We start from the raw sequence: 57,091 nt of genomic DNA, 5'->3' as shown, positions 1-57,091 counted from the left end.
TCTTGAGCAGGGGAATTCGACACCTTCTCGCATAACTAAACCATCAAGTTGGAAAATAGCCGCGAGAATGGATGTTTATTTTTTACTCTTTTCGACTTATAAACTCATTCGGAACATCTTCACCTTCAGGGTTATTATTTTTAATTTGGCTAAGACGTCCATTGCGATACTCCCCACCATGTACTTTGTTCTGCCGCTGACCATTATTATCCGTACGATCATGCTGATTATGATTATAGTTCTTGTTATTTGCCATTTCACATTCCACCTTTTTTCTAAGCTGTACAACATAGAGTGTGTACTGAGATCAGATTTATGCAGAAAAGTAATTTTGTTGAGTATAACCAGTATTTGTATTTAATGCATGCAAGTAAGGTTAGCATATGCCCAGTAAGCGCGATAATGCAAGAAGGTAAGACATATGTTGCCGTAGAAATACGGATCTAACTGGGCGTTTTTGCCTAATAAAGTTTGGGAAACCTAATTGACTAATTGAAGGAGAGTTGCATAAGGAGCAGGAGGTAAAGAGACTAGAAATTAAATTAATTAAAGATCCATTGGATAACAAATCGTTAATCTGACTCATCGCCCCATTCCGTAGAAAAATTAACCGTTCCCAGTGGAGGCAAGCTGTCACCGAAATCCGTTACCAATCGTGCAATGGTAGCAGAGCTGATGTACAACTACGGTCAAAAGCCGGGAAGCTTCTTAAGAATTAGAATTAAGCGAGCCGGTATTATGAAAATATACTGACGGAGTTAGAGCGGGAGAAGCCTCCCGCTCTTTTTGTTGCGCTGAAGTGATATCCCGATGTACCTTATCTTATAATCCGTTCAAAAATGATGTCGGTTCGAGAGGCTGGCTTCAGAGCAATTTGCCCCGTTCCAGTTCAGTTACCACTGCGATTTCAAGCAGTTGTTTAACTAACGGGCAGATTAGTTCAATCAAGCCACTATATTTTGAGCACCAGCAACCATAAGATTTGGTATAAAGTATAATGAGTCGAGGGGGGGACGAAATGATGAAAGTGGTCATAGTCGCTTTTGTATTTGTACTGATGTTTGCTGGATGTACTTCTAGTGACACAAGTAAAATTATCTCTGATCCCATAACCACGCCAGCGATGAATACAGTAACCGCTAATGAGTTAAATTCCCGGCACATCATCTATAATCATAACTATGACAATATGGATCGTGGGAATCATGATTTAGAGGGACAGGTTGTGATTGATTTGCAGTATTACAATGAGCATGCGATTAGCCGAGGTGATATCGTATACTTCAAAAACCCTGAAACTAAAAAGAATCTTGGAGAATACAGTATTTCTAGAGTAATCGGGCTACCTGGTGAAAAAGTAAAGATTGAAAATGGACAGATCTTTATTAACGGAAAATGGCTTGATACTTTTTACGGAAGAGCACATCGATTGGGTGATGATCTCGAAAGTTTGAAGAAAGCTTTAGAGCGTGTTGACTTAGAAGAGCACATCCGAAAAAATATTGAAAATAATGTGGATTATTTTCAACAATGGAGTATGAAGGAAATCGAGATCCCCGAAAACAGCGTTTATCTCGTAGGAGATGATTGGGTCCGCAGTAATGATAGCCTATTGTTCGGTCCATTACCCACAGATAACATTGAGGGGAAAATGGTGGGGGTAATTCGTAGTTGAGGGGATGAGTCTTACGCGCTTAAATCCGAATATCTCGATGTAATTTGAGCGGCAAACGCTGTTGACTTCAGTTTTAGATATCTTGCTTGACATCATTTGGTTTTATCTTGTAATCTGTTTCTGGAGATGAAGGAAAGGGGACTCGTATGCCAATGTGGACTTCCTTGTAATGGTTTATTGTAGGTGATCGCGTGATTCGACCTTGGCTATTTGCCATAGGTTTGGAGAATCATGCCATCCTCAACCATTTCAAGGGATACGAGAGACCGTTTATTTCACCCGCTCCCGCGAATACTTGATGTATCCGCTTTTTTTGTTTAAGGCAGCGGAAGCAATTCATCTCCAATCATGAACGACTCTCTTGTCTTCTCATAACAGGAGGTATTTCTAATCATGACGAGATTGCAAGGGAAAATCGCCATTGTCACCGGCGTAAGCCGTCCTGGGGGAATCGGAGCTGCGATTTGCCGGACTTTGGCTCGCGAAGGTGCTGATCTATTCTATACCCATCTATATGATTATGATAAAACATTATATCCGAATGACGCAGACAAGAGTTGGCCAGATTTATTTGCCGACGAACTTCGCCAGTTCGACGTTCAAGCCGCACATATGAATTTGGACTTAGCCGCTTCCGGTTCGGCTGTCAAGTTGCTTCAAGAAGTCCGGACTACGTTCGGGCTTCCGACGATCCTCGTCAATAATGCTACGTATAGCGTCGATGCCGACTTTCGTCAATTAAATGAGGCTCTCATCGATGCTCATTGTGCCGTAAACATTAGGGGTACTTTCATGTTATGTGTCGAATTCGCTCGTATGCTTGAGGAAGAGCAAAGTGCACATTCTGCTGGGTTACTCGGGGGAAGAATCATTAACCTTACCTCCGGTCAAGGAAAAGGCCCCATGCCAGGTAATCTCATCTATGCTGCAACGAAAGGAGCCATCTCCGTATTCACCGAATCATTGGCTGCAGAGTTGGCTCCGCTTCATATCACGGTGAACGCTATCGATCCCGGCCCTACCGATTCGGGCTGGATGTCCGAAGAGGTGAAAAAAGCCCTGCTTCCGAGATTTCCAATGGGGAGGATCGGTCTTCCTGAAGATGCGGCCCGTCTAATCGCTTTTCTAGCAAGTGAAGATTCACAATGGATTACCGGACAGATTATTCATTCCAGAGGCGGTTTCTAAAATAAATTTGTTTCGCCAAGTATTTTAACGATGAGTTACGGCTTTTCATTGCGCTATCGGGAAACGACAGCTTAATTAGAAAAAAGAAGGCAACCGGTCATTGTGATCGGTTGCCTTTTGTTAAACTAACGAGCAGTTTAATGGATACGATACCCTTTCTCTTAATATGACATAAGATGACATATTTATGATCTATAATAGTAGGAAATCAAGAAAGGAGCAACAAGTCATGAGCCGAAGAATAATTTTAGATTTAGCAGTTACGTTAGATGGTTTTATTGAAGGGAAAAATGGGGAAGTAGATTGGAGCATTATGGACTCTGAGATGGGGTTTATTGATTTCTTAAATCAAATCGATACGATTTTGTATGGAAGAAAAAGTTATGATTTATGGGGGCGGTTCACGCCGGATACGGATCAGTCGGATGCTGAGCAAGAATTATGGTCAAACGTTCACAGTAAAGAAAAATATGTGTTCTCCAGGACGCAAACAGGGAGCGATCATAAAGCGACATACATCAATGATCATATCCTTGAAGAAGTAAATGCATTAAAGAATAAGCCGGGTAAAGACATCTGGTTATATGGGGGAGCAAGTCTTATTACAACCTTTATTCAGTTAGGGCTGGTTGATGAATTCAGATTATCAGTTCACCCAGTCATCTTGGGAGAAGGAAAACCGTTGTTTATGGATATCAAGCAAAGGTTGAATTTAAAGCTGGTGAAAACAAGACCGTTCTCCTCTGGGGTTGTGCAGCTCATCTATCATTTGGATGGGAACGAAGTGAACCATATTAACCTGAAGACGCCTTAGTTAAAACATAACTCTGTTTGATCATTTCACGGATTTCTTCTTCTGGTACGGTGCCGTCAAGAATAATAGAATTCCAATGATCTTTATTAAGATGAAAGGCCGGAACTACTGCAGTGTATGCCTGCCGTAAGAACTCCAGCATGTCTGGTTCACACTTAACATTGATCCAAATATGATCCTCTTTTTCAAAAATCCAAGCAAAAACTTTCTTGTTTTCTTTATGTCGAATCACAGTCCAATTCTTATCACGAAACGGACGATCCTCATACGAATGGTCCAAACTCAAGCAGTAATCAATGGCTTCTCGTCTATTTCTCATCCATAACTCCCCCAACATATAAAGTATAAAAATGCCGTGACTTTAACGGCATTTTTTATGCTCTCCTCACCAATATCAAGCGTAGGACTACAGACAACATAACAAATATTGTTGTTGGAGGACAAGCCGTAACTGAAGTGATGATTCATGGGCATCAAACGAATTCAACGCACACATGCCTTAGAAATAAACATTAAATTATCAAGCTAAGCTTTTATAAATTGAAATGGGGAGGATCAAGGGTGTGCCGACTTTAACTTAGCACTTGCATCCATGTTGTACAATCCAACTAGATACGTAAAGGAGGAGATCTTTTTGGGAATTGATAATCTTGCTTCCACGCCGTACCGAAGCGCAAAGCCTGGCGAAATCATTACTTTCGGCACTTACCCGCAGTCTGCTGACGGTGCAGACAGATCGCCGATCCTGTGGAGGGCGCTGCAAAATTCAGGAAGAGAGCTGTTCATGTTGAGCGAGTATATTTTTGGACTGCAGGCGGTATCACGGCGAATGCGTGGATATTAAGTGGCGTGATAGCGTGGATATTACGTGGCATGACTGTGATTTACGCAAGTGGCTGAACGATGAATTCTATAACACCGCATTCAATGCCGCCGAAAAGGAAGTCATAAAGACGACGCACTGTACGGATAACGGAGAAGATAGCCCGGATACGGGGGATATAGTTTTTTTGCTTAGCGTGACCGAGATCAAGGAGTTATCTGATATCCACGGAAAGGAGTTACGGCACGCCGTTGGAACGGATTTTGCCAAATCGAAAAAAAACGATGGATGCAGCTTATATGTATACGATAAAACAAACAAAGATAACTATATCATCAGAAAGGGCGAAGAAGTCGGCTGTTCCTGGTGGTGGCTGCGAACACAAGCCTTCGCGTGTTTTTTTGTCGGTCCTAGTTGCAGCATTCGCAGCTATGCGAACGTCAGTCTAACCCGTGACGGCGTGCGTCCCGCTTTAAAACTTACTCTGAAATAGAAGGGGCGCTCCCTGATGGGTGAGGTTCTAACCCGGACCTTAAAGCACCACCGACAGAACGTGAGGCTGTATATAAGTTGTTTAAATACAGGGGAATGTTCACCTCGAGCCGCGCCGCTTAACGGTGAAACCGGCTTCATAATCCGTTCGGGGAACGAAACTTTGGCCGCTATATGTATACAACTACGAAACGGAAAGCTTGCTCGGGTTTAGGTATTCGATTGCAGTTTCAATCTAGCGACCATTTCGATGAAGAACATTTCATGGAAGTGGTCGTTTGTTTATGTATCGCAACCAACAAACGCCTGTCCTTCGCAGTCGGAGGTCAATGCGCATAATAAGTCGAGTAAATCAATCTATACTGGTCACTTTACTTAATGGATCTCTTTATCATCATTTTTTGTTGCAAATACAACATTGTTATATTAAAATAAACATGCGTTTTATTGCATTTACAACATAAATAAGAACAAGGGAGTCAATGTATGAAGGGAATTCTTCGTGAGATTGGCATGATCGCAAGGGCATTAGATTCCATAAGCAATATAGAATTTAAAGAATATGACCTGACAAAAGGACAGTATTTGTACCTTGTGCGAGTATGCGAAAACCCAGGAATCATTCAAGAGAAGTTAGCTGAAATGATAAAAGTAGATCGAACAACCGCAGCCCGTGCTATAAAAAAGCTTGAACTTCATGGCTTTATTGAAAAGAAAGAAGATCAACATAATAGAAAAATCAAAAAACTCTTTCCAACTGAGAAAGGGGAACGTGTGTATCCTTTTATAAAAAGAGAACATGATTATTCCAATAGGGTTGCACTAGAGGGATTTTCCGAAAGCGAAGCAGAAACCATGTTGAATCTCCTGCAGAGGGTCAGAAAAAACGTAGAAAAAGACTGGGAGTTTGTAAAAAAGGGCAACAAAAGATTGTATTGAATTATTAAAGGGAGGAGAAACCAATTGACACTAAAAATAAGAAAATGCTCGTTAGACGACCTAGCCATACTTCAAGATATTAGTGTTGAAACATTTAATGAGACATTTAAGGATCAAAATTCACCTGAAAATATGAAAGCCTATTTAGAAAGAGCATTTAACTTAAACCAATTGAAAAAAGAGATATGCAATAGTTCTTCGGAGTTCTATTTTATTTATTTTAATAGGGAAATCGCCGGATATTTAAAGGTAAACACCCATGATGCTCAAACTGAAATGATGGGTAGTGATTCGCTTGAAATCGAGAGAATATATATTAAGGGCAAATTTCAAAAACATGGGCTTGGCAAGTTTTTGCTGAATAAAGCCATGGAAATAGCGATGGAACGTAATAAAAAGAACGTCTGGTTAGGCGTGTGGGAACGAAATGAAAATGCTATTGCTTTTTATAAGAACACGGGGTTTGTTCAAACTGGAATCCATTCTTTCTATATGGGGGATGAAGAACAGAAGGACTTTATCATGACCATTGCATGCATGCAACAATGAAATGGCGTTCAGCTATATCGTGGTTGTTTGAATATATTAAATGATAAGGAGGTTGTATGATGGGTACTGAAATTGACAAAATTCATCATGTCGGGCATGTTGTCCAAGATATGGAGGCAGCATTGGAGTTGTACCGTAAGCTAGGCTTCGTATGCACGCCGCCGGCGTATCCGATGATGGCAGAACAAGAAGGGGAGGCACCTAAACCGTTTGGAGCAGCTAATGCTCATACGATTTTGTCGACAATTTTATTGAAATCGAACGATTGTGCAGGAAGGGGGGAGAATTCCCGACGACGCCCATCTTATACCGCTTTCGACTCCTCCGGCCGTAAGATCTCGAATTATAGCTTCGATCAAACGTATGGTTGCGACGATCTCTGGATGTCTCGCCCGTTTCGAGGGAACGCATATTTTGGTCTTCTCCACTTTTGATGCAATCACTTCTGCGGCTCGTCTGGAGCAGGGAAGAGTCGAACACGGAGGTGTCAATACCGTACAACGTCCAGTGGAGACGATGACCGGTACTCAACTGGTTCCTGTACGTTTATTGGAAGTCGATGACGACCAAGTGTCCGAAGGACGGTTGGCATTTGCCGAAAATCCCCCATCGGATGTATTGAAAACAAAGATTCATACGGATCATCCGAATGGGGCAATCGAGTTAGTCGAAACAATCTTGTGCGTCGAGGATGGAGAGCTTGATGCAGGTGTGGAGCGGTATCGACTTTATTTAGGAGTTGAGCCGCAAACAGAAGGGAAGGCAATTGGATTTGATCTTGGTGGTGGAGGCATTACGATCATTTCAAAGTCTCATTTAACCGATTTGCTTCCGGGAGAAGCGCTCCCTTCTTTACCGGGATTTGTTGGATATGTGGTAAAAGTGTATGACCTTTCTGTCACTCGGCTGCATCTTGAATCGAAAGGATTTCCTGTGATCGAGACGGCGGGAGGAGATATTTTTGTACCAAGCGCTTCGCTCCTTGGAATCACTCTCATTTTCAGACAAGGTTGAGAATCTGACTTCCATATGCGCCAGCTCGAACAAATTGTATGAAAGATCAAGGGCTTGCAGCATCGACTAAATACAATTGGTAAGCGCAGAACTTATTGTTCTGCGCTTTTTTTTGTCATCACCATTTGGAAAAATTATTACTTGAAGAAATAATTTTATTGACAGTATAGGATAGGGGGGTATACTATAAATACGAATTCGCCGGTAAATGATGGTCTTAAATTAACTCTCTCTTAGGCGGCCGTCGCGAGGGTTAATTTATTGGATCAATAGAACCTGGTGATATGAAGCTAAAGGAGGTTAAATTCAAAATGTCAAAACAAGGGCAGGTTCTTTCACAAGCAGATCCAAGACGATGGATGGCACTAGCATTGTTATGTCTTGCGAATTTTATGGTGATTATGGATACATCGATTATCGGAGTTGCATTGCCAGCAATCAAAGAAGCGCTTGGATATACTCAGGAAAGTTTACAGTGGGTCTTTAACGCTTATGTGATTTTCTTCGGGGGGCTCTTACTACTAGGGGGCCGATTATCAGACCTCTTTGGACAACGGCGCATGTTCATGTGGGGTTTTATGATTCTCACAGTAGCATCCTTACTCGCTGGTTTTGCATGGAACGAAGAGTCACTAAACATCGGTCGTGCACTGCAAGGATTCGGTTCCGCCTTAATAGCACCTTCAGCTCTAACCATCGTGATGATGTTGTTCAGTGGAAATCCTAAAGAATTGGGGAAAGCACTGGGTTTCTGGGGTGCTTCGGCAGCTGCTGGAGGATCAGCAGGGGTATTTCTGGGTGGTGTTATAACGGAGTGGTTAAGTTGGCAATGGACCTTCTTAATTAATGTACCTGTCGGGATTGTCGCCTTACTTTTATCTCCTGGTCTTTTAGCAAAAGGTATACGTAGAAAAGGAAGCATCGATATAGCAGGATCCATCTCGGTCACAGCATCATTGGTTCTAATCGTTTACGGCATCGTAACGGCAGAACATAACGGCTGGGGCGCACCGATCACCGTGTGGACACTTATCGCTGGGGTTATATTGTTTATCCTTTTCCTCATCATTCAGCTAATCAAAAAGGAACCGCTTGTACCCCTTCGAATCTTTAAGGCGCCTAACCTGGCTGCCGGCAATATTGCGCTTATCATGTTATCTGGTGGTTGGATACCGTTATGGTATTTCCTGAACCTGTATATGCAGCAGGTACTCAAGTTTTCAGCTTTCGCCGGAGGGGTTGGTCTGCTTCCGATGACGATTTTGATTGCTATCTTCATGATCGTTATTACGGGCAAATTGATCGGTAAATTCGGTATAAAAGCAAACATTGTGATTGGATTGATTGCCCTTGGAGGCTCAATGCTCTTGTTCTCAACCAATACGCCTGTGGATGGCAGTTTCCTTATCAATGTACTTCCAGCTTCACTTTTAGGTGCTCTCGGAATGTCTTTAGCCTATATTCCTTCTATGATGGCTGCTATGTCGGGAGCTAAGCCTGAAGAAGCGGGGCTTGCATCTGGACTCGCTAACACAAGCTATCAGATAGGATCAGCTATAAGCCTTGCTATCATGGTAGCGATCGCTGCATCAACTACGGCTTCCATATCAGATTCTGATCCTGTGGCAGCTCTTAATCATGGTTTTCAGCAAGCTTTCCTTTGGTCTGGAATCGTTGCTTTTGCGGGTGCGATATTAGCCTTGATGTTTATCCGTTCGCCTAAACAGACAGATTCATCAAACGTTCCGAAAGCTATGTAATCGTGGTTCAACAAAACTGAAGAGATGGCTAACCAGAGTAATGACTGCTGTTTTTCAACTAAAGCGTAAACAGTGGGACTTATGCAACCTCTTGATAGTTAAAAAACAAAAACGATGACTTTGTGGCATCGTTTTTGTTTATAATTGAAGATTGAATTTATCAACTGTCGGTAGACAAAAACTTATATACTTGCCGATTAGATGGATGCCTGATGTTGATCAACATTGGTCTACTAGACAGGAAACAGGAAACTTCATTCATACCAAGGCGGCGTTTCTTTTTGCCTATCGGCGATTTCCAACGCTTTAGCGATCACGGAAGATTTACCAGCCTATACGGATGATCAGGCCTTTCGGATCGCCCACTTCAAGGTAAGCGGCCTGGCCGTTGACATCGTCATATGGAAACCCGTAGGCCAAACGGTTAATGCTGTGGTCGTGCCAGAATTTAGCGTAATAATTGGCAGGTGCAGCCTGATAGTAATTCGACACGTTATTCCAGTCATTAGTCGTATATACATGGCGATTGATGGCTGCACAGGTTGCCGCATCCGTTAAAGCGCCGTCGCATCGGAAAATATCCTGTGTACTGTATGGAGCGTACCCGCCGAAATAGTTGGCATTAACGCCACCTTGTGCGAAAGAACCGTGAATCGGCGCGACGATGCGATAAGGCGCTTGAATTGTGGCCAGCGATTTGAAGGCGGCCGGAACTTCGGTCTGGAATTTGGCGAAGATTCCGTTTCGGGTCTCGGATTCGAATTCACCCACGGTCTGATCGAAGGAACCAGATTTGTTGATCAGTCGATGCTGGATTGGAAAACCGAATCCGTCGACACGTGTCGTATTGCCGTGATAGCCAGCCGCGTCAATCGTGAATTCGACGAAATCGAAATAGATATCGCGGTTTGGATCGGTCGGATTGTTCAGATCGGGGCCGGCGAATCCATCGTTATAGGTCTTCATGTACATTGGAGTGCCAACGCTAAGGAACATTCGACCCGACGTGATCCGGGGCAAGGTGACCCAGGAAGCATCGCTGACCTTGTGATAAATGTTGGCGTAGTTGATACCGTTCTTGGTTAGATGTCCTGGCGCATCATTCAAGGCGCTGGAGATGGGGATCAGATTGCCACTCAGGTCCAGATAGCTCCACTGATTGTTAACGGGATTGATGCCGAGAACGCCCCAGTATATTTGCTGGTCGGTATAAGCACCATTGGTCCCGTTCATGATCTTCACCGAAACGGCGCCGTTTGGCGGCATGGGGATCGAGGATGGATGAATGTCATAAATGGAGCCGGAAGAAGAGGGAGGTGGAATGGAACCGGCGGTGTAAGTAAAGACACCGGTGTCGTAGGCTGGGGTTCCGTTATTGTAAGTAAAAGAATACGCAATCACGTGGCCGGTGGCAATGCCTGAGATGGCCTGTTCATATCGGGATTTGCTAGCGTTGTAAGCCATTCTGAGATTCTGCTGTTCTCCGCCGTTCACTTTATAATGGACATCGACCCAATTCGTATTGACGGTGGATTTGAACCATACGGTGGCTGCGCTTCCGGATAATTCGACGCCCTGCGTATAGTCTGCAGCTTCGGCTTTCGTACCGAAGATGAAACAAGAGGTCAGCAGCAACGACAGGATCAGCAGGTAAGGCATTCTCTTTCGCATCATCAGAGTTCCTCCTTTAGAATGGGGATAAAATCAACTTCGCAATTGGGTTTGAAACGGCATCCCTCCTTTGTTTTGCGGTTACAAAAGGATTATAATCTCGTTTACCAAAATATAGTAGTATTGGAATTTCGGGATGGGGTTCGCAATTTCGGATGTGGCGCATTCATCGCGAAGTAATGACAATTGAAGGCAAACCAAAAGTCAGCTAATCATATGGATTAGCTGACTTTGTTGTTTCCCAAGCAACGATGTTCCTTGGATGTATATGACGACAGAGAGGATCAATCCATAACCACGAAATCATCATGCAATCTGCGGAGGCGGTAAGCGTTCATAGCGAATTCACGCAATTCCTCAAGAATGCTGTAATTTGCCCATGCGCCTGCAATAGCGCCGATCCCGGGCACCATCTGCAGCATTTTCCGAAAGTCCATGGCGTCGCGATACTCGATCTGAAATGTCTCCCAGTCCATATTCTTGGCGTAATCGGCATCGGAGTGCCATTGTTCCTTTTCCATATGCCAATGCTTGATGGAATGGAGCAACTTCGCACGGTTTTCCGGACCCGAAAACGTCATTTGAAATACCTTGAGAATGAATACCCGCTCGGAGAAGTGTTTAGTGTCATAACCGTAAACATGGGCCAGCTCAAACAAATATTTCATCTTGATCGCAATTAAAGCTGGAAAGTCCACCATGCTAAGCATAATGCCGCCAGCCCCTGTTCCAGCGCCCTCGGCAACCGCGATTTTTTGGTACAGGGCAAACAACTCTTTTGCTTCTTGATCGGCAGCCTCCAGTTCCAGTGTACGCTCCACCCTGCGACTTGGCGTATATTCCGCACCGAACAATGCCGTGCGAACGATTGATCGAATGGTGGTCGTAATGATGCTGTGCACCTTCGGGGGAATCAAATGATTGATCCGATTGCCGATGGTTTTCGATGTTTTTTCCAGCCAACCTGGCGGTTTGAACATTTTATGTTCCCAGTCGGCAATTTCCCTCTGTACTTTATGTTCGTAATTCATGATCAATCGCTCCTCAAAAATACTTGGCTATATTGTAACGAATATCTCCGTGTTTCGAAACAGACTGCAGGAGGTAGCAGACCTCGACTAAAGTCCAGTTTCGCATGGAGGTAAGAATAAGATGTATACGTTCATCTTAAAGGCTATCAAAGGTTATCTCATTTTCTTGATCGTTAGTAGCAGTTTTTTGAATCCATTTTTGAATCCATTGTGCAGTTATTTCCGGGTGGGAAATGGGGAACTGATGTCCTAACGGTAAGTGAGTGATTGGATTGCGGCTCCATTCATTCGGAACAGAATACTCCAAATCTTTATCTCCCCAAAGGATGTTTAGCTTGTTCAAATCAATCCCGTCAGGATTCGCTTGAATCGAATGGGGGTTTGAAATAGCTGACATTACTTCCGAAGTAGATGTTCTAACTCGAGGCGACTGCAAATCTTCCATCACGTAATCTAAATAGGAATCGGGGATCTCCTTCTCATTCAAAAAGCTTCCGTTTGCCAAGAGCCTTCTTTTGAACATCGATTTATTCATCAGTGATAAAAAGAGCTTTGTTACATGGGAAGAGCGATATTTGTAGTGTGCTGGATGTAAAACAGGTTGCAATAAAATTAACTTTTTAATTCGCTCTTGAAGTTGTTTTGCTGCGTGCGCTGCGACCAATCCCCCAAAAGAATGTCCTATTAAGATAACCGGTGATTGAAAGCTAAGGATCAAATCAACAACGGAATTCATGTATCCAACCATCGTTTGGGGATTGTGATGATAAGGTGACCGTCCAAAACCAGGCAGATCTACAAGCCAAATCGGTTGGTGAGGCAAGGAGTTTGCCAATGGAATAAAGCAATCCGCACCAGCAAATGTACCATGGAGCATGATGATCGGTATTCCGTTTCCTTCCCTTACCAGTGCAGTCAAGTTCCCAACTCGGCTATTGCGAAAATTATCGGGATAGGTTGAATTCTTATGGGACAAACGATGGTCCAAGTCAGTAATAACAAAAGGTAAGGTAGCTTGTTGAAGCGATACATTCAAACTGTGTTTATCACCTATTTCTTTACTTGACGTTGTAGGGAAATCAGGCTTTACAATAAATTCCATAGAGGCTTCAGGGATTTTCACTAATTTTTCTACTCCCAAACGAAGTAAACCTTTCATTAATTTTAGCGAAACTATGCCTACAGGAGCTTTTACACGAACTTCTTTTGCGATTGCTGTAACGAGTTCCTTCATATTAGGCGTATTATATTTCTCATCCAGCAAAAAATATGTGTTGTTTACCGGCTGATCCTCCTCAACTAAGGCAGATACCAAAGAGGCAACATGATCCACATGAACCATAGGTAACCAGTATTCTTTTCCTCCAGGGACGAGAGGCATTAGTTTTCTCCTCGTGGCATCGACCAAAATACTTAAACCGCCGAGCTGCTCTGTCTTTCCCGTTACGGAATCTCCGATTACGACGCCGGGGTTAACGACAGACAAAGGTATGCCTAGATCACGCATGGTTTGTCGAATATACATATCCGCTTTGAATTTCATTTGTTCATAGGGTGGGGCTTTCTCTAGATGGAAGCCCGTCTGATCGTCTGAGAAATTCTCCTCGTTATAAGGGCTCATAAATCCGACTATGTGTATGAATTGCTTCAAAGTTTTTTTCTGATGAACCGATTGTGCAATTGCGGCGATTTCCTTGGAGGCTTGAAGAAAGACCCGTTCTGCTGTGCCTTGATCCAGTTCTATATTCATAGGGCCACCTGCATGAATAATGATATCGGTATCCATAACTAGCTGTATGTCATTCCCCTTTAACCCCAGATTTGGCTGGGTAAGGTCGCCCAGGACGGGAACCACATTTTGATGTCCAGAAGACACGAATGAGTTTACCAAGTTGTTGAATTTGTTCATGGAACGAACCAAAACGATGATGCGATGATGTTTTGGAATAAGCTTTATGATCTGCTTTCCGATAAAACCTGTCCCGCCTGTCAAAAAAATATTCATATTTGAAATTTACTCCTTCGATCTAGTACCGTTCAGTACTAATAATGGACAAAAAATTACTTCTTTAGCAAAAATGCTATAGAAGTAAGGATATTACTTAATAACAAGGGGTTGTTTGTGGCTTTGGTGAGGAACAGTCCACCTTCTATTGAGGAGATAATCAGTGCTGCTGTTTGTTTAATGGGTGTTTGTTCCGGTAACTCTTTATTTTGAATGGCTTCCGATAACAGTTTTTCGAGTAAAGTGGTTTGGTGCTCGAAGAAATCCCTAACCATTTCTTGAACTTTGATCAAGTCATTAGAAACTTGAGTAAAGAAGGTAATAAATGGGCATCCTCCTAAGTAATCAGTTCCAGTATTATCCTCAGCTATAGCTTTCAAGAGACTTTCTAGCTTGTCAGTTACGGACAAGTCCGATCGGGCAAGAACGGTGTCGATCCGTTCTTGATAATGAATGATAAACTGGCTCATAATTTGTAGCAACAAATCCTCCTTACTTTTGAAGTGATAATAAATGTTTGTTTTTGAAACTTTACAATGGTCAACGATATCATCCATGCTTGTTAGCTGGTAACCTTTTGTTAGAAACAAATGTGCGGCAACTTGTAGTACGATATCACGATTCGATTTTCTTTTTCTTTGTTTTTCCATACTAGTACTATATAGTACTAGTATGTGAGTGTCAACTAGAAGAACCTGATGCTTCAGTGCTAACAAATCAAAAAAATGTGCAGGGAGAGTATATGTATGAACAATGACATTTTTGAAAGAGACCGCTCAGGTGAGGTTATTTCAATACGTGACCCAGAATTTTATAAAATAGCCGACGCTATTTAGCAAGCGCAGAAACTGATTGCAGAGCTAAATACGGGTTATCACAACAAAGCTAAAGTCAGAGAACTATTTAGACAGTTAACGGGATATAACGTGGATGATACATTTGAGTTGCTGCCACCGTTTTACACAGATTACGGTCAAAATATTAGAGTGGGAAAGAGGTTTTCATTAATCAAGGATGTACATTCATGGATCGGGGAGGTATCACGATTGAAGACAAGGTGTTAATTGCTCCAGAAGTAAATCTTGTTACAATCAATCATCCGATATCTCCGGCTCAAAGAAGATCTACCGTATCAAAACCAATCGTTATTAAACAAGGGGCATGGATAGGAATTGCAGCAACCATTATGCCTGGTGTAACGATCGGTAAACATTCAATTGTTTCAGCCGGAGCTGTTGTTACAAAAGATGTTCCTGATTATACAATTGTTGGTGGCATACCTGCAAAGCTCATCAAAACAATCGAAGAATAAAAACCACTGGTGAGTATTGAAATCAGTGGTTTTAGTTTTATGAATTACCGATGATATAATTAAATTTTTTCCATGATATTTACTCTTGTGAAGAACCCTTTGAGTATGAGGAACGAGATATTTAGTCTTTTTCTAGAGCCTGGCTCGGCGTAAAGGTTGCATTTCAAAGGCAGAAACCCATCAAAGCTGTAAAAACAAGAGAGCGCAAAGGCTTATGAATGCCATGTGCTCTTTTTATTGATTTTATATTACACTACTGTTATATTATACGTGTGAAATATTTATGAAGAGAGGAGCTATCTGGTGAACCTTTCTAACGTAGAATTTATGTTGCTCCAGATCCTTACTGAATTGGATCAAGCTTCAGGATACGATATTAACAAATTAATCGATCAGCGCGGCTATCGGCAGTGGGCGCATATTGGCACCACTTCGGTGTATACGGGACTGAAAAAATTGAACGAAAAAGGATTGGTCATGTCAGAAGATTCCGGTGGAAAATCTGGAAAAGGACCGATGCCGACCCGATTTGCTATTACGGAGAGTGGGACGGCTGCGCTGAAGGACGAAGTCTTATCCAGTCTCTCCAGAACGCGGGAGCGGGATCAACGTTTTGACCTTGGACTAGCGGCATTACCATTCATCGAGAAAGACGAAGCTATTGAAGCTTTGCGAAAAAGGCTGGATCTTCTTAGTGAGGCACTAAAGAACATAAAACAAACCTACGAATCGCAGGGCGGCGCCCGGCTGCCGCTTCACGTGAGATCGTTATTCCAACATCCTCTGAATCTAATCGAGAGCGAACAAACATTCGTGATGAGTCTAATCCATGAATTGTCGGAAGAGAGGAATTAATATGTCCCATATCATTCAGGGTTTTGTTCCGTATGATGGAACACATTGTGAGACCACGGCAGTGGGCAATTTGCTTCAATTTGCAGGCATCCGGCTGTCGGAACCGATGTTATTTGGACTGGGGGAAGGTTTGGGTTTTATTTATTGGGATTCGAAAAATATGGACTTTCCTTTTATCGGAGGGAGGGCGAAAACGGATACTTTGACTGCGCGTATCGCAACTAGGCTTAACTTAACTCTGAACGTTCAAGAAACAACTTCGATTGATAAAGCGAAGAAAAATGTCCAAAGCTTCATTGAACGAGGAATTCCGGTTGGGCTTAAATTAGACTCCTATTACTTGGATTACTTTACAAGTAAAGTTCACTTTGCGGGCCATTATGCAGTGATCTATGGGATGGATGACGAATACGCATATATGGCCGACACGCGACAGCAAGGCGGACTTTTGACGACACGTTTAGATCATCTGGCCATGGCCAGAAACGCCAAAGGTCCCATGAGTTCCAGGAATCGTTCCTTCACGGTCAAATCCTTCGGCGATCTTCCGCCGATGAAACCCGCTGTTCGTTCGGCATTGGCCCAAAATGCACATGACTATTTGAATCCGCCCATCCGCAACGCAGGCAATAAAGGCATCATAAAAATGAGCAGCGAAATCTTGAAATGGCCGTCCCGCAGTAAAAACTTTGAACAAGATCTGTGCCTGACCGCGTTATTGATGGAAAAGGGCGGAACCGGGGGTGCGCTTTTTCGAAACCTTTATCGGGATTTTCTGAAAGAAAGCGCGGACTTGTTGGGCGATCCCAAAGTAGAGAAAGCATACTTGCAGTTCGCGCAACTCGCTCCCATGTGGACCGGCGTTTCATCCATGATCGACCATGCCGGGAAAACAAGGAGCATCGAAAGCTTGAAACAAGCCTCAATCCATTTGCTTGAGATAGCGGAAAAAGAACGTAGATCGATGGAGTTATTGTTATAACTATGGATCCATGGCTTGGGTTGAAGTGTGGTTGCCGCACATGAGAACATATATCTTGAACAGGCCGCAATAATGCGGCTTTTTTGTATACACGATGTTTAAGCCTACCAAATGATTTTCAATTAGGTTTACCAAATGAATATCATTGTTTTCATAGGAACAAAATACTACAATTGGATTAGCGTCAACACAACAAAATTGGCATTATGATGAAATTTTTCAACTTGTCCAAATTAACAGCTAAGAGGGTAGCAGAGAGGGAAGCTGCAATGAACAACAATGAATTAAAGAGGGGACTCGAAGCTCGTCATATTCAGATGATTGCTTTGGGCGGCACAATCGGTGTCGGGTTATTTATGGGCTCGGCAAGCACGATCAAATGGACAGGTCCATCGGTGATGCTTGCGTATGCAATTGTCGGGATATTTATATTTTTCATTATGCGCGCGATGGGGGAAATGCAGTACGTAGAGCCGAGCACGGGGGCCTTTGCGACCTTTGGGCATAAGTACATTCATCCTTTGGCAGGGTATATGACGGCTTGGAGCAACTGGTTCCAATGGGTTATTGTCGGGATGGCAGAGATCATTGCCGTAGGGACCTATATGAAGTATTGGTTTCCGGATTTGCCCGGTTGGATACCAGGGATCGTCGCAATGGTGATACTCGGTGCAGCCAATCTATTCTCTGTGAAATCATTTGGTGAATTTGAGTTTTGGTTTTCGATGATTAAAATCGTAACCATCGTCTTGATGATTGTTGCTGGGTTTGGACTGATTTTGTTCGGAATTGGTAACGGTGGAAATGCGATCGGATTTTCTAACCTGTGGCAGCATGGGGGCTTTTTCACAGGTGGGTGGTCAGGCTTTTTCTTTGCCCTCTCGCTGGTGATCGGGGCTTATCAAGGGGTCGAACTGATCGGGATCACAGCAGGTGAAGCCAAGAACCCGCAAAAAACGTTAATGAGCGCGACGCAAAGTATCATATGGCGGATATTGATCTTCTATATTGGCGCGATATTTGTGATTGTAACGGTCTATCCTTGGAATCAATTGCAAGCCATCGGCAGCCCGTTCGTTGCGACTTTTGCGAAAATCGGCATTACTGCAGCGGCGGGGCTCATCAACTTTGTTGTCATCACCTCTGCCATGTCAGGTTGTAATAGCGGAATTTATAGCGCAGGACGCATGCTTTATACATTGGGAGTCAATGGACAGGCACCAAAAATATTTACGAAACTGTCCCATAACGGGGTGCCTCTGCTGGGAACGATTGGCGTACTCGTGGGATTGGGTATTGGCGTATTTTTAAGCTATATCGCACCGGAAAATCTGTTTGTGCACGTATACAGTGCCAGCGTACTTCCCGGTATGGTGCCATGGTTTGTTATTCTGATCAGTCAAATCAAATTCAGAAAAATCAAAGGGGATGCATTGGAGCATCATCCGTTCAAAATGCCCCTCGCCCCAATGACAAACTATGTGACCATCGCCTTTTTGTTTATGGTACTGGTCGGTATGTGGCTGAACGATGAGACTCGGGTTTCCCTGATTATCGGCATTGTTTTCTTAGGTATTATTGTGGTTAGTTATTATGCTTTAGGAGTTGTCAAGTCTGCTCCAATAAGTGCACAAACCGATCAAGATAATAGCGGCAAATGAATGGGCTAACATCCATTAAAAGTAACCAATAAGCATCCCTTTCTCTCTATAAGAAGAAGGGGATGTTTATTTTTAAGGTCGAATCGATCGTTTGAGATGGATACGATTCCTTGTGCTCGTGAGATAATAGGGGATAGCCGGCAACTGACCAAGCTCAATAATAATTAGGTTTGAACAGTTGCTGCTTATGGGCAGTATAAATTAAATCTTTCTTTTATACCTGCAACGACTTCTTCAGGGATCTCTCTGATCTTGATGTCTCCACCTAGAAAAAGCAGCCAATTGGTTATTTCGGTTAATTCTTCTGAATGATGAACATTGATAAAAGTCTTTAAGGTGGCTGTGGTTTGGTAAGGATTCGTATATGAAACTGAAAACTTTAAAGGATGGTATTTTTTGAACTGGGCAATCGCTTTTGGACCGAGATCAAGGACAAGGTTGATTTCTTCTTCCTGCTTACTTAGTTGTTCTAATATCTTTTTCTTACTTACTCTTTTTTTCGTAGGGTATGGTTCTACATGGGTGAGATTGTCGACAGGTACAATCCGCCTCTTTTCTTCCTCCAAGTCAAAACCTTCAATTAGCCATAAGCTTTTTTCACGATAAAGATGCAAGAGATACATGGGATAAGACTTGATTACCTTCTCTTCTTTGATGGATAGCCATAAATATCTGTCCAAAAGCAGGATCTGAATGAGCTTTTCTAACATCGGATGGGGCAGGTCAGACAGATCAAGAAGGTCGGGGTTATGAGGGTTGGTTCCTTCAAAAAGCAATATCTGATTTAACAGAACAAGGTCATCTTGCTGGTTTTCCGAGATGAGCCCTAGTAATTTTTCAGCTAAAGATTGACGACTCTTGAGATAAGGAAGTTGTTGATTTCTTGTAGCCATAAAGGCTATAAACAGAGCTTTAATTTCATTATCGGTAAAGCGGACTGTGGGCAGGACAGAGTTGTTCATGACAAAATAACCCCCATCCCTCCCAACTTCAGCGACAAGTGGCATCCCCATCGCTTCAATTTCTCTGATATCTCGAATCGCTGTCGAGCGAGAGATATTAAATTCCTGCATGATTTCAGATATAGTAAAATGGGCACGATTATTGATATAGCGCATGATGACATTAATTCGTTCAACTTTTTTCATAGGGCCTCCCCTAAACGGTATCATTTTTTGACATGGTTTAAGGATATTATAAACCCATCAAGTGAAAAGACAAATCATTTGATAAATTTAAAAAAGAGGAAGGTTTTAAATATGACAAATTATACGCTTGAGGAAAAAGACAGCTTTATCGTTTTAGGAATTGGAACTGAGCTGCAGAGCGATTACACAGACTATGCTGGCATAAACCAAGAGAAAGCAGATTTTTGGGAGGCAGTGAAACAAGATGGAAGGCTTGTCACTCTGAAGAACATCGCCGCAAATGACTACATTTTTGCCGTGAACGAAGCGGTGAACAACAAGATGATGTACTATGCTGGCGTCATGACAGAGGAATCGCTACCCGAAGCAACCAGGGTTATTCAGTTTCCTAAGGGGGAATACCTTGTTGTTAAAGGGGAAGGGAAGACGGCTGAAGAGTTGAGTAATACACTTACAGGCATTGCCTTCGGACAAGTCTTGCCAGAAGCACAGAATATTGCCTACGTTGGTGGGCCGAATGCAACGGTTGAGATGGGTCAACGGAACGGGTTAGTATTTGGTGAAGTATGGATTCCCGTTGTTAGGAAATAAGTGAACGCTTCCGATGCAAGCTTTGCTCGAAGTAGGTTCTAAGAAGTAACGCTCACAAAACTTTTAGGAGGGATGCAAATGTTCTATATTGTTGATTTTAAAAATGTATCTACGGTTGGGTTAGAATCTTCACCCGCAGCAGACGCGCTTGCTGGTTTACGAGCGAATGAAGCCCGATACTTTATGAACAAATACAAGCATGAATTTACGGTTGAACCAGCAAGCGAAAGCCAGGAGATCCTCGAATATGTGAACCGTATTTTGAAAGAAGAACGTGATATTGAGTTTGCAGCCAAACCTTTGGAAACGTCGCGTTTTCAAGTGGAAAATATTAAGTTTACCTACGTCTTTTATGAGGATGGTCTTGCGCTCAATGTCATGTATACGGTTGATGACCCTAAGAAGCGGGCCGTTGGTTTTAAGCTTTCTGAGGGGATGGAGGTACCACCGGAGTTAGAAGGAAAGTTTAAATTTGCCAGGCAGAAGTCTAAATTAGCTGGAACGATCCGGGGCTCGTTTTTCGTCATTAAGGGAGAATATTAAAGTCTTCATCAGTAGTAACTCGAAAAGTAAACACAACTCGCGGAACACGCCTTGCGGCGTGTTTTTTGCTTTTTGCAGCATTTTATCCAATCGCTCATGACGTGCATAGTCCGACCTCGCATTGGCTAGTTAAGCAACCCTACAGTTGCTTATACTGGATATATGAATTGGGACAAAGACGCTATATTCAAAGCACTAGGAGACTCGACTCGGCGGCTTATTTTAGACGAACTATCCGAACGCAACGAGCTTACGTTGTATGAACTAACGGTACGTCTCATTATGAAGCACGACCTGTCCATTTCGCGACAAGCGATAGCCAAACAACTTTCTACATTAGAAGATGCAGGACTCGTAAAATCAAAACGAAAGGGAAAATATCGAGTAGTTATATTCAACAACGAGCCACTTAAAAATTTGCTGAAAGGATGGATAGAATAATGAAAATCATTGTTACCAGTATATTCGTAAAAGATCAAGACAAGGCACTGGAGTTTTATACAGAAAAGCTGGGGTTTCTAAAAAAGGAGGACGTTCCTGTCGGAGAATTTAGGTGGATAACGCTTGTTTCTACCGATGAGCAAGACGGTACCGAGCTTTTACTCGAACCGAATGACCATCCTGCAGCCAAGGAATATCAAAAGAAAATATTTGCCGATGGCATCCCAGCAACAATGTTTGGTGTTGCAGATATTCATAAAGAGTATAAACGATTAGTGGAAAAAGGCGTAAAGTTTACTATGGAGCCGACAAAAATGGGCGAACTCACTATAGCTGTATTCGACGATACATGTGGCAACCTTATTCAGATTGTGCAAAAGTAACACGTAGGACAAGAACATACACACATAAGAAGTCGCGGAATCCGCGGCTTTTTTTGTTTTATACCCAAAACAATATATAAAACCTTATCAGCTTCAGCCCATACACGACATCGAACTCCTTCATACGTTATATGTAACCTGCCTAATTGGTTGATGAAAAGTATGATCATTTATTAATAAGGAGTTGGATAGATCGTGAAATCAGAAATTAAGCTTACTGGGCGAGTGATTTTTAAGGGTGACCCTGGTTATGAAGCCGCTCGTAAGAATTGGGATCCGCATACGGACAGATGCCCTAAAGTTTTTGTTTTCGCTCAAAAAACACAGGATGTAGCCAATGCCATAAGATGGGCACGTAAAAATAATGTCCCTATTCGTCCGAGAAGCGGAAGGCATGCTCTAGAGACCAACCTTTCACAGGTTAATGGAGGCATTGTCATCGACGTTAGCCAAATGAAGAACATTAAGTTGAATAAAAAAAGCGGCACTGTTGTAATTGAGACAGGTAATCGGGTAGGAAGAATTGTAGATAAGTTGGCGCGGCAAGGTTATATGGCTCCATTTGGTGACAGTCCAACGGTTGGTATCGGCGGAATCACACCCGGCGGGGGAATTGGGCCGCTGCAAAGAACGACAGGCCTCATCTGCGATAACCTGGTCGAACTCGAAATGGTTGATGCTAAAGGGAGAGTCATACGGGCGAACAAAAAACAAAACTCCGACCTCCTGTGGGCTACCCGCGGTGGCGGTGGCGGTAACTTCGGCATATATACCAAATATAAATTAAAAGCACTGCGCGCTCCAGCCCAAGCTACCGTATTTCGCATCACCTGGCCATGGGAGCAGTTCGAAAAAGTCGTAAAAAAATGGCAAGTATGGGCACCTAACGCCAGCACCAAGTTGGGCAGCGAATTAAGCATCGGTCCCAAAAAAGGCGGGAATGTCAGTATGTTGGGGGTGTACCTGGGATCAAAAAGCGAGGCTATCCGCCAGTTAGAACCTATTCTTAGCGTGGGGACGCCTACTCAAAAAACCATCCGGTTGCTACCATATTTAGAAGCCACGAAGTTTTTGCTGGCTCCCGATCCGATTCTTACCCAAAGGTTTAGCAACCAGTTCTCCAGCGGCTTCGGCAGACGCCCATTCCCGGATAAAGCCTTTAAAGTCATGCGTGAGTTTTTAGAAAAAGCAGAGGGAGGGACTCCAGCCGGTTTCTACTTCCTTAACTGGGGTGGGGCTGTAAGTCGGATCGCACCTAAAGCTACAGCATTCTATTGGCGAAAAGCTAAATTTTATGTCGAATGGAATAGTTCATGGGTTAAACCATCTCATGCGGCTAGAAATATTGCCTTAGCCAGGAACACCAGGAAGAAACTGCAGCCTTATATTGTAGGGTCCTATATTAACGTTCCAGACCAAGGCATAAAATGTTCAGGGCCGGTTTATTATGGAAAGAACTATGCCAGATTGAGAAAAGTAAAAGCGAAATACGATCCGAAAAATGTATTTAACAATCCGCAGAGCATTCCACCGGCTTAAAGAAACAGAGCAGCTATGGTTTGGATTCAGATGGTGTAAAAATCGTAGGGGAGGTAAATAAGCAGCAAGACGCTGATCATCGTTTATGACCAGAAGGACCGTCCTGTGTGGGATGGTCCTTTTTTTGAGTTCATTTTTATTTCGTAATTATTACGATTTTCATTGACAAAGGCAAATCCCCACCGTATAATTCTTAATCGTAATGATTACTATTAAATGGAGGGGTTAAGTATGAAACTTAAACTTGGGATGGGCGTTATTTTAGTAGCATTGGGGTTATTGCTTGCAGGGTGTCAAAGCGCTGATCCTAATGAGAATCGTCCTATCAATGAGACTGAGGCAGACAGCGGTACTCATGAAAGCAGCAACAATCATAGTCATGATGATGAGGACGATCATGACCACAAACACAATCATGATCATGATGAGGAAACAGAAGCGATCTACAAGGGGGTCTTTGATGACAGCCAAATCCAGCATCGTACCCTGTCAGATTGGGAAGGAGACTGGCAATCGGTTTATCCATACTTGCTGGATGGAACACTGGATGAGGTGTTTACGCACAAAGCGGAGGATACCGGAAAAATGACGGCGGCAGCGTACAAGGAATATTATGAAGTCGGCTACAAGACCGATACGGAACGTATTGTCATCGAAGGTGACACCGTCACGTTTTTCACGAGCGGTCAGGAGCAGTCGGTCGAATACCAAGCCGATGGATATGAAATACTGACTTACGAAGCAGGTAACCGCGGGGTCCGTTACATATTTAAATCGGTTGAAGATATCGAGGGACTGCCTCGCTACATTCAATTCAGCGACCATCGCATCACGCCAAGCAAGTCTGATCATTTCCATTTATATTGGGGAGACGACCGCGAGGCTTTACTTCAAGAGGTGACGAATTGGCCTACCTATTATCCGTCCGCAATGGATGGCCATAGCATTGCCCATGAAATGATGGCACATTAACGGCTTCGAAGCTCGATATCGGCGTTCTGGAGTACATCAATTTTGCCCTTGATCACAAAAAGACCGCCAGGATGGCGGTCTTTCAGCTGTTCATGAAGTTTATGATTGGAGGTATAGCGCGTAAACAAAAAAAACCAAGGTGTAATTAACCAGGTTCTTTGATATTGCATATAAACAGACACGATGCTATAATCAGATCACGTCTGACAAAGTTTAATTAGACATAAATATCTTATCTTACATTTTAATTGTACCATGTCAAAAAAACCTTGTCAAATATTTTTTTCTCAATTTAATGGTTAGGAGAGATGTTGAATGAGTTCGTTGGTTCTCGGTTTTCAGGAAATGGAAAAAACGCAGCTTTGGCTCGTTGGCGGAAAAGGGTTACATTTAGGGGAATTATCAAAAATTGAAGGGATACAGGTTCCCGAAGGATTTTGTGTTACAACCGTAGGATATCAAAGAGCCATCGAACAAAATGAAACGTATCATGATTTGCTGGGTCAACTAACCATGTTAAAAACAGACGATCGAGATCAAATTGGTGAAATCAGCAGGAAGATTCGTCAAACCATTATGGAAGCAGAAATTCCATCCGATGTCGTGACAGCAGTTACTCACTATCTCTCCCAGTTTGGCGAGGAACATGCGTATGCTGTGCGTTCCAGTGCGACTGCTGAAGATTTGCCACACGCCTCTTTTGCCGGTCAACAAGACACCTATTTAAACATCATTGGCGTCGATGCCATCTTGCAGCATATCAGCAAATGCTGGGCTTCCCTATTTACGGATCGCGCTGTGATCTACCGGATGCAAAATGGATTTGACCACCGTCAAGTTTATTTATCCGTTGTCGTTCAAAGGATGGTTTTCCCACAGGCTTCAGGGATTTTATTTACCGCCGATCCGATGACCTCGAGCCGAAAGCTGCTATCCATCGATGCCAGTTTTGGACTTGGAGAAGCACTGGTCTCTGGCTTGGTATCTGCCGATTGTTATCAAGTACAGGAAGGGGAGATCGTCGATAAGAGGATAGCAGCCAAAACATTGGCGATCTATGGACGAAAAGAAGGGGGAACAGAGACACAGCAGATCGATCCCGATCAGCAAAAGACTCAAACACTTACAGATCAACAAATTTTACAACTGGCACGCATCGGGAGACAGATCGAAGCTCATTTTGGTTGCCCGCAAGATATTGAATGGTGTTTGGCCCACGATACTTTTTATATTGTCCAGAGTCGGCCCATCACGACTTTATACCCCATCCCTGAAGCGAGCGATCAAGAAAATCACGTCTATATCTCTGTTGGTCATCAACAAATGATGACGGATCCCATAAAACCACTGGGATTGTCTTTTTTTCTGTTGACGACTGCTGCACCCATGCGTAAAGCTGGTGGAAGGTTATTTGTTGATGTCACACATAATCTGGCTTCACCTGACAGTAGAGAATTTTTATTAAATGGCATGGGACAACACGATCCGCTCTTAAAAGACGCACTTATGACCATAATAGATCGAGATTTCATAAAATCATTACCAAACGATAAAAAAGAATCGAGTCCCAGTAAAAGCAATAAAGGTATGCCGCCTGCCGGTGCTCAACCACAATTCGAAAACGACCCGACAATCGTTTCTGATTTGATTAGGCGTAGTCAAACATCGATCGAAGAGTTAAAGCATAACATCCAAACGAAGACTGGATCGGATTTGTTTGATTTTATCCTGGAAGATATTCAGCAATTAAAGAAGATCTTATTTGACCCACAAAGTTCGGCTGTGTTTATGGCTGCCATGAATGCTTCATCATGGATCAATGAAAAAATGAACGAGTGGTTAGGTGAAAAAAACGCAGCGGATACGCTTTCTCAATCTGTACCCCATAATATTACTTCGGAAATGGGTTTGGCGCTGCTCGATGTCGCAGATGCAATCCGTCCTTATCCGGAAGTCATTGATTATTTACAACATGTAAAAGACGACAACTTTTTGGATGAACTGGTAAAGATGGAAGGCGGGAAGGAAACCCAAGACGCGATCTATACTTATCTCAGCAAATACGGCATGCGCTGTGCCGGAGAAATCGATATCACCAGAACTCGTTGGAGCGAAAAACCAATTACGCTTGTCCCGTTGATCCTGGGTAACATCAAAAATTTTGAACCTAATGAAAGCGGTCGGAAATTTGAGCAGGGGCAACAGGAGGCTTTGAAAAAAGAAAAAGAACTATTAGAACGATTGAAGCAATTGCCAGATGGTGAACAAAAAGCCAAAGAAACCAAACGAATGATCGACCTTATCCGGAATTTCATCGGCTATCGGGAATATCCAAAATACGGCATGGTGAATCGCTACTTCGTTTATAAGCAGGCTTTATTGAAAGAAGCCGAACAACTCGTACAAGTGGGCCTTATTCATGAAAGAGAAGATATATATTATCTCACGTTTGAAGAACTTCACGAAGTCGTACGCACCAATAAACTGGATGACCCGGGTTGCATGGTCGAGCAGCAAGCGAAGCTTGCGACCAGACAGATCATCAGCAAACGAAAAGACGAGTACAAATTGTATGAAAAATTAACTCCCCCACGTGTTATCACGTCGGATGGTGAAATTATTGCAGGTAAGTACAAACGAGAAAATCTTCCAGCCGAAGCGATTGTAGGTCTAGCTGTTTCTTCCGGAGTCATAGAGGGGCGAGCACGTGTCATCTTTAACATGGAAGATGCGGATCTGGATGATGGAGATATATTAGTCACCTCCTTTACTGATCCCAGCTGGACACCTTTGTTTGTATCCATAAAAGGCCTGGTCACCGAAGTGGGTGGACTGATGACCCATGGAGCCGTTATCGCGCGTGAATATGGCTTACCCGCCGTTGTCGGGGTGGAAAATGCCACCAAGCTGATAAAAGATGGGCAACGAATTCGCGTGCATGGAACAGAAGGGTATATCGAAATATTGTAATGACTGAATAGGTGAAGTAAGAGGCGATTTATTCCCAGTAGAATTACTAGGAGTAAATCGCCCCTTAAACTTTTTTCAACATCCGAATTGCTTATCCTTTATGCCCCGGGAAACCTCAATTTTTCTTCCTCACTAATATCCCAAACGATTGTTGAACGTCCAGTAAGCTGGAGTATTCTGCCCATATGGAAATCGAGAAACAAGATGACTAAATAGATTTTGAAAGTCGCATAAATTGCGGCTTTTTTTTGCTTTAAGTATATAAGTTCGTCAAATTTATCGTCAAATCGGATCAAAACACAAATCTAGATTATTGTATTTGGATTGACCATATCAACGTATGTTATCATAGTAAAGCAATGAGTAATTTTAAAACTGAACGAATACTTGGAAATACTTGGAGGGAGTACTCATTAATAACGTCGACCTGAATGAAGCAATGTCCATGTTAAAGAAGACGAGCCGTACTTTTTATATACCCATAAGTTATTTGGAATTAGGAATACGGGAGGCAGTTGCATCTGCCTATCTATGTATGCGAGCAATAGACGAAATCGAAGATCATCATGAACTCACTGACGAATTGAAAGTTGAATTACTTTTTGGGATTTCTGAAATATTTAAGTCCCAGGATGTTATGGAAGTTATGGAAGCAACACGAAGATTACTATCACCTTATCGGGCGGTATTACCTGAAGTTACGATGCAGCTAGATAAATGGGTGCTTCTTTGTCCGTCTTCCGGAGTCGCCATCGTAAATCATTACATCGCAAAGATGTCGTTACATATGTCTGATTGGGTTCAGAACGGGTGGAATATTCATACAGAAGAGGATCTGGACAGATATACCTATAGCGTAGCTGGTATGGTTGGAGAGATGTTATCAGAACTTTGGTTATGGCATGACGGGACGCAATCTGATCTAATGAAGGCGATTGCCTTCGGAAGAGGATTACAAGCGGTAAATATACTCCGAAATAGAGATGAGGATCTTAAACGTGGTGTTGACTTCTTTCCTGATGATTGGGGATTTAATGAGATGCACCAGTACACATGCCGTAATTTACAAATCGCCGATTCTTATGTAGCAGACCTGAAGGATGGTCCAGCGTTAAAATTTTGCAAGATTCCATTAGCGTTAGCTCATGCTACCGTCAAACTCATTTCTGCGGGCGGAAGCAAATTAACGCGGGATACTGTTCTAAAAATTGTGAATCGTGTGACTGGATAATGTAATTGTGTAATTGTTCATAGTTAGACTTGAACAAGGAGCCGTAAGCAGTGGTATATCGGCTTCTTTCTGTTCGTTCTTCTGTCCTTTTGAGCAATGTGACAAGAATGTCATACGGAATGGAATATTGTTAGGTTAATCGATGGGAATATATAGACGTCTACCTTATACTGGAAAAGGCTTGAACGAGTTTTTTCGAAGGAGGACATCCATTGATGACTGATGTAGTTAAAGCAATAATACTTGGGATAATAGAGGGCTTAACTGAATTTTTACCGGTATCGTCTACTGGACATCTGATTTTAGCAGGCCATCTACTTAGCTTTGAGGGAGACGCTGCAATCACTTTTAAAATTGTGATCCAGTTAGGTGCAGTCATGGCAGTTCTAATTCTTTATTGGAAAAGATATTTGCAGATTGGGGTTAATCTGATTAGAATGGATTTTTCCCAAAGTAAAGGATTAAATGTTATTCATATGATTTTGGCTATGTTACCAGCATTAATCCTATATCTTGTCTTCAAAGACACAATAAAAAGCCAATTATTCGGCCCAACCCCTGTCTTGATCGGTCTAGTAGCCGGTGGCTTGTTGATGATCGTCGCAGCACGGAGCAGGAGAACTGAAACCGCTGATACGATGGATGGGATTAATTACAAACAAGCTTTCGGGATTGGCCTGTTTCAATGTTTGGCTTTGTGGCCGGGATTTTCAAGATCGGGGTCCACGATTTCCGGTGGCCTTTTGCTTGGTACTAGTCAAAAAGCCGCCGCAGATTTCACATTCCTTATTTCCGTGCCTGTCATGTTTGGCGCAAGCTTGTTAGATTTATACGATAGTCGCGATTTGCTGAATGCTGACGATCTCTTTCTAATGTTAATTGGCTTTACGACATCCTTTATTGTGGCCATGATTGCAGTAGTGACGTTCATCAAACTGATTAAGCGACTTCGATTGGAATGGTTTGCTCTGTATCGTTTTGTCTTAGCCGCGCTCTTCTATTTAATCGTCATACTGTAAGGCCCTAATAAGATGAAACGCAGCCGGAAAGCTGCGTTTTTTCGTACCATCTATAGATCTGCGAATAATGAACGCCTACAGGGAGCAGATGCTGGAGATGAAGGGAGAACAACCCATGAGAAGAAGACGGAAATGGTCCAAGGCCGTATTGGTCATTTTACTGATTGCGATCAAGAGATTGTCGTTCATTCCTGTCTCACAACCGGACGTGAATGAGGACCTGGATACTTGGAGAAAGGCATTAGCGGACCGTCATTTTGATGTGTTGCCTCCAGACTCCTTGCAAAAAGTCTATAGGCTGATAACGGCAGGGCGGTCAGGATAGACCGCTCCGGAGATATGGTATTGATGCCGCGTAAATCGCGGCTTTTTTTATTGAACGATAGCGTGTCTTTAGCTGGTTGTTTGCTCCCAGAAAGGGGCCAAATTGACCGATATAACCTCAATGACTTCTTTAAACATCGATTCCACTGAACGATCTTGAGGGTTCCGGCTCCACTGCAAAGCCGATCCGAATATGCCCCAACTGATAACGAGTGCCGCAGCTTCCAATTTTTCTTGCGAAAAGCCCTGTGTGTCCACTTCATTTACCCGTTTAAGCAGAAGTCGATGAAGATCCTGACGCATGGCATTTTCAAACATCGCTTCAAACTGCTTGTCTCCCGGCATACTACATTGTTGAAACCGTAAAAGAAAATCGAATATGGTTTGAATAAGGATGCGCAAATTGTCCGCATTGCATCTTGGTTCTTCCGGCAGTCTATCCCTTATAGTCATTTGGAACTTTTCTGTCATCCAATATTCAAGAAAGTCATATTTATCCTGAAAATGAGCATAAAATGTTGTTCGATTTACGGTTGCTTGATTCGTGATATCGTGCACAGAAATGGAATAGATGTTTCTCTTTTTCCCAATCAAATCGTTAAAAGCCTGCACGAACAATTGACGGGTTCTTTTAACACGCGGATCCTCGGGATTTACCGACATTTTACCGCCCTCTTTCTTTCGAACTCAAAAAACAGACAAAAGGGCAAAAATGTTGGGAACACAACAAAAACAGCTTTTTGCAGGTTGTTCGCATAACGCAATCCTTTTATCTTTTACTTAAGAGGTTGTTCAAAAAATCACTAAAATCCATTGATCTGTTTGTGTCTGATTTCAGCGACTTTTGTTAACACGCACTTATACGATTATGATTGCACAAACAAAATCGTATGGCAAACTCTTTATCTGATTTGCAAACGAAAGGATGAGTACTGAAATGATTGTTGTTACAGGAGCGAATGGAAAATTAGGCCGGAAGGTCGTAGAGGAACTTCTCAAGCGTGTGCCTGCCGGGAATATTGGTGTAAGTGTCCGTGATGTGAACACGGCAGAGGATCTAAAAGAACGAGGGGTTCGTGTCCGGCAAGGAAATTTCGATGATTCCGAAAGTCTTCTACACGCCTTTGAGGAAGCGTCTCAAGTTCTTCTTATCTCGTCCCACTCCTTGGGAGAGGTTGCTGTTCGTCAGCATCAAACCGCAATCGACTCGGCAAAGAAAGCGGGTGTTGGTCGACTGCTGTATACTAGCCAAATGTTTTCATCTGCAACGTCGCATTTTCCTCCCATGAACGTTCATGCTGCTACAGAAGAGATGCTAAAATCTTCGGGAATGGCTTTCACGTCGCTGCGAAACGGCTTTTATGCCGCATCAGCGATGATGTGGATGGGTGATGCCTTGAAAACAGGGAAATTGATTGCTCCGGAAGATGGTCCTGTTGCCTGGACCAGCCATTCCGACCTGGCTGAAGGCACAGCGGTCATCCTGACAGAGCAGAGATATGACGGTATAACTCCTCACCTTACGGCTTCCGAAGCGATTGACATGGGTAGAATCGCATCGATTGCTTCCAAGGTCTTGAATCGACCGATTCGGCGAATTGTTGTGTCGGATGATGAATATCGGAATCATTGATGTCCCGAGGACTGCCGGAAGCGATGGTCGGCATGCTTACGGGTATGTTTCAGGCAAGTCGACAGGGAGATTTCTCGCAAACCAATCCCGCTTTGGAAAACCTGATTGGCAGATCCCCAGTGAATTTTACGGATTTTTTAAAAGACTCGATTTCTCAAGGATGAGAGTATAGTCGGTCTTTATACACCAGTGAAATAAAACACCGAATCATAAGGCATTTCAGGAGGTTGCCGGTATATACTTCAATATCACTATAAAATAAACTTCGTTGTCGAAGTTTATTTTTTTCTTGGTAGAGCAAGTTGGCTTTTCACCACATATTCACTGAATAAATAACCCGGAATAGCGTTCTTTTTTTGTTATTTATCTAGGAATGTTAGCTCGAACTAACAACTGATGTTAATGATGATTGGTAGATTATCCGAGTGAGAATATTATAATACGTAAGAATAAGTTATGTTTATTATCTCGGAGGGTGTGAACTAGGTGGAGAGAGTGATACATAGTGAAATAAGAGGATCAGGACAAAAACCTAAAAGAAAATGTAGAGTACTGAAAATGATTTTACTAGTACTTGCAATCATAACTGCAATTGCCGCAATTGCTCTAGTCATTTATGCTTATCAAAATACGAATTATGATAAAAAACCATTAAAGCAAACATATCGAGCCGGCTATATAGAAAAGCAGGTTACTCTTGATGATGGAACGATATTAAATTACGCTGAAGGACCAGATCATGGACCCGCTCTTCTATTAATACACGGGCAGTCCATGCAGTGGGAAGATTATTCAAGAGTACTTCCGGTACTCGCTGAATATTATCATGTATATGCAATTGATTGTCACGGGCATGGAGATTCCACTCATGATGCTGCCAAATATACAGCTGTTGCTATGGGACAGGACTTTGTTTGGTTTATTGAAAATGTCATTGGTGAACCTGCTGTGCTGTCAGGCCATTCTTCCGGTGGTATTTTAGCATCATGGATCGCAGCTTATGCACCGGAGCTCGTGCAAGGAATTGTTTTGGAGGACCCGCCATTTTTTAGTGTGGAGCCCCATGAAATGCAGGATACATTTGTGTGGCTTGATAGCTTTGAAATCGGACATAACTTTAAAAACCAAACCGTTGAAGATGATTATGTAGTTTACTATATGAAAAACAGTTATTTATGGGGAAAGTTTGGCGATTTAAGAAAACTTACCGCAAGGAGTACGAAGGAGTACCGGGAAGCACATCCTGGAGAGCCGTTGAAATTGTGGTACGTACCATATCAATGGATACATGGTACCCTTTATTTAGATGATTTTGATCTTGATTTTGCAGAGACTTTTTATACAGGTACTTGGTTTAAAGGTTTTAATCAGGAGGAAACCTTGTCCAAAATCAACACTCCTTCTGTTTATATTAAGGCAGCCACACAATATGGCGAAGATGGAGTGCTTTACGCGGCAAATCGTGATGAGGATGCTGAAAAGGTGCATAGTCTTCTAAAAGGAAATGAGATGATAACGATAAAATCCGGACATGATATTCATTTTGAGAAGCCAGATGAATTTATAACGATCATGGTTGATTTTTTGAAAAAAATAGAATAAAGCTTGATGCCAGTCATTACGACCGTATTCGGGATTGGTTACAAATTCGAGAAACTTTCATTGTCCTGAATCAAATCGTCAAAGCATTCATTCGAGCATTTCTAATCAACCATTTTTCAAGGGGGGGAGAACTTCATGGAAAAAGGGAATCTTGGGTTCAGCAAGATATGGGCAATTCCCAAAGATAGCATAGCGGCAGGTCGTCGTCATACGGTTGGTCTAAAATCAGACGGCACGGTCACGGCTGTCGGTGATAATAAATATGGCCAATGTGATGTAAGTGGTTGGCGCGATATGTTGGCGGTTGCGGCTGGTAATGTTCATATGGCGACGAACACGGGTAATGCTCATACCATCGGGCTTAAATCGGATGGCACGGTGGCGGCTGTGGGCTGGAATAAGTATGACCAATGCGATGTTAGCAGCTGGCGTGATATGGTGGCGGTTGCGGCGGGTTGGCGTCGTACCGTCGGGCTTAAATCGGATGGCACGGTGGTAGCTGTGGGTCGAAATAATGAAGGCCAATGCAATGTAAGTGGCTGGCGTGATATGTTGGCGGTCGCGGCGGGTGACTGGCATACCATCGGTCTTAAATTGGACGGCACGGTGACGGCTGTGGGCAATAATCAATATCGCCAATGCAATGTAAGCGACTGGTGCGGCATCGTGGCGGTTGCGGCGGGTTATCTTCATACCGTTGGGCTTAGATCGGATGGCACGGCGGTTGCTGTGGGTCAAAATAAGGTAGGCCAATGCGATGTGACCGACTGGTGCGGTATTGAGGCGATAGCGGTGGGTAGTCATCATACCATCGGGCTTAAATCGGACGGTACGGTGGCAGCTGTAGGCTGGAATGAGTATGGTCAATGCAACGTAAGAGACTGGCGCGATATTGTAGCAGTTGCGGCGGGGTGCGCTCATACCATCGGCCTTAAATCGGACGGCACGGTGATTGCTGTAGGTGATAATGAATATGGCCAATGCGATGTAAGCAGTTGGGCTAACATCCAACTGCCCGGCAATTAGATTTCAATATTAATAATACATATAGCATATAGGGGGCACGCCGACTGGTGTGCCTTTTTACATGAAGCGCAGAAAAAAGCAATACTTTATAAACATAACGGTTTGAAAAGTATTCGGAATAAGCTATTCTATAAGCAAGGAATTCGTATGATACTGAAATATGGAGGCGTTTTCATGGATGGTTGGATTCAGGCAGGTACGGTAGAAGAGCTTCGCGAGCAAGGACCGAAGCTGATCAAGGGGGGCATCGTAGTATTTTATCACGAGGATGACGTGCACGCGCTTGACAACCGGTGCCCGCACCTTGGTTTTCCGCTCCACATGGGAAGTTTATGCAACGGAATTTTGACATGCCATTGGCATCATGCAAGGTTTGACGTATGCAGCGGCGGAACGCTCGACCCTTGGGCTGACGATGTACCGGTACATGATTTTACCATTCATGACGGACTGATTTGGGTCAATCCCAAATCCCGGAACAGCAATCAAGTACAGCTGTATAAAGATCGGCTTCTGAGCGGCCTTGAGCAAAATATCGGTCTTGTCATAGCCAAGGCCATCGTTGGATTAATGGAGGCAGGTGTTCCAGAGACGGAAATCGCGGCGATCGGGATCGAATTTGGGGTCAAACAGCGCAGGCAAGGGTGGGGCTCCGGGTTAACAATTCTGACCGCGATGGCCAACGTCCTGCCAAAGCTTGATAAACAAGGCCGGATCCTTGCGTTGTTTCAGGGCTTGCTGCACACGGCGCGCGAATCAGCCGGTAGCGGAACGCGATTCTTGCTCGATCCACTTCCGAATGCAGGCGTCTCCGAAGAACGGTTGACGGAATGGTACCGTGATTGCATCGAAGTTCGGGATACGCGCGGTGCGGAACGGGTGCTGCTGACCGCCGTGCAGTCAGGGGCGGATAAGAAGCGATTATTCTCTATGATGAGCATGGCGGCGACGGACCATTTTTATATGAATGGAGGTCATACGCTAGATTTCCATAATAAGGCGTTCGAGAGCTTGAAATACGTCGGGCACGAGCAGCACAAATATATCCTCGCTTCGCTCGTTCCGATGTTCGGGAACGCATCGCGCAGCGAAGAGCTTCATAGTTGGCAGTCCCCGGTTAATTTGGTTCAGCCGATAAAGGAAGCATTTGAGGAGTTGTCCAAGAATGGCGTTTCATCAGGAAGCGGGGGCTCTGGCATCGATGACGAGGCGCTGCTCCAAGCGCTGCTTGGCGACGATCCGCTTGGAACAGCGCACATGTTGAAGGATGCTTTACTCAGGGGCGCCTCTCCAGTGCGCATCTCGCAAATTGCCGCATTGGCTGCGGCAGAACGGGTCGTCCGCTTCCACACGCATAACGATTTCGGAGACTGGATTTCAGTGCTGCACACGTTTACACATGCTCACGCCGTTCACGAAGGATTGATCCGTTCCGCCGATTCATGGCTGGTTCGCGGTATTTTCCATACTGCGGCTACGATTTACCTCGATCGGTTTTTGAACATCCCCGCTGCCCCGAGACCGGATGCAATAGGTGCGACTGAGGAAGAACCACAACCCACCGAGCTGCTTGAGATTCTCGACAAGCAACAGCAAGTGGCGCCGGCGGCGGCATGGGTGATTCGCTATCTGCGCACCGGCGGAAAGCCGGAGCCTTTATTCAACGTATTGGGCCATGCGCTGCTTCGAGAGGATGCGGAATTCCACACCTTCCAAATGTACGAAGCGGCCGTGGCGGAATATGACCGCTGGGCTTCCGAGTCTGGACCTTTCGCCGAGAGTGCCCGCGAAACTTTGATCCTTGCGCTTACCCGCTATTTGGCGTCGCACGCTCCAACTTCCCGTGAGACGCCGCATACAGCTAAAATTGCATGGCGGCTTCATCGGGGCGAGAAATTGTTCGAAGAATAATAAAGTGAGAAAGCCGCTACAATGATTGTAGAACAAGGCTGTCGAGGTCTTCTCGACAGCCTAATCTTTAGAAGTTGTTGAATAGCTCTTATCTATAGCTTGTGAGTATTACCAAGGTTGCTTTGTTGGTCCAATGGTAAACTCATTCACATTCGTATCTTCCGGCTGATCAATCGCGAATGCCACAACATTGGCAACTCGATCAGGTGTAATACCATATTGTTTGTACAACGCAGTCATACCTTCGGACATATTCTTATCCGTGATCGTATCCAACAATTCCGTATTGATCGCTGCGGGATAAATCGTTGCAGTGCGAATGTTAGTCCCTTCTTGGGCAGATTCCATACGCAACACTTCCATTAAATCCCGAACAGCCCACTTTGTTGCGCCATAAACCGCACCGCCTGGGTAAGCTTTAAGCCCGGCCACTGATGAAGTAGTGATGATATGTCCAGACTTTTGCGATGTGAATGTTGGCAATACTGCGGCGATACCATTTAATACACCTTTAATATTAACGTCAACCATCTGGTGCCACTCGTCAGTTTTTAATTCGGAAAGGGGGGAATTAGGCATTAGTCCAGCGTTCAAGAAGATTACATCGACACCGCCAAAAGTGTCTTTAGCTAGCTGAACAAGCTTCTGATTATCATCTGGATTAACAACATCTGTTACGCGATAAGCAGCTTGTCCACCAGCTTTTTGGATTTCCTCGGTCAATGCTTTTAATTTGTCTTCGCGACGTGCGCCCATAACAATTCTAGCACCCTTACTTGCCAATAATTTCGCAGTAGCTTCTCCAATTCCGGATGAAGCTCCAGTGATTATAACTACTTTGTTTTCAATCGTCATCTTGATTCCTCCTTTGAGTATAGGTTGAGTTTAAACCATAGAGTTAACTCTAAAGCAAGGGGAGGATTTTAACAATTTTAGAGATCAGCTAACGGAAAGAGCCACCCGTATTTATTCATCCAAATTACAGGAGGCTCATCTATTAATTAGAAATAGGGATTTCTATTTTGTTGTTTTTATGAATATCTTCAGTTCCGGCTTCTAATGCCGTTTTGTAGTATAAGCATTTATGCTCGACCAGTTCCATTGTCTTTTTTAGTTCTTCCATCTGTTTTTCCACTATTGCTTTGCGTTCCATAAACATGTCGAATCTTTGTTGCAATGTGGTATCTCCATCAGTAACCCAATCTATGAAAGTCTTTATTTCCTTAATTTGCATACCAGTGGATTTCAAACAATCAATTACCTTTAATGCGGCAATATCGGATTCTTTAAACAAACGTTGGCCACTTGCCGAGCGTTCAACAAAAGGCATAAGTCCTTCCTTGTCATAGTAACGCAAGGTATAAGCTGTAACATTTAGTTCCATTGCTACTTCACTGATCGAATATGTCTTCATCATATCTCTCCTAATCAACTACTATAGACTTCGAGTTCACTCTATGAGAAGTGAGGAGAGTATCATAGGTTTGGATGAATGTCAATTTACTATCCTGAAAAAAACGATGTGTTAGCATCGGAAAGTCATATTCGGTAATTCCCCGTCGTGGGTATCTGGCATATTGCCTCGTCGAAGCGGTGGGTTTATCATTAATTATCATGATTCCCCAAAAACTATCGTTCAAGAGCCAAATGATGTAAAAAAAGAATGCATCGAACCCATGGGTCCGATGCATTCTTTTTATAGCGAGTTATATGTTTCATCATTAACGGGTTCTAACCAATCCGTTTCACCCGGTGTGAGGGCTAAGTGCACAAACCAGCTGTTCTTAGTGGCACCATGCCAGTGCTTAACATGTGGTGGGATATTTACAACATCTCCGCTCTTAAGCAACTGAGCGGGTTTGCCATCTTCTTGGTACCATCCTTCACCACCAGTCACCAATAGTACCTGACCAACCGTATGAGCGTGCCAGTTATTGCGGGCGCCTGGAGCAAAAGTTACATTTCCAATAGCTGTGTTAAGAGGGCTTGCGTCCGTGAAAACCATGTGTAAGTAAACATCCCCAATAAAATGGGCTTCTACTTTGTTCCCCAATGGGAAGATGGTGCTATTCTTTAATTCTTCATGTGCCATAATGTCATCCCTACTCTCTATTCTTTTTTATAAACTTCTTTTGCGATGTTAAATGCTGACCAAGCCTTAGGCCATCCTGCATAGAATGACAGATGGGTAATTATCTCCGCAACTTCCTCTTGGGTTATTCCGTTAGTCTTTGCTCTTTGAAGATGCGGAGTTAATTGCTCAAAGTTCCCTCCAGCGATTAATGCAGAAACCGTAATCATACTTCGATCACGAGGGGATAACTCCTCTTCTCTGGACCATACTTCACCAAATAAGACGTCATCATTGAGTTGAGCGAATTTGGGTGCAAACTCTTCGAGTAAGTCACGTCCAGCCGTTTGTTTTTCAGCCATATCATTCATTCCTCCATTCATTTCATGGTTAGGAATAAGTATAGACCTTAGAGTTACCTCTAATGCAAGTAACCAGGTTGGGAGACAAGGTGCATAACCATTACCTTTATTTATATCGAGTATAACAAATATCAATTATTATAATATGCCTTATTCTATTATCATTAATTTTGTAAGCCAATCAACATAGGAGTCATAACTGTAAGCTGCAAGGGATTTTGTTGAACAAATCGAGTCGGAGATAGGGTGCCGATTACGACTATGTCCGTCGGACCTAGGCGAGAGCGGGTCATTCTGCGATGAGTACGGGCTGACTTAAAGGGGGAAGTAGTATCATGGCATTGATTGTGTTTACTTTCATCGGGGTGTTTATCGGCGTATTATCCAGCCTTTTCGGCCTAGGTGGCGGCTTCGTTGTCGTCCCAATTCTATATGTTTTCCTTCCTCACGTTGTTCCTGCAGAATATGTTATGCATACAGCTGTGGGGACATCACTGGCTGTCATGATTATAAATTCAACGAATTCCACCTATAATCATTCGAAGCAAGGTAATATCAATTGGATGGTATTTAAACAATTAGCTGCTTTTATCGCATCAGGCGCTCTGATCGGCGGGCTGTTGGCCCGCTATATCGATGGTGGATTGCTCAAATTTGCATTTATTATGCTACTTTGTTATGTCATTATATCTAATTTGTACAAGAAAACAGCGAATAGCAACGATGAATTCCCGATCTCTCCTCTGCCAGGACGCATGTCCCGTTTCGTTGTTGGATCGTTCATTGGCATTATTTCAACGTTGCTAGGGATTGGCGGTAGCGTTATGACGATCCCATACCTTAGAAAATATGGGATGCGGATGCTGCATGCGGTCGCTTTAGCTACACCGCTAGGTCTGCCTGTCGCTATTGTCGGTGCATCTACTTATCTTGCTTCAGGATTACGGGTAGCGGGTATGCCAGATTCGACCATTGGATTTATTTATATACCTGCATTGATTGGATTTTCGCTTGGGGGGCTGATAGGAGTACCAATCGGGAGAAGGTGGGCTCAGAAAATTCCAGATACTTTGTTTTTTAGAATTTATATATGGTTACTTATCATCGTGGTTATTATGATGATTATAGAATAACCCACCAAACATGATAACTTGTTCGATGAACCATTCGGCAATATAAATGGATTTTAGTGTAAAAAGTCTGTTTCTGGTATCTCCTCTCATCTTGATATTTTGATGCAGAATCGAGGTATAATAAATATTAGTAATAATCTAGTAGAACGCTGTATTCTCTTTATTTAAAAAACACGAAGGAGGGATTTTTATATGCAATATGGACCTGATCCAAATGCAATCTACCCAAATGAGGCAATTAAAAGTATATGCTATATTAAAAACGTTGTAACACGCTCAAATATTATGATCGGTGACTACACATATTATGACGACATCAACGGGGCTGAAAAGTTTGAAGAGCATGTTACACATCACTATGAATTTATAGGAGATAAGCTGATTATCGGAAAATTTTGCGCAATAGCAAAGGGTATTGAATTTGTAATGAATGGTGCAAACCATAGAATGTGCAGTGTCACTACCTATCCATTTAACATTATGGGCCATGGTTGGGAGAAAGCGACTCCGACACTGGCAGACTTACCCCTTAAAGGTGACACTATAATTGGAAACGATGTATGGATCGGTCAAAATGTCACCGTAATGCCCGGTGTACATATTGGCGATGGGGCAATTATTGCAGCCAATTCTGTTGTGGTAAAAGATGTTCCCCCTTACCATATTGCAGGCGGGAATCCTTGCAAAGTCATTAAGAAAAGATTTGACGATGAACTCATCGATTATCTCCTTCCCATTAAATGGTGGGATTGGCCTGTTCGTAAGATATTTGATAATCTTGAAACACTATGCAGCGGGGATCTGACAAAAATCAAGGGGATTTATTAGCTCATTATTTGCAAAATAGGGCATTCTCGGGGAAATCCCGTAACATGGAACCCAGCCTTTCGTCCTTATACAGGATGAAGGGCTTTATAATTTATTCAAAAAACTTGATTTCCAGAAAACAAAAGTATATGATTGACCCATCAACCATTGATGAGTCAATGAATTGAAGGGGGGCTATATCATCTCTACATGTCATACAGAAGACCTGCTGTACTTGCTAATGCATCTGAATAAGCATATTGCGACTCGGTTTGAGCGATGTGCTGGAGTTAGTCCCAATCGGCTGGAACTCCTCTACAAACTGACGGGAGGCGAAATTAGCCAGTCGGATCTGCAGAAGGCAGTGTCTATTGATCCAGCTGCGGTGACCCGTCATGTTCAGCAGTTGGAAGCGGAAGGAATGCTTCTGCGAACCAGATGTGAGAATGACAACCGGATTACGTTGGTTCAGCTAACCGAAGTGGGCAAAAATAAAGTAGCAACGTTTAGAGCGGAGAAAGATCGATTTATGGAGGAACTGCAGGCAGACCTTACAGAATCAGAACGACTTGCGTTTGTTCAAGTGCTACAGAAGCTGAACAGCCAGATTCAACAGATGAAGGAATCTAGTAAGACCAATTAACTTATAGAGATTAAAGGAGAGAATATCATGACTGTAACTTCCCTAAACAATAATTATAAAGAAATTATTACTTCCCGTCGCTCTGTGCGGGTATATGACCCATTGGTCAAAATCAGCCATGAAGAAATGACTGAAATTTTGAAAGAAGCGACTTTGGCTCCATCATCCGTTAATCTTCAGCCTTGGAGGTTTCTTGTCGTTGATAGCCCAGAAGGAAAAGCAACGCTTGAAGAGCTTGCACCAGGCAACAAAACACAAGTTTCTACTTCTTCCGCAGTAATTGCTGTATTTGGAGATATGAACGCATTCGACTATGCAGATGAAATTATGGGTAATGCTGTGGAACGTGGATATATGCCACAAGAGATTAAGGATCAGATGATGGCAAACTATACCGATCTGTTCGGACGTATTCCGGCACAGGCTTTCCGTGAAATGATCCTTATCGATAGCGGATTGGTTTCCATGCAGCTTATGCTTTCTGCTCGTGCCCGTGGATATGACACAAATCCAATCGGCGGATACGATAAATCCCGAATTGCAGAAGCATTTGGTATGGAGAAAGACCGTTATGTACCGGTAATGCTCATCTCTGTAGGTAAAGCTGCCAAAGAAGCACGTTTGACGACTCGTCTCCCTATAGATCGTATTGCGGAATGGAAGTGAGGTAACAGCGATGATTATTATCCATGCAGAAATGAAAGTAAACAGTGAATTAGAGGCAGAATTTTTGGAAACCGTAAAAGAACTTATTGAGGCATCCCGTGCGGAAGCAGGGAATGTGTCGTATAAGCTCCTGAAGGATACAGATAAGGATGACACATATCTCATGGTCGAACAGTGGAAAGACCAAGAAGCAGTAGTGGCTCACAATGCGAGCACCCATTTTCAGGCGTTTGTAGCTAAAGCTCCAAAATACTTGACAGCCCCGTTAATGTTCAAGCTTTTGCAGGTCAACCTATCAGCAAATAATTAACGATCTACAAGTAAAGAAAGTCACCCATAATTGGGTTGACCTTTTTTTGCTTTGCTTTACTATATACTGCTACATTTATATTTACTAAAATGCGGCAATCCTATCCTCCATGTGCGTTTTTGGATAGAAACCCCTTTTTCACAAGCAAATCTTCGGTGGCCTCCCACAGCTTGTTCTGCATTACCACATCCCCCCCAGGCGAAACAGGTTCAATTGATTTTCCGGTTCCAACATTAAAATATCCGCCTGTCATTTTTTGATATTCGGGCTCAACTATTAATCGGGTGATAATATCTGCTCCTTTTCTCGGATCTCCAATCCGAAGTGCTTTTAACAATCGTTCTAATACGGAAGCGAACCAAAGTTCTCGTCCGAGTCCAGTAACATTAAATCCCGGATTTAGTGCATTTACGCTGATTCCCGTACCTGCCCACCGCCGTGCTACTTCAGCGGTGAACATGATATTTAACAATTTGGTTTTCCCATAGATGGGGGATGATCCGCGAGAGGTAAAGGGAGTTGTATCAGTCAAATCATCGGGTAGCTTCAAAATACCATGACGTTGTGAAGCTTCAGAGGCAACATTGACAACTCTTGCCTCGTGAGCATTTTGCAGGGACGGTTTTAGCATATGTGTCAAAAGCCAGGGCGCTAAATAATTGACAGCCATCATTTCAGGAAGCCCCTCAGAAGTGATACGAGGCACAAAAGCATGGATCCCCACATTGTTTAACAACACATCAATTTTAGGATAAGCGACGGTTATTTCGCTGCCAACCCGGTTAACGTCCTTTAATAGCGAAAAATCTCCATAAAAAAAGTCAACTTTAGTTGATGGTGCAATCTCCTGAATCTGTTTTCTCGTCGCCTCAGCGCGTTCTTTACTCCTGGCAGTCAAGATAAGATCAAATCCGCGTCTTCCTAATTCGAACGCGACAAGCTGTCCCAGACCACTGGTAGCACCTGTAATGACAATTGTTTCTTTTTTAGACATCGTCATTTCTCCTTCATGTGATACAATTTTTTTGAAGCTATCATTGCAAACAACAGGTAAAGTAGAGCGTTTATTTAGTTGACATATGCAAACTATAATGATTTGATTGATATATGTCAATTAGTTATTTTTGATCTAGAGAAAGGTGATTGAGGATGAAGGATAGTGAAATCAAAAATGAATCGAGGGAGAAACTGGAGATTGAATTGGGCGAGCAGCTTAACGCTCTCAGCAGTGCTGCACATGCCCTGAATGTCAGAGCCGCAGCGAAATTCGATTCCTCCTTGCAGCCTGCTGCCTTCCATATTGTTCGTTGGCTGTATTCCTATGGCCCAACTAATGCCGCCACATTAGCTGAATCAACTGCGATGGACCGAAGTTCGGTCAGTCGCCTTGTCAAACAACTCCAGTCTCTGGGATATGTGAACAGAGAAGTGTCTCCTAATGATGGACGGGGAATTGTGTTGTCTCTTACCGAGTTTGGACAAGCAAAAACAATAGAAGCACTTAAGGAAAAAGAGTCTGTTTATTATGAACGACTCTCTGACTGGAAAGATGCGGAGCTTCATATTTTTATCGAAATGCTCAGGCACTTCAATGGATTCAATCGTCGATAAGTTCGTTCGGCTGTATGATGCTTGAAAACACCTGCAAACCTGGACTGAAATGAATGAAGCTAACGGGACACGACAGCCCAATATCGGAAGAGGTGCCAGCGAGACTACAAGTAACGTTGAAAGGTATGGGATTAGGCATGGATATTCGTAAACTAAAATATTTTATAACAGTTGCTGAAGAATTGCATTTCAACCGTGCGGCGGAAAAACTAAATATGACCCAGCCGCCGCTGAGTCAGCAAATTCAAAATCTTGAAGAAGAGATCGGTGTGCAGCTTTTGGAACGTAGCAAAAGGACAGTACTTTTAACTCCTGCAGGAGAAGTATTCTTAAATGAAGCGAGGAGAATCGTACGTCAGTTAGAGCAATCGATAGAAAAGACCAGGCTTGCTGGAGAAGGGATGGTTGGCCAGTTATCCATCGCTTTTGTCGACTCTGCTTCTGGAGAATGGCTGGTGCGGTTGTTGAGGATATTTCGGGAACTGTATCCTCAAGTTCAATTGATTCTAAGAGAAATGACATCGGCAGAGCAAATTCAAGCTCTGCAAGACGGTACGATACATTTCGGATTCGTACGGTATAGCGAGCCGGTCAAGCATGTTCGATATCAGACTGTACAACATGAATCATTGATCGCGGTTTTGCCGGAAGACCACGCATTGGCACTGGAAAGTGAGGTTTCCATTCGCAATTTGGCTGCTGAAGCGTTTATTCTGTTCCCGCGGCAGTTCGGCGCCCCGTTCTACGACCAAATTATGCAATTCTGCAAAAATCATGAGGTTGATCCCAAAGTTGTACAAGAAGCTGTCCAGATGTCAACCATCGTTAACCTGGTTGCCGCTGGGATGGGAATATCAATTATTCCTTCGTCAGCATCGATATTTGAACGAAAAGGGGTGGTGTTCCTTCCTTTTCAGGAAGTTACACCTTTTGTACCTCTATTTGCCGCCTGGAGAACGGACGTCAATCAAGCAGTAATCGCGAACTTTTTATCGCTATTGAGCAATCTTGATTAGCCCGTGCACTCAGGATTACGCTCAATAAAAGGATCTAAAATTTCATCAATTCTTTGCATGATCGAGCTTTGCAGCACTATGCCGGATGCTCGCGCGTTCTCTTGAATCTGCTCCGGTTGGGATGCACCGATAATAACAGAGGAGACTTGATTATTTTGCAAAATCCAAGCGATAGCCAGCTGAGGAAGAGTTAAATCACACTCATGGGCAATGGGAATCAACCGCTGGATCGCGTCAAGGGCATCATATTGCATCCATTGCCCCGCCAAACGTTCTAAGAATCGCGAGCCGGTTTCGTCCAGTGCCCGAGAGCCTGTGGGAAGAGAATGACCAGCCTTGTATTTCCCAGACAAAATGCCTTGCGCAAGCGGGGACCAAGTCATCTGGCCGATTCCTGCCTCCGCACAAGCTGGCAGAACATTGCCTTCGATGACACGCCACAGCATCGAATATTGTGGCTGGCTTGCCACAAAAGGAATGTTAAACCGTTTGGATAGTCTAGCCCCTTCTTTAATTTGAGCAGCGGTCCATTCACTAACACCTAAATACAATATTTTACCTTGACGCACCAAATCGGAGAAAGCAAGGAAACTCTCTTCAAGCGGTGTATGCGGGTCAAAGCGGTGAGCAAAATAAATGTCGATATAATCTGTTCCCAGCCGCCGCAAAGATGCGTTGCAGCTCTCGAAGATATGTTTGCGTGACAACCCCTGGTCGTTTGGGCCGGTACCTGTGGGATGACACACCTTGGTACTGAGCACAATGCTTTCGCGTGAGATTCCTTTTAGCGCTGTTCCAAGCAAGGCTTCAGCCCTCGTATCCGAATACACATCCTCAGTATCAAACGTATTAATTCCTTGATCCAAAGCTGCAAACACACATTTTTTAGCTAATACATCCTCGAGTTGCGCCCCATGTGTGATCCAGTTGCCATACGAAATTTCACTTACCTTTAATCCGCTGTTTCCCAGCTTACGGTATTTCATTTTGGACACCTCCTGTTAAGGTTGATCCGATTATATCAACCAAATATAAAGTGGTAAAATATATTTTTAACTACCTTTTAATACGAAAATCATATTAAAAGAGAAATTGAAGAACAAATAAATGGATTCGGATCTGAGGTGAGTGGAAATGTTGAATAAATCAAAATGTAGCATTGCAGACGAGGAGTTAGTGAGAGAGAGAAGGTAGCCTTGATTGCTCGTACAGAAGAATGGAGTGGTCGTGTAGGTTTCTAGAGGAGAGCTTAGCAGGACACCAGCTTTCACTTTTTGCGTTTCGAAACCCTTACTTGGGTAATAACTCATAATTCACCATATTAATGTGATGAAACACAAAACGATGTTGCCTCAACAGTACTCAATGACTCTAACCGATTGCAAATATCCTAAAATCAGTGGCTGTCTGATCATCCAGTGCATTCATGAAGCTGCATGAACTAAATACAGAAAGGCGTGATTTAGCGTGTATCCAAGACACTCTGCATTTATGAGGATTTCAATTTTCATCATGGTTCTAACGCTTACGGCATGCTCTGGAGCAGCTGAGCCTCCCGCCAGTCCAGAAATATCAACACCGGTCAATGAACAGGTCGCATCTCCTGAAACCGAGAACGAGCAAGCTTCCGAAGGGACGCGTCCACAGAGTGAAAACTTTGATTTGATGACGGGTGAGGGTAACCAGTCACTTACAGCCACCTTGCATCAGGGAGAAGATTTTTCCTTATACGTATTCGAAAAGTTTGCTTTCGACGCTGCCGAAGGACGTCTATTTCTTAGCAGCAATCCAGAATACTATGTTGATATTGAGTCACTGCCTACAAATTATGACCTAACGCAGCTTAAAGCTGCAGGAAAAAAGGAATTGGAAGAGTTCGGCGAAGTATCCGATTTTAGTGGAGAGCTCGTCGAGCATCCACTGGGTTCCGCCGAGCTTTACCTACAAACCTCGAGTGGTGAAGGGATAAACGATTATATCGTGTGGCAGCCTGAAACAGGCGACGCATTCCTGTTCCGCCTTCACAATCCAAAAGGCGAAGAGGCTTCGGATTTTGCCGGTCCGGTCCTCGTTTCGTTATCTACGGTTCAAAGCGATTCAAAATGAATGAAGTTTTGCACCGATTATTCCAGAAGAGACGGGAATCATGCAAGGGGCTCGAAAAAGACACTGGATCAGCTGCTTAAGTTCTGTCTGAGGTCAAGAACATTGTGCCGTAGCTGTTGATGTTGTCAACAGAAGATATAAACACTAGACTGACGACCGGTTTCAGCTAACGGGCAGAACTGCTCAGCAAGCACAACTACACAAAAAGGAGGTCAACCAGTAAGTTCTGGTGACCTCAGTTATGATCTATCCGTCTGTACGAAGCGTCAACAAGCGTTTTAGGTTATCATCAATAAATTTGTTATCGGCACTGTTGATTCCGCGACCGGCAAAATGTCCCCAGATCGACTTGATCGGATTGAAAACAGCATTAGGCATAAGCTTAGCCTCGTATTCGTTATCATCCGCAGAGCAGAAGAGATCCGTGCTCCCCGGCATGACGCAGGCAAGTGCTTTAATGCTCTTGAGCGCCTTATCGAAATCTCCGTTGTAGGAAGAGTTTGCGCTAATATCTGCATTTTGTCCTGTCCATAACATGGCTAAGACATTGTGCGGATCCATCTTCATGAAACTATCTTCCCAGACGCCCACCATAAAATCTGCCAATGAGTCAAATCCCAGCTCACGATAAAGTTCTTCTCTGTAAAACGCGTGTGATACGCCCCATCCGGCATAGACACGACCAACCGCGCGCATGTCTGCAGAAGTCAACTGATTTAGTTCACTTGAATCGAAGCGGACTGCAGCCATGAGCGGAGCTCTCATTCCTTCCAGGACCACATACGTCTGGGGCCAGGTCTTTGCAACTCCGGCGAAAGGTGCAATTCGTTCCACCATGTCGGGATAACTTGCCCCCCATTGGAATGCTTGAATGCCTCCCATTGACCATCCAACGACGAGAGCGATCTTTTCAATACCGAATTTTTCGGTCACCAGCCGATGCTGGAATTTAACGTTGTCATAGATGGTTACCCCCGGAAAATGAGCCCGGTCAAATGGGGGAGGCGTGTTACTGGGAGACGAGGATAACCCGTTGCCCAATAGATTTGGAACGATAATGAAATATTCTCGCGGATCTAGGGCCATGCCGTTTCCAATCAACCATTCATTCTGAATATGCTGATCCCCAAAAGCAGTTGGATAGACGATGATATTATCTTTCTTTTCATTTAATCTTCCATAAGTTTTATAAGCAAGAAAAGCGCTCGGTAACGTCACACCTGATTGCAAGGTTACGTCACCCAAATCAAAAATCTCATAATCCATCGTTTTGTCTCTCCCTTCAAAATGAAACCACACATGTAGCGTGTATTTCTTGTACTAAGTATAGGTCCGTGGTACTCTCAATAAAAGTGAATGAAATTCAAAGTTGTATTCAATATTATTGAAAGTAAGAAGGGGGATCATATGATGGAATTGCGCCAATTGAATACGTTCCGCACGGTTGCATCAACATTAAATTTCACTCGGGCTGCGGAAGTGCTGAACTACGTCCCCTCCAACGTCACGATGCAAATGAAAGCCTTGGAGGATGAGCTTGGTGTTCGTCTCTTTGACCGCTTGGGCAAGCAGCTCGTCCTCACAACTGCAGGTAAACGCTTTTTAATTCAGATCCAAAGTGTTTTAGACAAATTGGACGAAGCCCGCAGCGTCGTTCATGATAATGAAAATCTTATCGGCACCCTAACGATCAGTGCCAATGAGGTCATTTGCGCCTATCGGCTTCCAGCTGTCTTTCAACTATTTCGTTCACGCTATCCAGGAGTGCGTCTCATCTTCCGCTCCGTTCCCAATCAAGAACTCAAGCAAGCGCTCTTTGAGGGAGCCGCGGATGTCGTCTTTATGTTGGACGAACCCATTCGCTCGAGCGGACTTGCAGTGGAGCCGATGGCGGAAGAAACTTTCCGCTTATTCGCTGCTCCTGACCATCCACTTGTGAAACCAACGGTGCTGCAGTTGGAAGACTTTCATGGACAAGTGTTTCTTACGAATGAAAAGGGATGTCCCTATCGAACCATGTTTGACCGGCAATTTGAGAAAGAGGGCATTGATACGATTACTTATTTAGAGTTTCAAAGTGCCGAAGCCATTAAACAATGTGCAATTTCGGGAATCGGTATTGCCTTTCTTCCTGAAATCGTAACGAAAGCCGAAGTTGAACGGGGCGAACTTGTTGCTCTTCCATGGCAAATTCCGGACTTGCACGTGTATACGCAGATGTTATGGCATAAAGATAAGTGGCTTTCACCCATCATATTATCTTTCATAGAAGCAGCAAGGGAAGTTATCGGTTAAGAGGAAGAGAATCTATTATAGTTAGCTATATTAGTTAGCTACTTTAGCGAATGATTTTGGGGCCCATGCGGACACACGATCCGCTATTTACCGAAAATCGGTTCATTTGGGAGTCTATCCGGACACACGTTCCGTTAATCTAACCATAACCACAAATTTAGCCCGCAATAACCTACAATAGCGGATCTCATGTCCTCATACATCCGCTAATGAGCAGAAAAAAACAAATAGCAGAACTACAGTCCTCACACATCGGGGGGACGGTAAGCTTTAAAAGGGTCGTTGGTTCACTCATCATTCGCCTTAACCATATTAACCTAACTGAAGCACACCATTGAACCACACGGATTTGATTGCCAAGGAATCCGAGATCTTCGTTGTTGAATCACCAAGATTGGAACAGACACGGGGGATACATCCGTCCCTACCAGAATATCCACATCGGGTTTGTGCAGATCCATGGCTTTTTTTTAAGCCTTCAGGAATATTTATTTACCATTTTGAGCAAATAATTACGGAATTCTGCAACATAGGATTGGGGCTCTACGATTTCTAGATTCGTACCGAAACTTGCTAAAAATTGAAATCCAATACTGTTCTGAGGAATATGGATAGTGGCTAAGAAATATTCAGAGTTAAAGTTTTCAATGCTCTTGCGACCGTATCTTTCAATGAATTGATCTTTTACACTGGGCGCAATCAACGCCTTGATTGCAACAAGTTGAGGTTGATAACCAGCTTCATTTTGTTCTAATGCATAATCTCTAGGGTTAAATGTTTTTTCATCCATATTGAGATTATCGATCCTGGATAATTTAAATGTTCTATAGCTCTGACGATGTAAGCAAAACCCCTTTAAATACCAACTCGTTTCGCTAAAATGAAGCTGATACGGCTCAACAATTCGATTCGTTATCATGCCATTTTTATCTATATAATCAAATGAAATTAACTTTTTCCCTATTATCGATTCCTGGCATGTTTTCAAGGTTTGAAGAATCTCGGACCGACCCTCCCAATCATAAAATGAAAGTCGGACTGAACTTTTCAGTGACATGGGGTGAACCATGGCTTCCATTTTTTTAATCGTGATTTCAACTTCCTCGCTAATTAGAATTTGTTCCAATCCGCCGAGCGCAGTCAATATATTTTCTAAGTCGTAGCTGCTTAAAAGACGTTTATCCACCTTGTATTCATCCATAATACCGTACCCACCATGAATTCCATGAACTGAATAGATGGGAATGTTGGATAAGCTCAGTGTTTCCATATCGCGAAGAATCGTTCTTTTGGAAACGTTAAATAATTGTGCGAATTCTTTTGTTGAAACGATATCTTTTTTCAGCAAAATCATGATAATAGATATTAATCTCTCAACCTTCTCCATAGCTGCCCCTCTTTTGATACAAATTTTTAAATGGTGACATGCGTCTGTCACCACTAATAAATTATACTTCATTTATCAAAAGAAGGAGGTACAACTTTATGTCAGCTATTGTATATTTAAACTTTGATGGAATCGCAGAAAGAGTAATTGAATTTTATGCGGAGGCTCTAAATGCGAACGAGGTAAAAAAAGTGAAATTCAGGGATTTTCCTCAGGATCCAAACTATCCGTTGCCAGAAAATGAACTCGATATGATCATGGAGTCTTCGGTAGAATTTGCAGGCGGGAAAATTATGATGTCGGATATTTTGCCTTCCATGAAGGCGGTGACAGGTGAGCTGGTGAAAGGAAACAACGTACTTATTAGTCTAGTCATGGACGATAAACAAACTTTGGAAGAATACTTTAATCAATTGTCTGTTGGCGGCCATGTTGTGATGCCGTTATCTAATACTCCTTGGTCTTCGTGTTTTGGAATGCTGGTTGATCCGTTCGGAGTTGCCTGGAAATTTAATAGCGACGCAGATCGCTTCCTTGATAAAGTCATTTCAAACAAACAGTAACTCATTCAAAACATGGCCTTCCAATGAAAGGGCCATGTTTTGATATTCTCATTAGAAAGGAGGAGGGTGGGTTTTAGCTATGGAAATTGAACATGTAATTCCAGTAACATCAAGAGTGGATTTAAGGATTTGGCTGCAGAACCATGGCAAGACAGAGAAGTCTTGCTGGGTTTTGGTTAGTATGACGCCAACCTCTGATAAGTTGTTATATTTGGACGTCGTTGAGGAAGCCTTATGCTTTGGATGGATTGATGGAGTCAAAAAGAAAATGTCTGAAACCGAGCTGGCCCAGAGACTGTCTCCTAGAAGTAAGAAAAGTTCATGGACTGAATTAAATAAAGAACGCGTCCGCCGACTCGAAAAGCTGGGGTTCTTGAGAGACGAAGGCAGAATGGTTCTTCCTGAGATGGATCACGATTCTTTCAGAATCGATGGAGTTATTGAGCAAAGAATAAAAGAGGAAAAGCAAGTATATGAGAATTTCATGGCATTTTCAGATCTTTATAAGAGAGTTCGGATCGACACGATACAAAGTTATAAGAATCAGCCAGAGTTATTTAAGAGCAGATTAGAAAAATTCATAACCAACACGAGAGAGAATAAAATGTACGGTCAATGGAACGATAATGGCCGTCTACTAGATTATTGATATTTCTGGGTTGAAGGCACACAACCCTAGTCCGGTTGGTACCGAACTAAGGTTGTGTGCCTTACCTGTTTTATCATTGGAACTCTATTGTATTCGACATTATGAAATCAAAAAATTCCTCTAGATGATTTGCTACTCTTTCAACTTCTTCAAATTCAGGTTCATATCCACGTACGATAGCACCAATGTCATTTGTTAAATCAATTGCATAGAAGGAATACCCACCATCAACTGACATCACGATCGGCAGGTAAGAATCCCACCACGCCGTTATTTCTGATTTCCATGTCTCATCGTCCATTGCTGCTTCTAAACTGAGCAATTCAAATTCATTCCATTTAAATGCAGTATCAGAGCTAGGATTATATTCATTCTCACAAAGGAACCACGTCTTCTCACTAGGCGTGATGCATTGTTTTACAACACTTAAAAATTCTAAATATTCACTAGGAATTTCTGTATATCTAGCTATAAAGCTGCCACTTAAATTCACGTTGTTATCCGACTTTTTGGTTATCGTCCAGCCGTTTTCTTTAGCCCAATTCATAAATTCATTCATTTTGTTAATCATGGTCCACCTTCTCCCGCATTATTCACTCCCATTTATTATATCTGAAATGGTATCGAATAATAAATTGAAGACGAATTGATCTTTTCTGCACCTGAAATTGATTTCGCTATCCTATGATATGGATATCTTGCAAGTAAGGAGTTCATGTGTGTATGAAAATGATACAACGATGGGTAAGCATTTTTCTGTCAACAGTGATACTTTCGACCCTCGTCCCCTGCAGTGCGGCTGACGACACGGGGCAGTCTCAGCTCGCGACGACGCAGGAGCCTGTGAACGGCGTCCAGGAATTGTTCGGCAGCAGCTTGTTCGTAGGCGACTCTATTATTGGAGGACTGACGAACGAGGACCTGCTTCCTGGAGCAAACGTTATGGGGGGATTGGGCGCAACGGTCCAATCTACGCTGGACAACGTCGAGGAGATCACGAGCCGCAAGCCGACGCATGTGTTCCTGTCAATGGGACAGAACGATCTAGGGGAACCGACGGAGGAAGCGAAGAAGACGTTCATACAGCGTTACAAGCAACTGGTTGATCGTATAAGGGAACCATTGCCGACTGCGCGCGTGTACGTACTATCGATTACGCCGGTAGATACCACAACGCCGTTCAGTGCGTCCATGAACCTGCAGATTGAAATATTTAATACAGCCCTGCAGCAGATGGCGAAGGGGAAGGGAGTAGATTATATTGACCTTGCCCCCATTTTCCGGCAGCACAAGATTCAATACGATGAAGACGGCTCTCATTTCACGAACGCATTTTACCCAATCCTCTTGGGGTTCTTGAAGGAGCGGACGGATCTGGCCGAGCAACCGCGCGGTCCGGCGGTCACCGATCCGAACGAAGTCTACAAAGCAGCGTTCAGCCACAGTGTTTTCCTGGGCGATTCCATCCTGGGTGCGTTGTCCTATCTGAACAAACTGGATTCAGCGAATGTCATCGCTCCAAGCGGTGCGACGCTAGATCTCACTCTCATGAACGTCGAGAAGCTTGCCAACCAAGCACCGGAGCATATATTCATTCTGCTGGGCAGCAATGACATTCGGTTGTCGGATAAGCAGACATTCAATGAGAACTATCGCCAGTTAATCAGCAGCATTCGGAACAAGCTGCCCAAGACAGATATTCACATCCTGTCGATACCGCCAGTCGACGAGAACGCCCTGAAGCAAGAGCCTCGGTATGCGAACATTACGGACTTCAACCAAGCACTTGATCAGTTGGCCGATGAAATGAAAGTCGATTACGTGGACTTGTCATCCCTCTTTGCCGCCAACAATATCCGTTACGCGGACAACGGTGTTCACTTCAAGCCGGATTTCTATCGGCTGCTTCTGGATTACTTGATGGAATTCGTAAAGTAGGGATGTGGCAGGTTTAGGTGAGCAGAAATTTTGCGATTTTAGTCTCAAAATAGATTAGCGTTGTGTCTCGAGAACAACGTTTGTCTAGCATGTGAAAAAGTGCTAATATCCAAATGAAGCACATACTGGTGAGTCTGAGGGGCTAATGTTAAGCTCATTAAAACTTGAGAGGTTGTCACATGTCTAAAACAATAATGATTGTAGAAGATGAGCATATTTTACGAGAAATCATAAAAGATTATTTGCTGGAAGAAGGTTATGAAGTGCTTGAAGCGGACGATGGAAAAAAAGCTCTGGCGCTATTCCAGGAACATGAGCTGGATTTGATCATTCTGGATATCATGCTCCCTGAATTGGACGGATGGTCCGTATGCAAACGCATTCGAAAAGTATCAAACGTTCCGATTATCATGCTGACGGCCCGTTCGGATGAGGATGATACCTTGATGGGGTTTGAACTGGGAGCTGACGACTACGTAACCAAACCGTACAGCCCTGCAATCTTGCTGGCACGGGCAAAGCGGCTTTTGGAGAGCAGACAGACCCGGGAACAAGAAGACGATACATTGTCCAGCAACGGTATTTCCATCCACTTTCCATCCCGAACGGTTACGGTGGATGGGGTAAACTGCAGTTTGACGCATACGGAATTTGAAATTTTGGCTTATCTAATGAAAAACAAAGGAATTATTATCACCAGAGAACAGCTGATTACAAAAATCTGGGGTTATGATTTTGTCGGCGACGATCGGACTGTTAACAGTCATATCCGCAATTTGCGTGCTAAGTTAGGGGAGCATGCCAAGCATATTGCCACGATCGTTCGATCAGGTTATAAATTCGAGGAGAAGTTATGAAAAAAGGCATTGTTCTTAAGTTGTTCCTATTAACGACGGGATTATGCTTGTTCATTCTTGCCGTTATCTTTACCTTGCAGACCGTATTTTTCAAACAGTTTTATGTTCATCAGAAAGTGAAGGACGTGAACGCGGCGCTTCAGGCTTATGAACAAGATTACCTGAATTATGCAGTAGACACGCAGGGGACGGCAAAGCTGGAGCAAGACTTTTATCAAAAGCATAACACCTGGATCACGACTGTGGACACCCGAGGGAATTTAAAGTATACCAACGATTTCTTCATGGAGATCAAGCTAGAGCATTCCGATGAGGCTATGTTTTCCAATAAAACAATAACCATCCCCCTATACAGTTTTATCAACGTAGAGGACTTCAGCAGCGATAATCCGTTCCTCATTCCTTGGATTCAAGAACGGGAAGAGATCGCCATGGAAGGCTTGATCATGAACAATCAGCCGGTGATCCAGCGGATGGCGATGCACGCATACAATCTAAGAGAGGAAAACCAGCTGGAAAATCGGCAGATGGTCAACAAAGAGGGCGAGGTCCTCAATCGAACGAACGTGATCCAATATCGTGAAAAATATCCCACATTTCTGGTCAAAGGAATTATTACGAAAGTTCGAATACCGGAAGGTGCAGGAGTCTCGCGTTATACCAATCACTTGTTTCTGGATCGAATCAAAGCTTTCCAAGCGGATCTTTTGTACGGCGACTTTCAGGATAGCACGAACGCAAATCAGATCATTGATTATGAAGAAAACCACGCGAATTACAAAATTTTCGTGGACCGCATTCAAGATCGCGACGGAAATCCCGCATATCTGTTCGCGATGACGTCACTCCAGCCGGTTAATGAAGCCGCAGGGATGATCAAGGAATACTATGTCTACATCATTATTGCCACTCTGCTTCTCGTGGTGCTGGCATCGTTCTATTATTCTCGTCAGATTACTCGACCGCTGCTGCGCATCAACCGTACCACACGGCAAATGGCAGAACTTGATTTTTCGGAAAAAATCCCAATTACAACGAAGGATGAAATCGGGGACTTGTCTCACAACATTAACGAGCTCTCCGAGCGCCTGCACTCTCATATTCTTCGGCTTGAGCAGGACATCGAGAAAGAAAAGCAGCTGGAGCATACGAGAAAAGAATTTATATCCGGCGTATCCCACGAGCTGAAAACTCCGCTAAGTGTTATTCAGAGCTGTCTGGCCATTATGAAGGACGGGGTGGCAAGCCATAAAAGGGATTATTACTTTAAGGCGATGGAGGACGAAGTCAAAAGAATGGATCTGCTGATCGTGGATATGTTGGAACTGGCCAAATATGAATCCGGAACGTATACCATGGATATGGATTCTTTTTATATCGACGCCGTTATCGAGCGGGTATGCGCAAAATTGGCTACGGACATCGAGGCAAAGCAATTACATCTTGATATGTCACTGAAACCTGTCGAAGTGCTGGCAAATGAGCGGCGAATTGAGCAAGTCGTTGTCAATTTCCTCGGCAACGCGATTCGCTATACGCCGGAGCAGGAGTCCGTTCTCGTCAGTATCATAGAAGAGGGGGACACCGTTAAAGTTTGCATCGAAAATAAAGGAGCCAACATTCCCGTTGATCAGCTTGAGAAGATCTGGGACCGGTTTTATCGCGGCGAGCCTTCCCGAAAACGGTCGACTGGAGGGACCGGGATTGGCCTTTCCATCTCCAAAAAGATTCTGGAAATGCATGGTGTTCCATATGGTGTAACCAATACTCCTTATGGGGTCCTATTCTATTTTCATTTGAATAAGAAGGCGTAGAACCCGGTTCTGCGCTTTTTTATCAGGGACAGACCTTGATCAGAGTCTGAGGAAAAGAAAGCTTAGAACAAAAAAACACAGACGGCGACTCATTTCGCTTGCAGCCATTGGTTTACTTTGTTTTTGTCTGATGAAATGGATGCCATGGGATAAGGATCCCGTTTTGGGTCAGCATGGAGAAGAGTTTGTGAACCAACTGACCATAAGGAATGTTAGCAAGCCTAAACTGGAAGGGAAGATGGTTTATTTAACGTTTGACGACGGTCCGAGCGAATGGACGGAGGAGTTTCTTGACGTTTTGCAGCAATATGGCGTAAAGGCGACTTTTTTCATGCAAGGAAGCAACCTGCAGCGCAAGGATCTGCAAAGTGTCGTGAAGCGTGCAGCAGACGAGGGACACTATATAGGCGGGCACAGCATGACTCATGAATACAATAGACTGTATGAAGAGAGGGAATTCGTATCGGAGATGAAAGACAACTTGGCGCTCATCCATGAAATTACAGGTGAACAACCGAATTTGGTGCGTCCGCCATACGGTTCAGCGCCTGGACTGGACGATAAGATGCTGCGCGACCAAATTGCCCAAGAAGGAATCAAGATTTGGGATTGGACCATTGAATCGAATGATTGGCAACTGGAGGATCACCCGGATCAAATTGTCGAGAATATCAAACAAGCAACAAAAGTCGATTTAGAAGTCGTATTGATGCACGAAAAGCCGCAAACCCTGCAGGTTCTTCCGGAGATCATCGAATT

At 43.4% G+C, this 57,091-nt stretch carries 60 protein-coding genes (1 of these 60 only partly in view); 43 read left to right on the top strand and 17 right to left on the bottom strand.

The features are described 5' to 3' along the window. Positions 1–82 precede the first annotated feature (82 nt). Positions 83–256 carry a hypothetical protein gene (locus CRG97_RS33300; protein ID WP_202618955.1) on the bottom strand — a complete coding sequence of 58 codons (174 nt, stop codon included), beginning with the start codon at positions 254–256 and terminating at the stop codon, positions 83–85. A gap of 762 nt (positions 257–1,018) precedes the next feature. On the opposite strand from CRG97_RS33300, the gene lepB reads away from it, so the two are divergent. The 3 genes from lepB to CRG97_RS17330 all read left to right on the top strand — a co-directional run bounded on the left by lepB (position 1,019) and on the right by CRG97_RS17330 (position 3,677). Beyond that, on the top strand, positions 1,019–1,675 hold the full coding sequence (gene lepB, locus CRG97_RS17340) for a signal peptidase I (protein ID WP_161952949.1): 657 nt from the start codon (positions 1,019–1,021) through the stop codon (positions 1,673–1,675). A 393-nt stretch (positions 1,676–2,068) separates the two neighbouring features. Continuing rightward, entirely contained in the window at positions 2,069–2,863 is a 795-nt protein-coding gene (locus CRG97_RS17335) for an SDR family oxidoreductase (protein ID WP_098745591.1), read from the top strand. 229 nt (positions 2,864–3,092) lie between these two features. Continuing rightward, positions 3,093–3,677, top strand: a complete 585-nt coding sequence (locus CRG97_RS17330) for a dihydrofolate reductase family protein (protein ID WP_098745588.1) — start codon at positions 3,093–3,095, stop codon at positions 3,675–3,677. Here CRG97_RS17330 and CRG97_RS17325 read toward each other — a convergent pair. Beyond that, positions 3,658–3,996 (bottom strand): MmcQ/YjbR family DNA-binding protein, encoded by a 339-nt coding sequence (locus tag CRG97_RS17325; protein WP_098745584.1) that lies wholly within the window; start codon positions 3,994–3,996, stop codon positions 3,658–3,660. The genes CRG97_RS17330 and CRG97_RS17325 overlap by 20 nt on opposite strands. A 315-nt stretch (positions 3,997–4,311) precedes the next feature. On the opposite strand from CRG97_RS17325, the gene CRG97_RS33720 reads away from it, so the two are divergent. From CRG97_RS33720 to CRG97_RS17295, 7 genes are all read left to right on the top strand, one after another. Beyond that, on the top strand, positions 4,312–4,521 hold the full coding sequence (locus tag CRG97_RS33720; RefSeq protein WP_237566465.1) for a hypothetical protein: 210 nt from the start codon (positions 4,312–4,314) through the stop codon (positions 4,519–4,521). A gap of 13 nt (positions 4,522–4,534) precedes the next feature. After that, a complete protein-coding gene (locus tag CRG97_RS17320) occupies positions 4,535–4,993 on the top strand; it encodes a DUF6273 domain-containing protein (RefSeq protein WP_237566464.1) in 459 nt (152 codons plus the stop codon). 485 nt (positions 4,994–5,478) lie between these two features. Further along, positions 5,479–5,931: a MarR family winged helix-turn-helix transcriptional regulator gene (locus CRG97_RS17310; RefSeq protein ID WP_098745581.1), complete on the top strand. Its 453-nt coding sequence runs from the start codon at positions 5,479–5,481 to the stop codon at positions 5,929–5,931. Positions 5,932–5,955: 24 nt separating this feature from the next. Further along, positions 5,956–6,480, top strand: a complete 525-nt coding sequence (gene paiA / locus CRG97_RS17305; protein WP_098745578.1) for a spermidine/spermine N(1)-acetyltransferase — start codon at positions 5,956–5,958, stop codon at positions 6,478–6,480. A 56-nt stretch (positions 6,481–6,536) separates the two neighbouring features. After that, the gene (locus tag CRG97_RS33715; RefSeq protein WP_237566463.1) at positions 6,537–6,914 is read left to right on the top strand and encodes a VOC family protein; all 378 of its coding nucleotides are present in this window, start codon (positions 6,537–6,539) and stop codon (positions 6,912–6,914) included. Further along, positions 6,895–7,494, top strand: a complete 600-nt coding sequence (locus CRG97_RS33710) for a VOC family protein (protein WP_237566462.1) — start codon at positions 6,895–6,897, stop codon at positions 7,492–7,494. The genes CRG97_RS33715 and CRG97_RS33710 overlap by 20 nt, the downstream gene beginning before the upstream one ends. A 311-nt stretch (positions 7,495–7,805) precedes the next feature. Beyond that, positions 7,806–9,254, top strand: a complete 1,449-nt coding sequence (locus tag CRG97_RS17295; RefSeq protein WP_098745576.1) for an MFS transporter — start codon at positions 7,806–7,808, stop codon at positions 9,252–9,254. 324 nt (positions 9,255–9,578) lie between these two features. Here the strand turns inward: CRG97_RS17295 and CRG97_RS17290 are convergent, their stop codons facing one another. The 4 genes from CRG97_RS17290 to CRG97_RS17275 all read right to left on the bottom strand — a co-directional run bounded on the left by CRG97_RS17290 (position 9,579) and on the right by CRG97_RS17275 (position 14,611). Then, entirely contained in the window at positions 9,579–10,928 is a 1,350-nt protein-coding gene (locus CRG97_RS17290) for a glycoside hydrolase family 64 protein (RefSeq protein ID WP_202618954.1), read from the bottom strand. 281 nt (positions 10,929–11,209) lie between these two features. Further along, positions 11,210–11,956 carry an EcsC family protein gene (locus CRG97_RS17285; RefSeq protein ID WP_098745573.1) on the bottom strand — a complete coding sequence of 249 codons (747 nt, stop codon included), beginning with the start codon at positions 11,954–11,956 and terminating at the stop codon, positions 11,210–11,212. Between the two features lie 136 nt (positions 11,957–12,092). Further along, a complete protein-coding gene (locus CRG97_RS17280; protein WP_098745570.1) occupies positions 12,093–13,961 on the bottom strand; it encodes an alpha/beta fold hydrolase in 1,869 nt (622 codons plus the stop codon). 56 nt (positions 13,962–14,017) lie between these two features. Further along, positions 14,018–14,611 carry a TetR/AcrR family transcriptional regulator gene (locus CRG97_RS17275; protein WP_098745568.1) on the bottom strand — a complete coding sequence of 198 codons (594 nt, stop codon included), beginning with the start codon at positions 14,609–14,611 and terminating at the stop codon, positions 14,018–14,020. Between the two features lie 374 nt (positions 14,612–14,985). On the opposite strand from CRG97_RS17275, the gene CRG97_RS33295 reads away from it, so the two are divergent. The 4 genes from CRG97_RS33295 (at position 14,986) to CRG97_RS17255 (ending at position 18,771) form a co-directional block, all read left to right on the top strand. Continuing rightward, entirely contained in the window at positions 14,986–15,273 is a 288-nt protein-coding gene (locus CRG97_RS33295) for an acyltransferase (protein WP_202618953.1), read from the top strand. 300 nt (positions 15,274–15,573) lie between these two features. Beyond that, positions 15,574–16,128, top strand: a complete 555-nt coding sequence (locus CRG97_RS17265; RefSeq protein ID WP_098745565.1) for a PadR family transcriptional regulator — start codon at positions 15,574–15,576, stop codon at positions 16,126–16,128. Position 16,129: 1 nt separating this feature from the next. Beyond that, a complete protein-coding gene (locus tag CRG97_RS17260) occupies positions 16,130–17,110 on the top strand; it encodes a BtrH N-terminal domain-containing protein (RefSeq protein ID WP_098745562.1) in 981 nt (326 codons plus the stop codon). A 269-nt stretch (positions 17,111–17,379) separates the two neighbouring features. Continuing rightward, positions 17,380–18,771: an amino acid permease gene (locus CRG97_RS17255; RefSeq protein WP_098745558.1), complete on the top strand. Its 1,392-nt coding sequence runs from the start codon at positions 17,380–17,382 to the stop codon at positions 18,769–18,771. Positions 18,772–18,956: 185 nt separating this feature from the next. On the opposite strand, the gene CRG97_RS17250 is transcribed toward CRG97_RS17255, so the two are convergent. Next, positions 18,957–19,919, bottom strand: coding sequence for a helix-turn-helix transcriptional regulator (locus tag CRG97_RS17250; RefSeq protein ID WP_098745556.1), 963 nt, complete (start codon positions 19,917–19,919; stop codon positions 18,957–18,959). 111 nt (positions 19,920–20,030) lie between these two features. On the opposite strand from CRG97_RS17250, the gene CRG97_RS17245 reads away from it, so the two are divergent. From CRG97_RS17245 to CRG97_RS17200, 10 genes are all read left to right on the top strand, one after another. After that, positions 20,031–20,510, top strand: a complete 480-nt coding sequence (locus tag CRG97_RS17245; protein ID WP_098745553.1) for a GyrI-like domain-containing protein — start codon at positions 20,031–20,033, stop codon at positions 20,508–20,510. Positions 20,511–20,588: 78 nt separating this feature from the next. Continuing rightward, on the top strand, positions 20,589–21,053 hold the full coding sequence (locus CRG97_RS17240; protein ID WP_098745550.1) for a phage tail protein: 465 nt from the start codon (positions 20,589–20,591) through the stop codon (positions 21,051–21,053). Positions 21,054–21,215: 162 nt separating this feature from the next. Next, the gene (locus CRG97_RS17235; protein WP_098745547.1) at positions 21,216–21,494 is read left to right on the top strand and encodes an ArsR/SmtB family transcription factor; all 279 of its coding nucleotides are present in this window, start codon (positions 21,216–21,218) and stop codon (positions 21,492–21,494) included. Beyond that, positions 21,494–21,877: a VOC family protein gene (locus CRG97_RS17230; RefSeq protein ID WP_098745544.1), complete on the top strand. Its 384-nt coding sequence runs from the start codon at positions 21,494–21,496 to the stop codon at positions 21,875–21,877. The genes CRG97_RS17235 and CRG97_RS17230 overlap by 1 nt, the downstream gene beginning before the upstream one ends. A 195-nt stretch (positions 21,878–22,072) precedes the next feature. Then, positions 22,073–23,416, top strand: a complete 1,344-nt coding sequence (locus CRG97_RS17225; RefSeq protein WP_098745541.1) for an FAD-binding oxidoreductase — start codon at positions 22,073–22,075, stop codon at positions 23,414–23,416. A 231-nt stretch (positions 23,417–23,647) separates the two neighbouring features. Further along, on the top strand, positions 23,648–24,388 hold the full coding sequence (locus tag CRG97_RS17220; protein WP_098745538.1) for a metal-binding protein ZinT: 741 nt from the start codon (positions 23,648–23,650) through the stop codon (positions 24,386–24,388). A gap of 315 nt (positions 24,389–24,703) precedes the next feature. Continuing rightward, complete coding sequence (gene ppsA, locus CRG97_RS17215; RefSeq protein WP_098745535.1) at positions 24,704–27,358, top strand: phosphoenolpyruvate synthase; 2,655 nt, start codon at positions 24,704–24,706, stop codon at positions 27,356–27,358. 439 nt (positions 27,359–27,797) lie between these two features. Next, positions 27,798–28,589 carry a squalene/phytoene synthase family protein gene (locus tag CRG97_RS17210; RefSeq protein WP_202618952.1) on the top strand — a complete coding sequence of 264 codons (792 nt, stop codon included), beginning with the start codon at positions 27,798–27,800 and terminating at the stop codon, positions 28,587–28,589. A gap of 215 nt (positions 28,590–28,804) precedes the next feature. Further along, positions 28,805–29,608: an undecaprenyl-diphosphate phosphatase gene (locus tag CRG97_RS17205; RefSeq protein WP_098745530.1), complete on the top strand. Its 804-nt coding sequence runs from the start codon at positions 28,805–28,807 to the stop codon at positions 29,606–29,608. Positions 29,609–29,723: 115 nt separating this feature from the next. Then, positions 29,724–29,933 carry a hypothetical protein gene (locus CRG97_RS17200; protein WP_098745527.1) on the top strand — a complete coding sequence of 70 codons (210 nt, stop codon included), beginning with the start codon at positions 29,724–29,726 and terminating at the stop codon, positions 29,931–29,933. Between the two features lie 68 nt (positions 29,934–30,001). Here CRG97_RS17200 and CRG97_RS17195 read toward each other — a convergent pair whose 3' ends face one another. After that, positions 30,002–30,595, bottom strand: a complete 594-nt coding sequence (locus CRG97_RS17195; protein WP_098745524.1) for a TetR family transcriptional regulator — start codon at positions 30,593–30,595, stop codon at positions 30,002–30,004. A 274-nt stretch (positions 30,596–30,869) separates the two neighbouring features. Between CRG97_RS17195 and CRG97_RS17190 the strand changes: the two genes are divergently transcribed. The 4 genes from CRG97_RS17190 to CRG97_RS17175 all read left to right on the top strand — a co-directional run bounded on the left by CRG97_RS17190 (position 30,870) and on the right by CRG97_RS17175 (position 36,104). Next, a complete protein-coding gene (locus CRG97_RS17190; RefSeq protein WP_237566461.1) occupies positions 30,870–31,565 on the top strand; it encodes an NmrA family NAD(P)-binding protein in 696 nt (231 codons plus the stop codon). 486 nt (positions 31,566–32,051) lie between these two features. Further along, the gene (locus CRG97_RS17185) at positions 32,052–33,167 is read left to right on the top strand and encodes an alpha/beta fold hydrolase (protein WP_202618951.1); all 1,116 of its coding nucleotides are present in this window, start codon (positions 32,052–32,054) and stop codon (positions 33,165–33,167) included. A gap of 135 nt (positions 33,168–33,302) precedes the next feature. Further along, entirely contained in the window at positions 33,303–34,193 is an 891-nt protein-coding gene (locus CRG97_RS17180) for an RCC1 domain-containing protein (RefSeq protein ID WP_098745520.1), read from the top strand. Between the two features lie 174 nt (positions 34,194–34,367). After that, complete coding sequence (locus CRG97_RS17175) at positions 34,368–36,104, top strand: Rieske (2Fe-2S) protein (protein WP_098745517.1); 1,737 nt, start codon at positions 34,368–34,370, stop codon at positions 36,102–36,104. 108 nt (positions 36,105–36,212) lie between these two features. On the opposite strand, the gene CRG97_RS17170 is transcribed toward CRG97_RS17175, so the two are convergent. The 4 genes from CRG97_RS17170 to CRG97_RS17155 form a co-directional block, all read right to left on the bottom strand. After that, the gene (locus CRG97_RS17170; RefSeq protein ID WP_098745514.1) at positions 36,213–36,959 is read right to left on the bottom strand and encodes an SDR family oxidoreductase; all 747 of its coding nucleotides are present in this window, start codon (positions 36,957–36,959) and stop codon (positions 36,213–36,215) included. A 142-nt stretch (positions 36,960–37,101) separates the two neighbouring features. Then, entirely contained in the window at positions 37,102–37,518 is a 417-nt protein-coding gene (locus CRG97_RS17165; RefSeq protein ID WP_098745511.1) for a MerR family transcriptional regulator, read from the bottom strand. 282 nt (positions 37,519–37,800) lie between these two features. Continuing rightward, positions 37,801–38,196, bottom strand: coding sequence for a cupin domain-containing protein (locus tag CRG97_RS17160; protein ID WP_098745508.1), 396 nt, complete (start codon positions 38,194–38,196; stop codon positions 37,801–37,803). A 17-nt stretch (positions 38,197–38,213) separates the two neighbouring features. Further along, positions 38,214–38,537, bottom strand: coding sequence for a carboxymuconolactone decarboxylase family protein (locus CRG97_RS17155; RefSeq protein WP_098745505.1), 324 nt, complete (start codon positions 38,535–38,537; stop codon positions 38,214–38,216). 335 nt (positions 38,538–38,872) lie between these two features. Between CRG97_RS17155 and CRG97_RS17150 the strand changes: the two genes are divergently transcribed. The 5 genes from CRG97_RS17150 to CRG97_RS17130 all read left to right on the top strand — a co-directional run bounded on the left by CRG97_RS17150 (position 38,873) and on the right by CRG97_RS17130 (position 42,096). Beyond that, positions 38,873–39,670, top strand: a complete 798-nt coding sequence (locus CRG97_RS17150) for a sulfite exporter TauE/SafE family protein (protein WP_098745503.1) — start codon at positions 38,873–38,875, stop codon at positions 39,668–39,670. Between the two features lie 192 nt (positions 39,671–39,862). After that, complete coding sequence (locus CRG97_RS17145) at positions 39,863–40,498, top strand: Vat family streptogramin A O-acetyltransferase (RefSeq protein WP_098745500.1); 636 nt, start codon at positions 39,863–39,865, stop codon at positions 40,496–40,498. Between the two features lie 220 nt (positions 40,499–40,718). Further along, positions 40,719–41,120, top strand: a complete 402-nt coding sequence (locus tag CRG97_RS17140; protein WP_237566505.1) for a MarR family winged helix-turn-helix transcriptional regulator — start codon at positions 40,719–40,721, stop codon at positions 41,118–41,120. 27 nt (positions 41,121–41,147) lie between these two features. After that, positions 41,148–41,786, top strand: a complete 639-nt coding sequence (locus CRG97_RS17135; RefSeq protein WP_098745494.1) for a nitroreductase family protein — start codon at positions 41,148–41,150, stop codon at positions 41,784–41,786. Between the two features lie 10 nt (positions 41,787–41,796). Continuing rightward, a complete protein-coding gene (locus CRG97_RS17130) occupies positions 41,797–42,096 on the top strand; it encodes a putative quinol monooxygenase (protein ID WP_114149310.1) in 300 nt (99 codons plus the stop codon). Positions 42,097–42,196: 100 nt separating this feature from the next. Here the strand turns inward: CRG97_RS17130 and CRG97_RS17125 are convergent, their stop codons facing one another. Further along, positions 42,197–43,090 (bottom strand): SDR family NAD(P)-dependent oxidoreductase, encoded by an 894-nt coding sequence (locus CRG97_RS17125; protein ID WP_098745491.1) that lies wholly within the window; start codon positions 43,088–43,090, stop codon positions 42,197–42,199. 155 nt (positions 43,091–43,245) lie between these two features. Here CRG97_RS17125 and CRG97_RS17120 point away from each other — a divergent pair, with 155 nt between their 5' ends. After that, positions 43,246–43,707, top strand: coding sequence for a MarR family winged helix-turn-helix transcriptional regulator (locus CRG97_RS17120; protein ID WP_098745488.1), 462 nt, complete (start codon positions 43,246–43,248; stop codon positions 43,705–43,707). Positions 43,708–43,844: 137 nt separating this feature from the next. Further along, on the top strand, positions 43,845–44,723 hold the full coding sequence (locus CRG97_RS17115; protein ID WP_098746657.1) for a LysR family transcriptional regulator: 879 nt from the start codon (positions 43,845–43,847) through the stop codon (positions 44,721–44,723). On the opposite strand, the gene CRG97_RS17110 is transcribed toward CRG97_RS17115, so the two are convergent. Continuing rightward, on the bottom strand, positions 44,720–45,709 hold the full coding sequence (locus tag CRG97_RS17110) for an aldo/keto reductase family protein (protein ID WP_098745485.1): 990 nt from the start codon (positions 45,707–45,709) through the stop codon (positions 44,720–44,722). The genes CRG97_RS17115 and CRG97_RS17110 overlap by 4 nt on opposite strands. Positions 45,710–46,235: 526 nt before the next feature. Here CRG97_RS17110 and CRG97_RS17105 point away from each other — a divergent pair. Next, a complete protein-coding gene (locus tag CRG97_RS17105) occupies positions 46,236–46,829 on the top strand; it encodes a hypothetical protein (protein ID WP_237566460.1) in 594 nt (197 codons plus the stop codon). Positions 46,830–47,075: 246 nt separating this feature from the next. Here CRG97_RS17105 and CRG97_RS17100 read toward each other — a convergent pair whose 3' ends face one another. Next, entirely contained in the window at positions 47,076–48,095 is a 1,020-nt protein-coding gene (locus CRG97_RS17100) for an alpha/beta fold hydrolase (RefSeq protein WP_098745480.1), read from the bottom strand. Positions 48,096–48,239: 144 nt separating this feature from the next. Here CRG97_RS17100 and CRG97_RS17095 point away from each other — a divergent pair, with 144 nt between their 5' ends. After that, complete coding sequence (locus CRG97_RS17095) at positions 48,240–49,124, top strand: LysR family transcriptional regulator (protein WP_098745477.1); 885 nt, start codon at positions 48,240–48,242, stop codon at positions 49,122–49,124. Between the two features lie 478 nt (positions 49,125–49,602). Here CRG97_RS17095 and CRG97_RS17090 read toward each other — a convergent pair whose 3' ends face one another. After that, positions 49,603–50,511 carry a helix-turn-helix transcriptional regulator gene (locus CRG97_RS17090; protein WP_098745474.1) on the bottom strand — a complete coding sequence of 303 codons (909 nt, stop codon included), beginning with the start codon at positions 50,509–50,511 and terminating at the stop codon, positions 49,603–49,605. A 98-nt stretch (positions 50,512–50,609) separates the two neighbouring features. On the opposite strand from CRG97_RS17090, the gene CRG97_RS17085 reads away from it, so the two are divergent. Further along, entirely contained in the window at positions 50,610–51,074 is a 465-nt protein-coding gene (locus CRG97_RS17085) for a VOC family protein (RefSeq protein ID WP_098745470.1), read from the top strand. A 79-nt stretch (positions 51,075–51,153) separates the two neighbouring features. Continuing rightward, positions 51,154–51,723, top strand: coding sequence for a YdeI/OmpD-associated family protein (locus CRG97_RS17080; RefSeq protein WP_098745468.1), 570 nt, complete (start codon positions 51,154–51,156; stop codon positions 51,721–51,723). Between the two features lie 73 nt (positions 51,724–51,796). Here CRG97_RS17080 and CRG97_RS17075 read toward each other — a convergent pair whose 3' ends face one another. Continuing rightward, the gene (locus CRG97_RS17075) at positions 51,797–52,294 is read right to left on the bottom strand and encodes an SMI1/KNR4 family protein (RefSeq protein ID WP_098745465.1); all 498 of its coding nucleotides are present in this window, start codon (positions 52,292–52,294) and stop codon (positions 51,797–51,799) included. 152 nt (positions 52,295–52,446) lie between these two features. On the opposite strand from CRG97_RS17075, the gene CRG97_RS17070 reads away from it, so the two are divergent. The 4 genes from CRG97_RS17070 to CRG97_RS17055 form a co-directional block, all read left to right on the top strand. Next, on the top strand, positions 52,447–53,661 hold the full coding sequence (locus CRG97_RS17070) for a GDSL-type esterase/lipase family protein (protein ID WP_098745462.1): 1,215 nt from the start codon (positions 52,447–52,449) through the stop codon (positions 53,659–53,661). A gap of 179 nt (positions 53,662–53,840) precedes the next feature. Beyond that, positions 53,841–54,518: a response regulator transcription factor gene (locus tag CRG97_RS17065; protein ID WP_098745459.1), complete on the top strand. Its 678-nt coding sequence runs from the start codon at positions 53,841–53,843 to the stop codon at positions 54,516–54,518. After that, positions 54,515–56,332, top strand: a complete 1,818-nt coding sequence (locus tag CRG97_RS17060; protein WP_098745456.1) for a sensor histidine kinase — start codon at positions 54,515–54,517, stop codon at positions 56,330–56,332. Before CRG97_RS17065 ends, CRG97_RS17060 begins: the two co-directional genes overlap by 4 nt. Before the next feature lie 130 nt (positions 56,333–56,462). Next, positions 56,463–57,091: the 5' portion of a polysaccharide deacetylase family protein gene (locus CRG97_RS17055; protein ID WP_098745453.1), read on the top strand. Its footprint extends 85 nt past the window's final position; the window shows 629 of its 714 coding nt (coding positions 1–629); its start codon is at positions 56,463–56,465; the stop codon falls past the right edge of the window.

The organism is Paenibacillus sp. EZ-K15 (assembly GCF_002573715.1).
Lineage (GTDB): Bacteria > Bacillota > Bacilli > Paenibacillales > Paenibacillaceae > Paenibacillus_AQ.
This window is presented reverse-complemented; position numbering and strand designations above follow the sequence as displayed.

What these genes read in the sequence shown, in the direction of transcription:
- CRG97_RS33300 (WP_202618955.1), bottom strand. Translation starts at nt 256, where the DNA reads ATGGCAAATAACAAGAACTATAATCATAATCAGCATGATCGTACGGAT.
- lepB (WP_161952949.1), top strand. Translation starts at nt 1,019, where the DNA reads ATGATGAAAGTGGTCATAGTCGCTTTTGTATTTGTACTGATGTTTGCT.
- CRG97_RS17335 (WP_098745591.1), top strand. Translation starts at nt 2,069, where the DNA reads ATGACGAGATTGCAAGGGAAAATCGCCATTGTCACCGGCGTAAGCCGT.
- CRG97_RS17330 (WP_098745588.1), top strand. Translation starts at nt 3,093, where the DNA reads ATGAGCCGAAGAATAATTTTAGATTTAGCAGTTACGTTAGATGGTTTT.
- CRG97_RS17325 (WP_098745584.1), bottom strand. Translation starts at nt 3,996, where the DNA reads ATGAGAAATAGACGAGAAGCCATTGATTACTGCTTGAGTTTGGACCAT.
- CRG97_RS17310 (WP_098745581.1), top strand. Translation starts at nt 5,479, where the DNA reads ATGAAGGGAATTCTTCGTGAGATTGGCATGATCGCAAGGGCATTAGAT.
- CRG97_RS33715 (WP_237566463.1), top strand. Translation starts at nt 6,537, where the DNA reads ATGATGGGTACTGAAATTGACAAAATTCATCATGTCGGGCATGTTGTC.
- CRG97_RS17295 (WP_098745576.1), top strand. Translation starts at nt 7,806, where the DNA reads ATGTCAAAACAAGGGCAGGTTCTTTCACAAGCAGATCCAAGACGATGG.
- CRG97_RS17290 (WP_202618954.1), bottom strand. Translation starts at nt 10,928, where the DNA reads ATGATGCGAAAGAGAATGCCTTACCTGCTGATCCTGTCGTTGCTGCTG.
- CRG97_RS17285 (WP_098745573.1), bottom strand. Translation starts at nt 11,956, where the DNA reads ATGAATTACGAACATAAAGTACAGAGGGAAATTGCCGACTGGGAACAT.
- CRG97_RS17280 (WP_098745570.1), bottom strand. Translation starts at nt 13,961, where the DNA reads ATGAATATTTTTTTGACAGGCGGGACAGGTTTTATCGGAAAGCAGATC.
- CRG97_RS17275 (WP_098745568.1), bottom strand. Translation starts at nt 14,611, where the DNA reads ATGGAAAAACAAAGAAAAAGAAAATCGAATCGTGATATCGTACTACAA.
- CRG97_RS33295 (WP_202618953.1), top strand. Translation starts at nt 14,986, where the DNA reads ATGGATCGGGGAGGTATCACGATTGAAGACAAGGTGTTAATTGCTCCA.
- CRG97_RS17260 (WP_098745562.1), top strand. Translation starts at nt 16,130, where the DNA reads ATGTCCCATATCATTCAGGGTTTTGTTCCGTATGATGGAACACATTGT.
- CRG97_RS17255 (WP_098745558.1), top strand. Translation starts at nt 17,380, where the DNA reads ATGAACAACAATGAATTAAAGAGGGGACTCGAAGCTCGTCATATTCAG.
- CRG97_RS17250 (WP_098745556.1), bottom strand. Translation starts at nt 19,919, where the DNA reads ATGAAAAAAGTTGAACGAATTAATGTCATCATGCGCTATATCAATAAT.
- CRG97_RS17245 (WP_098745553.1), top strand. Translation starts at nt 20,031, where the DNA reads ATGACAAATTATACGCTTGAGGAAAAAGACAGCTTTATCGTTTTAGGA.
- CRG97_RS17240 (WP_098745550.1), top strand. Translation starts at nt 20,589, where the DNA reads ATGTTCTATATTGTTGATTTTAAAAATGTATCTACGGTTGGGTTAGAA.
- CRG97_RS17235 (WP_098745547.1), top strand. Translation starts at nt 21,216, where the DNA reads ATGAATTGGGACAAAGACGCTATATTCAAAGCACTAGGAGACTCGACT.
- CRG97_RS17230 (WP_098745544.1), top strand. Translation starts at nt 21,494, where the DNA reads ATGAAAATCATTGTTACCAGTATATTCGTAAAAGATCAAGACAAGGCA.
- CRG97_RS17220 (WP_098745538.1), top strand. Translation starts at nt 23,648, where the DNA reads ATGAAACTTAAACTTGGGATGGGCGTTATTTTAGTAGCATTGGGGTTA.
- ppsA (WP_098745535.1), top strand. Translation starts at nt 24,704, where the DNA reads ATGAGTTCGTTGGTTCTCGGTTTTCAGGAAATGGAAAAAACGCAGCTT.
- CRG97_RS17210 (WP_202618952.1), top strand. Translation starts at nt 27,798, where the DNA reads ATGTCCATGTTAAAGAAGACGAGCCGTACTTTTTATATACCCATAAGT.
- CRG97_RS17205 (WP_098745530.1), top strand. Translation starts at nt 28,805, where the DNA reads ATGACTGATGTAGTTAAAGCAATAATACTTGGGATAATAGAGGGCTTA.
- CRG97_RS17200 (WP_098745527.1), top strand. Translation starts at nt 29,724, where the DNA reads ATGAGAAGAAGACGGAAATGGTCCAAGGCCGTATTGGTCATTTTACTG.
- CRG97_RS17195 (WP_098745524.1), bottom strand. Translation starts at nt 30,595, where the DNA reads ATGTCGGTAAATCCCGAGGATCCGCGTGTTAAAAGAACCCGTCAATTG.
- CRG97_RS17190 (WP_237566461.1), top strand. Translation starts at nt 30,870, where the DNA reads ATGATTGTTGTTACAGGAGCGAATGGAAAATTAGGCCGGAAGGTCGTA.
- CRG97_RS17180 (WP_098745520.1), top strand. Translation starts at nt 33,303, where the DNA reads ATGGAAAAAGGGAATCTTGGGTTCAGCAAGATATGGGCAATTCCCAAA.
- CRG97_RS17175 (WP_098745517.1), top strand. Translation starts at nt 34,368, where the DNA reads ATGGATGGTTGGATTCAGGCAGGTACGGTAGAAGAGCTTCGCGAGCAA.
- CRG97_RS17170 (WP_098745514.1), bottom strand. Translation starts at nt 36,959, where the DNA reads ATGACGATTGAAAACAAAGTAGTTATAATCACTGGAGCTTCATCCGGA.
- CRG97_RS17165 (WP_098745511.1), bottom strand. Translation starts at nt 37,518, where the DNA reads ATGAAGACATATTCGATCAGTGAAGTAGCAATGGAACTAAATGTTACA.
- CRG97_RS17160 (WP_098745508.1), bottom strand. Translation starts at nt 38,196, where the DNA reads ATGGCACATGAAGAATTAAAGAATAGCACCATCTTCCCATTGGGGAAC.
- CRG97_RS17155 (WP_098745505.1), bottom strand. Translation starts at nt 38,537, where the DNA reads ATGGCTGAAAAACAAACGGCTGGACGTGACTTACTCGAAGAGTTTGCA.
- CRG97_RS17150 (WP_098745503.1), top strand. Translation starts at nt 38,873, where the DNA reads ATGGCATTGATTGTGTTTACTTTCATCGGGGTGTTTATCGGCGTATTA.
- CRG97_RS17145 (WP_098745500.1), top strand. Translation starts at nt 39,863, where the DNA reads ATGCAATATGGACCTGATCCAAATGCAATCTACCCAAATGAGGCAATT.
- CRG97_RS17140 (WP_237566505.1), top strand. Translation starts at nt 40,719, where the DNA reads ATGCATCTGAATAAGCATATTGCGACTCGGTTTGAGCGATGTGCTGGA.
- CRG97_RS17135 (WP_098745494.1), top strand. Translation starts at nt 41,148, where the DNA reads ATGACTGTAACTTCCCTAAACAATAATTATAAAGAAATTATTACTTCC.
- CRG97_RS17130 (WP_114149310.1), top strand. Translation starts at nt 41,797, where the DNA reads ATGATTATTATCCATGCAGAAATGAAAGTAAACAGTGAATTAGAGGCA.
- CRG97_RS17125 (WP_098745491.1), bottom strand. Translation starts at nt 43,090, where the DNA reads ATGTCTAAAAAAGAAACAATTGTCATTACAGGTGCTACCAGTGGTCTG.
- CRG97_RS17120 (WP_098745488.1), top strand. Translation starts at nt 43,246, where the DNA reads ATGAAGGATAGTGAAATCAAAAATGAATCGAGGGAGAAACTGGAGATT.
- CRG97_RS17115 (WP_098746657.1), top strand. Translation starts at nt 43,845, where the DNA reads ATGGATATTCGTAAACTAAAATATTTTATAACAGTTGCTGAAGAATTG.
- CRG97_RS17110 (WP_098745485.1), bottom strand. Translation starts at nt 45,709, where the DNA reads ATGAAATACCGTAAGCTGGGAAACAGCGGATTAAAGGTAAGTGAAATT.
- CRG97_RS17105 (WP_237566460.1), top strand. Translation starts at nt 46,236, where the DNA reads ATGGTTCTAACGCTTACGGCATGCTCTGGAGCAGCTGAGCCTCCCGCC.
- CRG97_RS17100 (WP_098745480.1), bottom strand. Translation starts at nt 48,095, where the DNA reads ATGGATTATGAGATTTTTGATTTGGGTGACGTAACCTTGCAATCAGGT.
- CRG97_RS17095 (WP_098745477.1), top strand. Translation starts at nt 48,240, where the DNA reads ATGGAATTGCGCCAATTGAATACGTTCCGCACGGTTGCATCAACATTA.
- CRG97_RS17090 (WP_098745474.1), bottom strand. Translation starts at nt 50,511, where the DNA reads ATGGAGAAGGTTGAGAGATTAATATCTATTATCATGATTTTGCTGAAA.
- CRG97_RS17085 (WP_098745470.1), top strand. Translation starts at nt 50,610, where the DNA reads ATGTCAGCTATTGTATATTTAAACTTTGATGGAATCGCAGAAAGAGTA.
- CRG97_RS17080 (WP_098745468.1), top strand. Translation starts at nt 51,154, where the DNA reads ATGGAAATTGAACATGTAATTCCAGTAACATCAAGAGTGGATTTAAGG.
- CRG97_RS17075 (WP_098745465.1), bottom strand. Translation starts at nt 52,294, where the DNA reads ATGATTAACAAAATGAATGAATTTATGAATTGGGCTAAAGAAAACGGC.
- CRG97_RS17070 (WP_098745462.1), top strand. Translation starts at nt 52,447, where the DNA reads ATGAAAATGATACAACGATGGGTAAGCATTTTTCTGTCAACAGTGATA.
- CRG97_RS17065 (WP_098745459.1), top strand. Translation starts at nt 53,841, where the DNA reads ATGTCTAAAACAATAATGATTGTAGAAGATGAGCATATTTTACGAGAA.
- CRG97_RS17060 (WP_098745456.1), top strand. Translation starts at nt 54,515, where the DNA reads ATGAAAAAAGGCATTGTTCTTAAGTTGTTCCTATTAACGACGGGATTA.